43 protein-coding genes and 1 riboswitch (1 of these 44 running past the window's edge) are annotated in these 45,475 nt (G+C 36.3%); of the genes, 17 read left to right on the top strand and 26 right to left on the bottom strand.

Annotation, left to right across the window (positions count from 1 at the left end; all coding sequences use genetic code 11):
* The 5 genes from FBT53_RS12660 to rpsF form a co-directional block, all read right to left on the bottom strand.
* Positions 1-493, bottom strand: a 493-nt coding sequence (locus FBT53_RS12660; protein WP_136951559.1) for a hypothetical protein, incomplete at its 3' end; no start/stop codon positions are given.
* 126 nt (positions 494-619) lie between these two features.
* Positions 620-3,811, bottom strand: a complete 3,192-nt coding sequence (locus FBT53_RS12655; RefSeq protein WP_136951558.1) for a carboxypeptidase regulatory-like domain-containing protein — start codon at positions 3,809-3,811, stop codon at positions 620-622.
* 103 nt (positions 3,812-3,914) lie between these two features.
* Positions 3,915-4,367 carry a 50S ribosomal protein L9 gene (gene rplI / locus FBT53_RS12650; RefSeq protein ID WP_136951557.1) on the bottom strand — a complete coding sequence of 151 codons (453 nt, stop codon included), beginning with the start codon at positions 4,365-4,367 and terminating at the stop codon, positions 3,915-3,917.
* Between the two features lie 13 nt (positions 4,368-4,380).
* Positions 4,381-4,677 (bottom strand): 30S ribosomal protein S18, encoded by a 297-nt coding sequence (rpsR, locus tag FBT53_RS12645; protein ID WP_054557866.1) that lies wholly within the window; start codon positions 4,675-4,677, stop codon positions 4,381-4,383.
* Positions 4,678-4,681: 4 nt separating this feature from the next.
* The gene (gene rpsF / locus FBT53_RS12640; protein ID WP_136951556.1) at positions 4,682-5,020 is read right to left on the bottom strand and encodes a 30S ribosomal protein S6; all 339 of its coding nucleotides are present in this window, start codon (positions 5,018-5,020) and stop codon (positions 4,682-4,684) included.
* A gap of 235 nt (positions 5,021-5,255) precedes the next feature.
* Here rpsF and FBT53_RS12635 point away from each other — a divergent pair, with 235 nt between their 5' ends.
* Positions 5,256-5,948, top strand: a complete 693-nt coding sequence (locus tag FBT53_RS12635; RefSeq protein WP_136951555.1) for a LytTR family DNA-binding domain-containing protein — start codon at positions 5,256-5,258, stop codon at positions 5,946-5,948.
* Here FBT53_RS12635 and priA read toward each other — a convergent pair whose 3' ends face one another.
* From priA to nadC, 4 genes are read right to left on the bottom strand one after another with little or no spacing between them, the layout of a single operon-like run.
* The gene (gene priA / locus FBT53_RS12630) at positions 5,949-8,405 is read right to left on the bottom strand and encodes a primosomal protein N' (protein WP_136951554.1); all 2,457 of its coding nucleotides are present in this window, start codon (positions 8,403-8,405) and stop codon (positions 5,949-5,951) included.
* Between the two features lie 10 nt (positions 8,406-8,415).
* Complete coding sequence (locus FBT53_RS12625) at positions 8,416-8,847, bottom strand: DUF2147 domain-containing protein (protein WP_136951553.1); 432 nt, start codon at positions 8,845-8,847, stop codon at positions 8,416-8,418.
* Complete coding sequence (locus tag FBT53_RS12620; protein WP_136951552.1) at positions 8,840-9,820, bottom strand: YihY/virulence factor BrkB family protein; 981 nt, start codon at positions 9,818-9,820, stop codon at positions 8,840-8,842. Before FBT53_RS12620 ends, FBT53_RS12625 begins: the two co-directional genes overlap by 8 nt.
* Positions 9,821-10,678, bottom strand: coding sequence for a carboxylating nicotinate-nucleotide diphosphorylase (gene nadC / locus FBT53_RS12615; RefSeq protein ID WP_136951551.1), 858 nt, complete (start codon positions 10,676-10,678; stop codon positions 9,821-9,823). It abuts the gene before it with no gap.
* A gap of 88 nt (positions 10,679-10,766) precedes the next feature.
* On the opposite strand from nadC, the gene rlmH reads away from it, so the two are divergent.
* Positions 10,767-11,240, top strand: a complete 474-nt coding sequence (rlmH, locus tag FBT53_RS12610) for a 23S rRNA (pseudouridine(1915)-N(3))-methyltransferase RlmH (RefSeq protein ID WP_136951550.1) — start codon at positions 10,767-10,769, stop codon at positions 11,238-11,240.
* Here rlmH and FBT53_RS12605 read toward each other — a convergent pair.
* The 3 genes from FBT53_RS12605 to FBT53_RS12595 form a co-directional block, all read right to left on the bottom strand.
* Positions 11,203-12,126, bottom strand: coding sequence for a type IV pili methyl-accepting chemotaxis transducer N-terminal domain-containing protein (locus tag FBT53_RS12605; RefSeq protein WP_136951549.1), 924 nt, complete (start codon positions 12,124-12,126; stop codon positions 11,203-11,205). The genes rlmH and FBT53_RS12605 overlap by 38 nt on opposite strands.
* Before the next feature lie 126 nt (positions 12,127-12,252).
* Complete coding sequence (serA, locus tag FBT53_RS12600) at positions 12,253-14,145, bottom strand: phosphoglycerate dehydrogenase (protein WP_136951548.1); 1,893 nt, start codon at positions 14,143-14,145, stop codon at positions 12,253-12,255.
* Positions 14,146-14,312: 167 nt separating this feature from the next.
* Positions 14,313-14,765 (bottom strand): isoprenylcysteine carboxylmethyltransferase family protein, encoded by a 453-nt coding sequence (locus FBT53_RS12595; RefSeq protein ID WP_136951547.1) that lies wholly within the window; start codon positions 14,763-14,765, stop codon positions 14,313-14,315.
* Positions 14,766-14,801: 36 nt separating this feature from the next.
* On the opposite strand from FBT53_RS12595, the gene FBT53_RS12590 reads away from it, so the two are divergent.
* From FBT53_RS12590 to FBT53_RS12575, 4 genes are all read left to right on the top strand, one after another.
* The gene (locus FBT53_RS12590; protein WP_136951546.1) at positions 14,802-15,380 is read left to right on the top strand and encodes a non-canonical purine NTP diphosphatase; all 579 of its coding nucleotides are present in this window, start codon (positions 14,802-14,804) and stop codon (positions 15,378-15,380) included.
* Positions 15,381-15,563: 183 nt separating this feature from the next.
* Positions 15,564-17,324, top strand: a complete 1,761-nt coding sequence (locus FBT53_RS12585; RefSeq protein ID WP_136951545.1) for a DEAD/DEAH box helicase — start codon at positions 15,564-15,566, stop codon at positions 17,322-17,324.
* Between the two features lie 74 nt (positions 17,325-17,398).
* Complete coding sequence (locus FBT53_RS12580; RefSeq protein ID WP_136951544.1) at positions 17,399-18,175, top strand: carboxypeptidase-like regulatory domain-containing protein; 777 nt, start codon at positions 17,399-17,401, stop codon at positions 18,173-18,175.
* An 89-nt stretch (positions 18,176-18,264) separates the two neighbouring features.
* A complete protein-coding gene (locus tag FBT53_RS12575; RefSeq protein ID WP_136951543.1) occupies positions 18,265-19,956 on the top strand; it encodes an alpha-amylase family glycosyl hydrolase in 1,692 nt (563 codons plus the stop codon).
* Positions 19,957-20,302: 346 nt separating this feature from the next.
* On the opposite strand, the gene FBT53_RS12570 is transcribed toward FBT53_RS12575, so the two are convergent.
* Genes FBT53_RS12570 through FBT53_RS12560 form a run of 3 tightly spaced genes read right to left on the bottom strand, consistent with a single transcriptional unit; the run spans position 20,303 to position 21,904 of the window.
* Positions 20,303-20,680: a VOC family protein gene (locus FBT53_RS12570; RefSeq protein ID WP_136951542.1), complete on the bottom strand. Its 378-nt coding sequence runs from the start codon at positions 20,678-20,680 to the stop codon at positions 20,303-20,305.
* A gap of 2 nt (positions 20,681-20,682) precedes the next feature.
* Positions 20,683-21,207, bottom strand: coding sequence for an SRPBCC family protein (locus tag FBT53_RS12565; RefSeq protein ID WP_136951541.1), 525 nt, complete (start codon positions 21,205-21,207; stop codon positions 20,683-20,685).
* Between the two features lie 40 nt (positions 21,208-21,247).
* Positions 21,248-21,904: an RNA methyltransferase gene (locus FBT53_RS12560; protein ID WP_136951540.1), complete on the bottom strand. Its 657-nt coding sequence runs from the start codon at positions 21,902-21,904 to the stop codon at positions 21,248-21,250.
* 35 nt (positions 21,905-21,939) lie between these two features.
* Here FBT53_RS12560 and FBT53_RS12555 point away from each other — a divergent pair, with 35 nt between their 5' ends.
* From FBT53_RS12555 to purB, 3 genes are read left to right on the top strand one after another with little or no spacing between them, the layout of a single operon-like run.
* Entirely contained in the window at positions 21,940-22,629 is a 690-nt protein-coding gene (locus tag FBT53_RS12555) for an NAD-dependent deacylase (RefSeq protein WP_136951539.1), read from the top strand.
* 5 nt (positions 22,630-22,634) lie between these two features.
* Positions 22,635-23,207, top strand: a complete 573-nt coding sequence (locus FBT53_RS12550) for an adenylosuccinate lyase (RefSeq protein ID WP_136951538.1) — start codon at positions 22,635-22,637, stop codon at positions 23,205-23,207.
* A 47-nt stretch (positions 23,208-23,254) separates the two neighbouring features.
* Complete coding sequence (gene purB / locus FBT53_RS12545; RefSeq protein ID WP_136951537.1) at positions 23,255-24,598, top strand: adenylosuccinate lyase; 1,344 nt, start codon at positions 23,255-23,257, stop codon at positions 24,596-24,598.
* Positions 24,599-24,671: 73 nt separating this feature from the next.
* On the opposite strand, the gene FBT53_RS12540 is transcribed toward purB, so the two are convergent.
* From FBT53_RS12540 to FBT53_RS12515, 6 genes are all read right to left on the bottom strand, one after another.
* On the bottom strand, positions 24,672-25,487 hold the full coding sequence (locus FBT53_RS12540) for a mechanosensitive ion channel family protein (RefSeq protein WP_136951536.1): 816 nt from the start codon (positions 25,485-25,487) through the stop codon (positions 24,672-24,674).
* A 153-nt stretch (positions 25,488-25,640) separates the two neighbouring features.
* Entirely contained in the window at positions 25,641-26,177 is a 537-nt protein-coding gene (locus tag FBT53_RS12535) for a DUF4252 domain-containing protein (RefSeq protein ID WP_136951535.1), read from the bottom strand.
* Positions 26,178-26,219: 42 nt separating this feature from the next.
* Positions 26,220-26,744: a DUF4252 domain-containing protein gene (locus tag FBT53_RS12530; RefSeq protein ID WP_136951534.1), complete on the bottom strand. Its 525-nt coding sequence runs from the start codon at positions 26,742-26,744 to the stop codon at positions 26,220-26,222.
* A gap of 72 nt (positions 26,745-26,816) precedes the next feature.
* On the bottom strand, positions 26,817-27,359 hold the full coding sequence (locus FBT53_RS12525) for a DUF4252 domain-containing protein (protein ID WP_136951533.1): 543 nt from the start codon (positions 27,357-27,359) through the stop codon (positions 26,817-26,819).
* An 11-nt stretch (positions 27,360-27,370) separates the two neighbouring features.
* A complete protein-coding gene (locus FBT53_RS12520) occupies positions 27,371-27,823 on the bottom strand; it encodes a hypothetical protein (RefSeq protein WP_136951532.1) in 453 nt (150 codons plus the stop codon).
* Positions 27,810-28,319: an RNA polymerase sigma factor gene (locus FBT53_RS12515; protein WP_136951531.1), complete on the bottom strand. Its 510-nt coding sequence runs from the start codon at positions 28,317-28,319 to the stop codon at positions 27,810-27,812. The genes FBT53_RS12520 and FBT53_RS12515 overlap by 14 nt, the downstream gene beginning before the upstream one ends.
* Positions 28,320-28,505: 186 nt before the next feature.
* On the opposite strand from FBT53_RS12515, the gene FBT53_RS12510 reads away from it, so the two are divergent.
* Entirely contained in the window at positions 28,506-29,942 is a 1,437-nt protein-coding gene (locus FBT53_RS12510) for a S41 family peptidase (protein ID WP_136951530.1), read from the top strand.
* 45 nt (positions 29,943-29,987) lie between these two features.
* Here FBT53_RS12510 and FBT53_RS12505 read toward each other — a convergent pair whose 3' ends face one another.
* On the bottom strand, positions 29,988-31,385 hold the full coding sequence (locus FBT53_RS12505; protein ID WP_169630361.1) for a DUF5074 domain-containing protein: 1,398 nt from the start codon (positions 31,383-31,385) through the stop codon (positions 29,988-29,990).
* A gap of 8 nt (positions 31,386-31,393) precedes the next feature.
* Positions 31,394-33,223 carry a TonB-dependent siderophore receptor gene (locus FBT53_RS12500; RefSeq protein WP_136951528.1) on the bottom strand — a complete coding sequence of 610 codons (1,830 nt, stop codon included), beginning with the start codon at positions 33,221-33,223 and terminating at the stop codon, positions 31,394-31,396.
* A 33-nt stretch (positions 33,224-33,256) separates the two neighbouring features.
* Positions 33,257-33,478, bottom strand: a riboswitch (cobalamin riboswitch).
* Positions 33,479-33,533: 55 nt separating this feature from the next.
* On the opposite strand from FBT53_RS12500, the gene FBT53_RS12495 reads away from it, so the two are divergent.
* The 6 genes from FBT53_RS12495 (at position 33,534) to FBT53_RS12470 (ending at position 38,838) form a co-directional block, all read left to right on the top strand.
* On the top strand, positions 33,534-34,700 hold the full coding sequence (locus FBT53_RS12495; RefSeq protein WP_136951527.1) for an ABC transporter substrate-binding protein: 1,167 nt from the start codon (positions 33,534-33,536) through the stop codon (positions 34,698-34,700).
* A complete protein-coding gene (locus FBT53_RS12490; RefSeq protein ID WP_136951526.1) occupies positions 34,700-35,728 on the top strand; it encodes an iron ABC transporter permease in 1,029 nt (342 codons plus the stop codon). The genes FBT53_RS12495 and FBT53_RS12490 overlap by 1 nt, the downstream gene beginning before the upstream one ends.
* The gene (locus tag FBT53_RS12485; RefSeq protein WP_136951525.1) at positions 35,728-36,495 is read left to right on the top strand and encodes an ABC transporter ATP-binding protein; all 768 of its coding nucleotides are present in this window, start codon (positions 35,728-35,730) and stop codon (positions 36,493-36,495) included. The genes FBT53_RS12490 and FBT53_RS12485 overlap by 1 nt, the downstream gene beginning before the upstream one ends.
* A gap of 63 nt (positions 36,496-36,558) precedes the next feature.
* Positions 36,559-37,926: a DNA recombination protein RmuC gene (gene rmuC, locus FBT53_RS12480; protein WP_136951524.1), complete on the top strand. Its 1,368-nt coding sequence runs from the start codon at positions 36,559-36,561 to the stop codon at positions 37,924-37,926.
* A complete protein-coding gene (locus tag FBT53_RS12475; protein ID WP_136951523.1) occupies positions 37,926-38,291 on the top strand; it encodes a 6-phosphogluconate dehydrogenase in 366 nt (121 codons plus the stop codon). The genes rmuC and FBT53_RS12475 overlap by 1 nt, the downstream gene beginning before the upstream one ends.
* A 1-nt stretch (position 38,292) precedes the next feature.
* A complete protein-coding gene (locus FBT53_RS12470) occupies positions 38,293-38,838 on the top strand; it encodes an acyl-CoA thioesterase (RefSeq protein ID WP_136951522.1) in 546 nt (181 codons plus the stop codon).
* Here the strand turns inward: FBT53_RS12470 and pgl are convergent.
* Both pgl and zwf read right to left on the bottom strand, forming a co-directional pair.
* A complete protein-coding gene (pgl, locus tag FBT53_RS12465; protein ID WP_136951521.1) occupies positions 38,835-39,545 on the bottom strand; it encodes a 6-phosphogluconolactonase in 711 nt (236 codons plus the stop codon). The genes FBT53_RS12470 and pgl overlap by 4 nt on opposite strands.
* Before the next feature lie 13 nt (positions 39,546-39,558).
* A complete protein-coding gene (gene zwf / locus FBT53_RS12460) occupies positions 39,559-41,100 on the bottom strand; it encodes a glucose-6-phosphate dehydrogenase (RefSeq protein ID WP_136951520.1) in 1,542 nt (513 codons plus the stop codon).
* Positions 41,101-41,200: 100 nt separating this feature from the next.
* On the opposite strand from zwf, the gene gndA reads away from it, so the two are divergent.
* Positions 41,201-42,610 (top strand): NADP-dependent phosphogluconate dehydrogenase, encoded by a 1,410-nt coding sequence (gndA, locus tag FBT53_RS12455; protein WP_169630360.1) that lies wholly within the window; start codon positions 41,201-41,203, stop codon positions 42,608-42,610.
* Positions 42,611-42,674: 64 nt separating this feature from the next.
* Here the strand turns inward: gndA and carB are convergent, their stop codons facing one another.
* A protein-coding gene (gene carB / locus FBT53_RS12450) for a carbamoyl-phosphate synthase large subunit (RefSeq protein ID WP_136951518.1) crosses the window boundary here: on the bottom strand, positions 42,675-45,475 show its 3' portion. It continues 52 nt past the right edge of the window; the window shows 2,801 of its 2,853 coding nt (coding positions 53-2,853); its start codon lies beyond the right edge, outside the window; its stop codon occupies positions 42,675-42,677.

Below are 45,475 nucleotides of genomic sequence, written 5' to 3'. Positions count from 1 at the left end.
GAAAATTTGGCTTTGGTGTGTTTATTTCTTCAAATAAGGGACCACAAGTATTTACATCGCTAACGACTTCCATATCGGGCATGAAAATGGCTTTCACATCAACTCCTCCACAAGTTCCTGCATCATACTCCTCTATATAATCAAAGAAATTAATCTCTTGATAAAAATCATATCTATTTGATAACCAGTATGGCTCGCAATTCCATCTGATAGGTGTGCCATCCTCTGCCCAACCAAAATACGCATCCCATTTTATTACTGTAGTATTGCCCGTAACAAAACGTTCAGCATTATCATTACCATAAAATCTAATTCCACTTTCATATGCGGTAGTAGACTGATTAACATCATACGCATTATCTTCATAAAATCTTGTAGGGTCAATATGAGAAAATACAGTGCCTTGGCCATAACCAAAACTTCCCATGGCACAGAAAAAAAACAATATTAAATTTTTCATCTCATCATTTGCAATTTCCAAACATAACACCATACCGTAAGAATAGCAATTATTTTCGTTCAACTACTCGTTTACTTAAAGCTCTTAACCCATTTACAAACAAAAAAAAACCCTAACCTTTCGGTTAGGGGTTTTCTTTATTTAATTAGTTGACTTCGCTTAGTTAAATATGTAACGTAAACCAACTTGTGCTTGCCATCTAGATAATAAACTCTGGTCAAAACCAAACGTTTCTTCTACTGACTGATCAAAACTAAACGTAGGAACCTGATTTTCATCTACGCTTACTACTGAGATAGGATTTAAGTTTCTAGGCACTTGAATTACACCCCAATCAGAACTTAATAAGTTACCAAAGTTCAAGATATCTAAACTTAACTGAATGGTATTAGTTTTACCACCTACAGTAAAATTATAGTCTTGCAATAAACGTACATCTGCTCTGCTTCTCCATGGAGATAAAGCACCATAACGCTCCATAAAAGAACCTCTATTATCACTCAAATAATCATCTTGCTGAATGTAAGCTTCAAAACTTGAAGCCATGCTTGGGTCTACAAACTGCATTTGCTGTACTTCTGCGGCAGTAGGAATATAAATTAAGTCATTATTCTGGAAAGAAGAATCATTATTTATATTGCCTGCATAAGTGTAGTTAAAACGACCGCCTCTAGCATATTCCATAAATGCAGAGATTGTGGTTGCCCATTTGTCATTAGACCCATACTTAAATTGTTTAGAAGCTACCCCTATAAATCTATGATTGTCTCCGTACTTAGAATAAGACAATACATCATTGTTTGCATTACCCGTGTTTGGGTTAAAATCGAACGCGTCTCCTGTAATTTCTGCCTCAATAGAATTTACTTCCTTAGCATTTAAATAGTTATACGCTACGCTTGCATATAGACCGTTGCTAAACGTTTTCTGTGCTTTTACAGACGCATTCCAGATTCTACCTTTATCAGAATTGGTAAACACGTAAGCATTATTCCCCTTATCTTCTGCTGCATAGTAAGGTCTGTTGTCTCCTGGTGCATTTAACATTAGAGATGGATTTCTTAATCCCCAGTTCTGTACGTGTGCTGCGTTGATATCTTTGGTGTAAGATACATCTGTTGTTAAGATAATATCATTATCAAATCTATGATCTAAACCAAGATTGGTTCTCCATACTTGTGGCCACTCATAATCTGGGTCTACCAATTGATAAAAGAAAACATCTAAACCTTGTACTTGGTTACCCAACCAAACAAACGGAAAACGACCAGTAAATACACCGCTACCACCTCTTAATTGTGTTCTATTTTCTCCATTAACATCCCAATTAAATCCTAAACGCGGAGAAATTAGGAACTTATTACTTGGTAATTGCTCAGAATCTAAAAATACTTCTTCATTGGTATTAGGGTTAAAATATGGTATACCCGGAATGTATACTTTACCTCTATCTATATTTTCACGAATTTTATCAGCCGTATCAAAATACAAAGGCTTATCAAAACGCACCCCGTACGATAATTTAAAATCGTCCGTAACATTCCAATCATCTTGCACGTAGAAAGATAATTGACCTACATTAGTTTCTGCCAATGCCCAACCGCCAGGCTGACCATCTTCTATACCACTACTACCATTGAACGTAGCTTGTGCTCCAGCTAACAAATTATCTATCAAACCACCTGGTTGCGCATAGCTTAAAAATTCTTCTACAGATGCAAACGGTCTGTCATCACCAAAATTACCTGGTGTATTGTTTACATCAAAACCAAATGTACCTCCGTAAACTCCTAAATTAAAAGAATTATCGAACTGAAATTTTTCAAAAGAAAAACCAACAGTATACGTATGGTTTCCTTTAAAAATGTTCATGTTATTAGTCAACTGAAATACTTTCTGGTCCAATCTATTGTTAATAGAAAATGGCTCATGACCAGCAACAATATAACTAGACCCGTTGTTGTTTATTAAAATACTTGGAGCTGGAGATGATAATGGATTTCTAAAATCGTCAAAATGTGTATAACCCACCTGAAGTTTGTTGGTGACTTCGTTAGACAAGGTAGAATTTAACTCTACTTGTACACTTTGTATTTTGTTGTTAATTTCGTATCCAGAATTTTCAAATTGCAAGGTTTGCAAACTAGGCCCTCTAACTCCTAATGCTGTTGGGTGTGCTGGTTTTTCTTTAGATGCATTGAGAAAATTATAAATAACCGCTAAACGATTGTTATCATTAATATTCCAATCTAATTTAAAAATACCTTTAGTTGATTCAGAACCGTAGGTAAAACCTTCATATCGCCCTGTATCATAACCCAATGTTGCTAATGCATTAGATACAGATATTAAATCTGCTTCTGAAACTCTAGATTCACTCATAGAGCCAGAACCTGTATTAGGTACAAAACCGCTGGTTCCTAAGTCTGACCTTTCGTCTTTTTCAAAATTAGCAAAGAAAAATAATTTGTCCTTAACAATAGGCCCACCGATACTAACCCCGTATTGATTTTGCTTTAAATCTGGCCTTACTGCATCTTCTCCTTTTATTTTTTTACCTGTCATGCTTTCATCTCTATAAAAGCCATAAACAGTACCTTTTATTTCATTGGTTCCACTTTTTGTAACAGCATTAACCGTTGCACCCGTAAATCCAGATTGGGTAACATCATAAGGCGCTAAGGATACTTGTATTTGATCAATAGCATCCAAAGAAATAGGTTGTGCACCTGTTTGGCCTCCTGGCGTTGGAGCATCTAAACCAAAGGGGTTGGCAAAAAATGCACCGTCTAAAGAAAAGTTATTGTATTGATCATTTCTACCACCAAAAGAAGCGCCACCATCACCAGAAGTTGGCGAGGAAGCACTTGGCTCTAATCTTGTAAAATCAGCTGCAGATCTAGAAATAGTTGGCAAACGTTGTAATTCTCTTCTACCTACATTGGTTTCTGAACCTGTGCGGTCACTACCAAAGGTTCCAGATTGGTCAGATACTACAACAACTTCTTCTAATTGCTGACTATCTTCTACCAACTTTACATTAATGTTAAAGGTCTTACCTAAGGAAAGAAAAACATCATTCTGGTTTTGGGTTTTAAAACCAACGTAAGAAATACTGACCTCATAAGGACCACCTACACGTAGGTTTAATAAATTGAACCTACCTTCTTCATTAGTAATAGCTCCGTAATTTGTTCCTGTGGGAGTATGTACTGCAATTACATTAGCCCCTAACAAAGGCTCGCCTAAATCATCAGTAACAGTACCCCTGATGTTAGATGTGGTTACTTGGGCAAATGCAGACATCATAGTCAACATACAAATAAGGCCCGTGAGTAAAACTTTTTTCATCTTGTTCTTGTTAAATAAAGTTTAATTTTTTGCGAATATAGTGCAAAAAAAAAGAGCTATGCATGCATAGCTCTTTTTAACTTATTAACCAAGAATGTTGAAATTACTTAGCTTCTGCTACAACTTCAAAAGGAAAATCTACAATTACCTCTCTATGTAGTCTAATTACCGCGTTGTAAGGACCTGTTCTCTTTACAGAACCCCCTTGGATATTTACAAACCTTTTATCAATATTTTGACCTGCTTTAGCAAGGGCGTCTGCCAAATCTATGCTAGTTACAGAACCAAATAATTTATCACCAGCACCCACTTTAGCAGGAATTTTAATTTCTAATTCCCTAAGGCTCGTAGCTTTTTGCTGCGCTTCTTCTATAACCTTTTTCTCTTTGTGTGCTCTTTGTCTTAGATTTTCTGCCAAAACTTTCTTTGCAGAAGGTGTAGCTAAAGTTGCCATACCTTGTGGTATTAGAAAGTTTCTACCGTAACCTGGCTTTACAGTTACAACATCATCCTTGAAGCCTAAATCCTGTACGTCTTGTTTTAATATCAATTCCATGCTTCAATATTTATTATTTTAACATATCCCCTACGTAAGGCATCAAAGCCAAATGACGTGCTCTTTTTACAGCTTGGGCTACTTTTCTTTGGTATTTTAAAGAAGTACCTGTAAGTCTTCTTGGTAACAATTTACCTTGCTCGTTCACCAACTTCATTAAAAAATCTGGGTCCTTATAATCAATATACTTGATACCTGACTTTTTAAAACGACAGTATTTCTTTTGTTTATTAGTCTCAATATTAAGCGGGGTCAAATATCTGATTTCCCCGTCTTTCTTTGACTTTGCTTGTTGTTCTATAGATGACATGGTTTTACGCTTTTGTTTTTAGTTTTGTTCTTCTTTTCTCTGCCCAAGCTACAGCGTGCTTGTCTAACTTTACAGTTAAAAAACGCATGATGCGCTCGTCTCTCCTAAACTCCAACTCAAACGGCTCAATAGCCTCTCCTGGAGCAGTAAACTCAAACAAATGGTAAAAACCACTTTTCTTGTGTTGTATTGGATACGCCAATTTTTTAAGGCCCCAATTTTCTTTGGCGACCATTTTGGCCCCATTATTGATTAAGAAATCTTCGAATTTCTTAACTGTTTCCTCTATCTGTGTTTCAGACAGAACGGGATTTAAAATGAAAACAGTTTCGTAATGATTCATAAATATATTATTTTAAAGGAGCGCAAAAGTAATCATTCTTTATTCCTTACACAAGAAAATTAGAAAAACTTCGTTTTGGATTTTAGAAGTTATTAACACATAAATATATAATTGAAACGTACATCATGCTTTATGCTAATTACACAACAGAATATGCCATGTTTACATCTTTTGTTGCACTTTACCGAGTGAATTATGTAATTTGCCGATGATTTAAACCCCACAAATCACCCTTATGAAACTTAAAAGTATAATAGTAGACGACTCTTCCATGCAGCGCATGGCTGTGGCTAAGTTGGTCAACAACCACCCACACCTTGCTTTGGTAGCAGAGTACAGTAATGCAATTGAAGCAAAAAACGGATTAAAAAACCATGAAGTAGACCTTATCTTTTTAGATGTAGAGATGCCTATTATTAGTGGTTTTGATTTATTAGAAGCTTTAGAGAATCCACCACAGGTAATCCTTATTACTGGGAAGCCAGATTATGCGCTAAAGGCTTTTGATTATGATGTTACTGACTATCTACACAAACCTATTACGCTTGCTAGGTTTGAAGCTTCTGTAAAAAGAGCGGTAACCAAATATGAGCAACTCAACAGAACTGAAGAAGACGAAGAGCACATCTTTGTTAAAAGTAACCTTAAGAAAAGAAAGGTTATCCTAAATGATATTAAATGGATTGAAGCACTTGGTGACTACATCAAGTTAGTGACAGATGAAGCTAACATTGTGATTCTATCTACTATGAAATCTTTTGAACAGCAGTTACCAGCTGAAAAATTCTTAAGAATACATAAATCCTACATTGTGAATTTGGAAAAGATTGAAAAGTTCAACAGTAAAAATGTTGAAGTGGGGGGCAGACAAATTCCGCTAAGTAGAAACAAAAAGACAGAGCTTGCAGAGGCATTAGCCAATGTATAATTAAATATGGTCTACATTATAGACTAGTTTTATACTTCTAAAACGAGCAATAGCATCAAAAGAAAGTTGTATTCTTTTGATGCTTTTTTTTGTGTGCTGCACAGCTTCTTTAGGTTTAAACTTTATGAGTATATGTTTAATATACTCATTCCTTATTCTAGAAACCGCAGGATATTCTGGTCCTAGAACTTGTCCCTGCATGCTATTTCTTAGAGATGCTGCAAACCATTCTGCAGCCTCATTAAGCTTATTGTAATCTCTATCTTTTAGCGTAATCCGCATAATCCGCGTAGCAGGTGGATATTTAAACTGTTCTCGCTCATAAACCTGTTCCGCAAACATCTTTTCATAATCATATGTAGACACTTGCTGTAAAATTTGGTGATAGGGATTATATGTTTGTATGAGCACCTTACCTCTTTTTTGTGTACGGCCTGCTCTACCGGCAACCTGCACCATTAATTGAAAGCTGCGTTCGTGTGCGCGATAATCTGGAAAATTTAATAAAGAATCTGCATTCATTATTCCTACCAAACCCACATTCCTAAAATCTAGCCCTTTAGTGACCATTTGGGTACCTACCAAGATATCCATCTCTTGAGACTCAAAGGCAGCAATTATTTTTTGATAACCGTACTTGCCCCTTGTAGTATCTAAGTCCATGCGCCCAACGGTAGCATTGGGGAAAAGTGTTTTTAACTCTTCTTGTATTTGCTCTGTGCCAAAACCCTTGGTATCTAAAGTAGCATTGCCGCAAGCCTCGCAAGCCTTTGGTAAGGCTACGTGGTAACCGCAATAATGGCAACGCAATTGAGTTCTGTGTTGATGGTAGGTTAAACTAACATCACAATTGGGGCATTGTACCGAGTGCCCACACGTAGTACACTCTACAATAGGTGCAAATCCACGCCGATTCTGAAATAGAATAATTTGCTCATTTTCTGCTAAAGTCTCTTCTATCTCCTTAAACAAACGTTCAGAAAAATGACCTTGCATACGCTTTTTACGTGTTGCCTCTTTTATATCTACCAGTTCTATTTCTGGCATAAGTACATTGCCATACCTCCTTGTTATTTTGGCTAATCCGTATTTTCCAGATTTGGCATTGGCATAACTTTCTAAACTAGGCGTTGCAGAACCTAATAAACAGGCACTTTTATGTAATTGCGCCAGAACAATAGCTGCATCTCTAGCATGGAATCTGGGGGCAGGGTCAAATTGCTTAAAGGAAGACTCGTGCTCCTCATCTATAATTACTAAACCTAATTCTTGAAAAGGTAAAAAAAGAGCAGAACGCGCACCAATTACAATTTGCGCACTTTCTTTTTGCTGCAAAACACTATTCCAAACTTCTACGCGCTCGTTAACATTATATTTGGAATGATACACCCCAACAGCGTTGCCAAAGTAGGCTTTTAACCTATTAATAAGTTGTGATGTTAAGGCTATTTCTGGCAATAAGTACAAAACTTGCTTGCCCTGATCCATTACCTGCTTTATAAGCTTTATGTAAACTTCTGTTTTCCCTGCAGAGGTAACTCCGTGCAATAGACATACTTTATTAGCTTCAAAAGTCTTTTGAATCGTGTTTAATGCTACAGCCTGAAATTCATTGAGGATTACCTTATTTACATCTTTCTCCCTCTCTTCAAATTGGACTCTATCCGTTTGTAAATGGTAAATTTCAAAAATTTTCTTTTCTGCTAACGCTTTTAGTACTGCCTTGGATACCTGGGCTTCTGCTGCCAAGTCATTTTCCTTAATAGCCTTACGTGTTTGTGCGGCCATTTGGTAATAGGCAAGCACAGCTTTAGCTTGCTTAGGGGCACGACTTAAAGTATTCAAAACCTCGGCTAAAGCAGTTTCGTTTTTTAATGTTTCGCTTATGCGAATGTATTTTACGGTTTTAGGCGTATATTTTTCTTGGATGTCTTCTTTAAGTTGAATTCCTTTTTTAGCCACCAAACGCTGAATAACAGGCAATACTGTTTTCTTTCCTAAAATAGCAACCACATCTTTTATAAGCAATGAAGATTGATGTTTTAAGGCTTCAATTACCAAAAATTCATCATCATCTAGTGTAGTTTCATCTATTTCGGCATCGGTATTCGGTAGAATCATAGTTTCACTTTCTAACAAAAAAGCGCTAGGTAGTCCACTGCGTACTACCTCTCCCAATGTACACATGTAATACGACGCAATCCATTGCCAGTGTTTTAATTGGGTAGGATTTACTAGGGGGACATCGTCCAAAATAACTTCTATATCCTTAGCTTCGTAAGCTAGAGGCTTATCTTGATGAACTTTAAAAGCTAACCCTGTATACAATTTGGATTTACCAAAAGGTACAGCCACCCTCATTCCTTGTTTTATGTAAGTTGCCTCTGCTTGAGTAATACGATAGGTAAACATCCGCTCCAAGGGAATGGGCAGAATTACATCCAAGAAATATTCCATGAAATCTACGCTAATCTTTGAGTCTTAGCCACGTTTGGGTTCTATAGATAAATGCCAAATAGCCCCTAACTTTAAGTTGGTCTGGATTATCTGGGTCTAACCACAATTTACCCCTAAATGTCATCGCTTGTTCTGGATCAAACAAGCGTTTACCCTTATATTCACCAGGTTCGCTTTCTTTAAAAGCGGTTATGATTTCCATACCTTCTATTGGTTTGCCCTTTAAGTCACCTTCGCATTTCTCACAAACAGCTCCTTGTCTTCCTTTTTCTAGAATCTTAAGAATTTTACCATAAACGGCACCATCTTTTTTATAGATTTCGACTATTGCTTTGGCATTACCATTTCTATCATCAATGGTTTGCCATTTACCTTCTACCGTTTGTGCATGCATAATAATAGGAGAAAGCACACACAAAAGGACTTTTAACACTTTAAACATTTTCTTTTGCTTTATTTACGTTTTTTCTTAACGAATTTAATGTAGCATTAAGCTCAAACCCTAATAGCAATATATTAGAGTTTAACCAGATAAAGACCATCAAAATCAATAATCCTCCTAAAGCTCCGTAGAGCTCGCTATATCTGGCGAATTTTTCTACATAAAATCCGAATAAATAGGAAGTTAATATAAACAAAATCGTGGTAACCAAAGCCCCTACAGAAAAGAAACGTGCTTGTCTTCCCTCTACTGTTCCAAAATAATAAAGGATTGCAGTAAATAAATAGGTGAGTATTAAAAAGAAAATTACTTGCGCCAACTGCACGCCAAAGGCATCACCACTCTCTACTGCAATACCAAAAGTTTTACCGAACAATTCGCTGGTATATTCAATAATGTAAAATTCAAAATAAACAAAAGCAACCGCGCCAACTATTAATAAAATGGACAAAATAAGCCCCACCATTAAAGCATAACCATACTGTCTAAAATAGTTTCGTGTTAATTCTACGTGGTATGAATTTTCGAATCCGTTAAAAATAGAATTTACGCCATTAGCCACTAAGAATATAGATAATAGAAAAGCGGAAGAAAGCAACCCTCCTCTTTTTTGGTCTTTAATTTGCCGGTAAATTTCACTAAAGTAATCGCCTGTTGCTGTTGGCAAAAAAGATTCTAAAAATATTAAAAACTGTGTATCAAAATTCTCATTACCAACCCGGACGTATGGGATAAGGAATGGTACCAAGGTCACTAAAAATATTAACAAAGGAAAAAGCGCCATAAACAAGCTAAATGCAATGGAGCCAGCTCTACTAGAAATTGCTCCCTGTACAATGCCTAATGCATACATTTCTGCCAAATCGTAAATTGACAAGCCCTCAAAACCTGGTAATTTAATTCCTTTTAAAAACTGAATTACCCAATTAACTATAGGGATGCGCTCTAACTTTTCCTCTACCTCTTTGGACATTTACACCGCTTTTAGGCTTAAATCCATATTGTAAACGGAATGGGTTAACGCTCCAGAAGAAATATAATCTACACCACATTCTGCATAATGTCTTATCGTCTCTTCGTTAATACCACCAGAAGACTCTGTTAAACATTGCTCACCAATTAGTGCAACGGCAGCTCGTGTATCTTCATAATTAAAATTATCTAGTAGAATACGGTAGACCCCTGGCGTTTTTAGAATCTCCTTTACTTCTTCTAAATTACGAGCCTCTACAATTATTTTTAATTCTTTATTTATTTCTTTAAGATACGCTTGTGTTTGAGTGATAGCTTTGGTGATACCTCCTGCAAAATCTATATGATTGTCTTTTAACATTATCATATCATACAAAGCAAATCTATGATTCTCACCTCCTCCAATTTTGACTGCCCATTTTTCTAATGCACGTATTCCCGGTGTGGTTTTACGGGTGTCTAAGATTTTAGTAGTTGTTCCCTGTAAAAGACCTACAAAAAAAGCCGTTTTAGTTGCAATGGCGCTCATGCGTTGCATGGCATTCAAGACCAAACGTTCTGCCTTTAAAATACTCTGAGAACTTCCTTCTACGTAAAATGCAATATCGCCGTGCGTTACCTTGGCACCGTCTTTTAACAAGGTTTCTACTTTTAAACCCGCATCTACATAGGCAAAAACTTTTTTTGCAAAAGCAACACCAGCCAGAATACCTTCGTCTTTAACCAATAACTTGGCCTTACCTGTGGCAGACGCAGGGATACATGCAAGAGAACTATGGTCACCATCCCCAACATCTTCCCGTATGGCATTGGCAATAATTATATCTAATTCTTGATTAAATTGTGCTTCTGAAATCATAAAAGTGGTTTTAGCTAAAATACTAAATTACACATGTTACTACAGCTAATAAAATAGTATTGGTACTTTTGGGGTAAGCTTTTTACCTATGAAAATTACCTTGTTAGGCATTGGAAAAACAGATAGCAAAGAATTAGAATCCCTCATTAAACTGTACACCAAACGATTAAACTTTTATGTTTCTTTTGAAACAGCATTTTTAAGTGACATTAAAAACGCCAAAAACTTATCTGAAGCAGAACAGAAAAAAAAGGAAGGGGAATTATTGCTTTCAAAAATATCTACGGCTGATTTTGTGATGCTTTTGGATGACAAGGGTAAACAATTTTCTTCTATAGAATTTTCTCAGCTCCTACAAAAACGAATGAACAGCGGAATTAAAAATTTAATTTTAGTTATTGGAGGGCCCTACGGTTTTAGTGATGCAGTTTACGAAAGAGCGAATAGCAAATTAAGTCTTTCTAAAATGACTTTTTCCCACCAAATGATAAGGCTTTTTATTACCGAACAATTGTATAGAGGTTTTACGATTCTACGAAATGAACCTTACCATCACGAATAGGCGTTTTCTTAACTTTAACCTTTTTTTTAGGAACTTTTGTGAACATTGCGCTAATAGAAGGCGCTTTTGTAAGCGTGCCTCTATTTTCTTCGAACGCTTTAGACATGTTGTTAGACACACTTCTTAACTCTTCTAATTCTTCTGCTATAAAATTCATAATCTCGTCACGGCGCTCTGTTTTCTTTTCAATTTTTAAGACAAACTGTAAATCCATAATGTTTTTCATGTGCGATTTGAATGCATGAAAATGATGCCAAGCCAATGAACCCAGCCTTCTTTTTTGGTCCACAATTTTGTTGATGATGGGATTTACAATAAAGAAAATCTCAAACAGCAATATTAAGAGCGAAAATATTGCCAGCTCTAATTCTAAAATTCTGGTCGATTTTAAATCTTCTTCTGCTTGCTGTTGAAATTGATTTGTAATCTCGCCCATAATCCCTACAAAGTGGGTCACCCGATACTTTACATCTGTTTCTCTTAGTTTATCTAAATTGTCTAAGCCAGAAAATTTGGCATTTAGCCATTGTATGTAAGGGTGTAATCTATCAAAATTAACAGCTATATCTGCTTCTTCTAACGTAGGAATTCCCAAAGCAGCATTACCTTCTTGCAATTGTTGGTTTCTATGCATCAGCTTACTTACCAATACTTTTACTTCTCCAAAATTACAGTCCATGTATTTACAGTTGTAAAATTCTGTAAATAGCTGCTGAGCCAGTAAACGTTGTTGACCTGCAATATTAATGACCTTAGCAGATTTCCGTTGTTTTTCCAACGAATATTGGGTAACCGATTGTATAATGATGGTGATTACTATGATAGATACCACCAATAAATAATACGCCCTAAAGTGACGTCCAAACCATTCTTTTATCCTTTTCATAAACAAACAAACCTATCTTGTAAGGAAATTTCTTACAAAATAGGTTTGTTATTTGTTACGCAATACTAAATGTTGTGAACCGCTATAAAACTGCTGTCAACAATTCATTTTTGTAAACAGAATTCTCTAGTATAACACTCGGAATTTAATTGTATGCTCTATTGCTTTTAATTCCTTAATTATATCCGTATTATATTCTTTATCTAAATCAGTTATTACATAGCCTACATCTGGGTCCGTGGAAAGGAACTGACCCGTGATGTTCATATCGTACTTTGCTAGCAATTCATTTATTTTTGCCATTACCCCTGGCACATTATTATGAATATGTAAAAAACGATGTGCATTTTTCTGTTTTGGCAATCTAATATTTGGGAAGTTCACCGCATCTACCGTATTTCCAGAGTTAATGTAATCCATAATTTTATTGGGAACAAAATCAGCAATATCTCGTTGTGCTTCTTCTGTACTGCCGCCAATATGCGGTGTTAGTATAACATTTTCTAATCCAGCCAACTCTGTCGTAAAGTCACCGTTACTTCTTGGTTCCTCTGGATACACGTCTATTGCAGCACCACCTACTTTTCCAGACTTTAAGGCTTCTGCCAAGGCAGGTATATCCACTACAAATCCTCTAGATAAATTTATTAGCATTGCGCCATCTTTCATTTGCGCAATTTCTTCTTTACCAATAAAGTTTTTATTGGCTTTATTATCATCTATATGCAAGGTAACCACATCAGATATACTTAACAGCTCTTCTAAAGTACTGCACTTAGTAGCATTACCTAAAGCTAACTGGTCTGCCACATCATAATAATACACATGCATACCTATGGCCTCTGCCAGCACAGACAATTGTTTACCAATATTACCATACCCTACAATTCCAAGGTTTTTTCCTCTTACTTCTTGAGCATTTAAAGCTGTTTTAAACCACTGCCCCTTATGTATTTCTGTACTGCGAGCAAAAATGCTTCTCTTTAGCATGATAATTTGCCCTATAGCCAATTCCACTACAGAACGGGTATTGCTATAAGGAGCATTAAACACCACTACTCCATTTTTCTTAGCAGCATCTAAATCTATTTGTGTAGTTCCAATACAAAAAGCAGCCACCACCATCAATCTATCTGCAGCTTCTAGCACCTTTTTAGTAACTTGTGTTTTAGAACGTATACCTAACACATGCACTCCTTTAATGCGCTCAATTAACTCATCTTCCGGTAAAGCATGCTTTAATAATTCTACCGTAAATCCTTCATCAGAAAGGCGTTGTAATGCGTCTGGATGCACCCCTTCTAACAATAATATTTTAATTCTGTTTTTGGGATAAGATATTTTTCTAGGTAAATCGTTCACAAATAAAAATTCATTAAGGTTAGGAGTAACATAATCTGCATTATTGGCAGCTTTATCTCTATGCACATTTTCTGTGTATGCAAAAAACTTATCGGCAATACCGGCTTCTCTCATTACATAATCACTGTAACCATCACCAATCACCTGCACTTCGCCTTCTAAGTTTAAGTCTTTTAAACACTGTATTTTTCCATTGTGGGAAGACAACACATTTTCACGGTCAAAACCAACGATAGCTCCATCCCCATCAAACGTAAAAGTATTGGCATACACCCTTTCTGATGGAATATTGAATTCTTCTACAATTGGATCTATGAACTCTTTAAATCCGCAAGAAATGACGTAGATGTCATCTGAATGCGAATGAAAAAAATCCATATTTTCTTCTATGGATTTGGAGATTTTTTGACGTAGTTCTGTTATTAAATCGTTTAAGTCCGATTTATGAGCATTGAGCAAACGAATTCTTCGTTCTAAAGACTCCGTGAAAGAAATCTCTCCGTCTATCCCTAAATTGGTGATATTTTGTATTTCTTGAAGAATCTCATCTTTTTTTGGGTTGTCTTTTAAAGTCATTTCTGCCAAGACATCCAGAGCCTCTACCCTTGTCAAGGTGCTGTCAAAATCAAATATATATTTTCTACTAGTTGCTATCATGATAGGTTCTCAGAATAGACGGTAAAATTAAGGATTAATAGTTGGGTAGCAGATTTAATTCAGTAAAAAACAAGAATACCATCTACTAATTAACAATTTGATTTTAAAATGTGTTTCGCATTACGTTTTACCTATCAAAAAAAGGACTTCCCTTTCTTTTTTTCAAACTAAAACCAACGTCTTACCCCCTTTAAATAAATTCTATATGCTTTACCAAATTTTGAAATTAACATTTGCTCCTCTGGTATAATTTGATAGGCATTCATGTAATACACAAAGCCCGCTGCAAGCAAAATATTAAAGGCATTACCTAGATACAAGCCCCAAGCCAATAAAACCAATAATAAAGCCAAATACATAGGATTGCGAGTATATCCATAAATACCTGTAGTAACCAATGTAGTTGTATTTTGTAATGCAACCGGACTTATAGTAGTTTTGGCATTTTTAAATAGTAACAATGCCGCTAATGCAATGCAAATTGCCAAGCAAACCAATCCATACATAAGGTATTGCTGCCCAAAAAAGGTAAATTGCCCAAAAGGCAACAATTTTGCTATACCAAACATTGCTAAACCAAATACAAAGGTGACCAATGCAGGAATCAATTTTAATTTCATCTATTCTAATTTTACCTTAGCGCTAAAATTACAACTATGCAATTGGTTTTCGCAACCCATAACCTAAATAAGTATACCGAGATAAAAGCGCTTATGCCTAACCATATTGAGCTTTTAACCCTAGATATGATTGGCTGTACAGAAGAAATTGACGAGACTGGTCTAACGTTGGAAGCCAATGCACAAATTAAAGCTGATTATGTTACCAAAACCTACAATTTGCCATGTTTTGCAGATGATACAGGACTTTTAGTAGATGCCTTAGATGGCGCACCTGGAGTATATACAGCTCGCTACGCTGGCCCACAAAAAAATGCAAACGACAATATGAATAAGTTGTTAGCTGCATTGGAAAATAAAGACAATCGTAAAGCACATTTTAAGACTGTAATTGCGCTGAATTTAAATTCTAAAGAAAAACACCAATTTAACGGGGAAGTTCATGGAACAATTGCCTTAGCACAACAAGGAACAGAAGGTTTTGGGTACGATCCAATTTTTATTCCAGAAAACTATGACCAAACATTTGCTCAACTCCCACTACAAACAAAAAACACCATTAGTCACCGCGCTAGAGCTTTAGAAAAGTTGCTAGCCTTCTTAAGAACCTCATAAACAGTTACTTTTAAAAGAAATCTCACTTAAATCGTTTCAACTAAAGAATTAAGCGTACCTTTGCCGCTTAATTTACGCCGATGGTCCTTAAATAATAGGATTGGGGTGTTGCGCAGAGCTTTGGTTTATAGGTAATTACGCTCCATGCAACACACGTATTTGCGAGTACTTATAAACTATTTTATGTCAAATTTTGATTCTTTGGGGCTAAACGCCTCATTACTTTCTGCTATTGCAGACATGGGCTTTGAAACTCCTTCTGAGGTTCAAGAAAAAGCTATCCCTATTTTATTAGAAGACGAGACCGATTTGGTTGCGTTAGCACAAACTGGTACTGGAAAAACTGCAGCATTTGGTTTTCCGCTTATTCAGAAAATTGTTACGGAAAGTAGAACCACACAAGGGTTAATACTATCTCCTACACGTGAACTTTGCTTGCAGATTGCTAAAGAAATGAAGGCTTACTCTAAATATGAGAAGGGCCTTAACATTGTTGCCATTTATGGTGGTGCAAGTATTACAGACCAAGCAAAACAAATTAAAAGAGGGGCACAAATTGTAGTAGCTACTCCAGGACGTATGAAAGACATGATTGGTCGTGGAATGGTAGATATTTCTAAGATTGATTATTGTGTTCTAGATGAGGCCGACGAAATGTTGAACATGGGCTTTTATGAAGACATAAAAGATATTTTATCTAATACACCAAAAGAGAAATCTACTTGGTTGTTTTCTGCAACCATGCCTAAAGAAGTTGCTACAATTGCTAAGAAATTCATGCATCAACCTAAAGAAATTACGGTTGGTTCAAAAAATTCTGGCGCTAATACTGTACAGCATGAATATTATGTTGTAGGTGGTAGAGATAGATACGCTGCATTAAAACGATTGGCAGATGCCAATCCTGGTATATTCTCAGTAGTATTTTGTAGGACTAAGAGGGATACTCAGAAGATTGCTGAAAAACTGATTGAAGACGGTTACAATGCAGGTGCCTTGCATGGTGATTTGAGCCAGAATCAGCGAGATTTGGCAATGAATGCCTTTAGAAAAAAGCAAATACAGATGCTTGTTGCTACAGATGTAGCTGCTAGAGGTATAGATGTTGATGACGTTACCCACGTAATTAATTACCAACTACCAGACGAAATTGAAACTTACACCCACCGTAGCGGTAGAACAGGTAGAGCGGGTAAATCTGGTATTTCTATGGTCATTGTAACCCGTAGTGAGATACGTAAGATAAAGGCTATAGAAAAGAAAATACAAACTAAATTTCTAGAGCAGCAAATTCCAAGCGGAATGGAAATTTGTGAAATACAATTGTATCATTTAGCGAGTAGTATCAGAGACACTACGATTAATCCAGAAATTGAATCCTATTTACCAGCTATCAATGATGTTCTAAAAAATCTTGATAAAGAAGAGTTGATAAAAAAGATTGTTTCTGTAGAATTTACAAGGTTCTTCAACTACTACAACAAATCTAAAGATATTAATAGTAGTTCTAGAGGAAGTGATTCTTCTCCTGGAGAAATTCCTACAGAAGGCTCTGTACGTTACTTTATCAATGTTGGTGAAAAAGATGGCTATGATTGGATGTCTCTCAAAGATTTTTTAAGGGATAATCTGGGCTTAGACCGTGATGATATTTTTAAGGTAGATACCAAAGACACCTTCTCTTTCTTTAATACAGATGCACAGTTTGCTCCAATGGTATTAGAGACCTTTAAAGAATTTAAAGTTAATGACAGATTTGTCAACGTAGAGGTTTCTAAAAACCCCGGTGGTCGAAGCGGAGGAAAAGGTAAGCGTAGAGATCGTAAACGCGGAGGCGGTGACAGACGCAGAGGCGACCGTAATAGTAGCGGCGGCAATTTTAAAAAGAAAAGAAGTGGCGGACAAGGTGGTAAAAAAGGAAAAAAGGGAGGCGGATTTTTTTAGTTAATCCCTTGCTAAAAAGTAGGCATAGCTTTTAATTTTTTGTTGTTTTGTAATTTTACCATAGAAATTATTAGATGAACCTACGTATTTGGCCCATTTTTCTGTTATTATTTGGAGCGCTGACAGCGCAAACCAATGATGCAGAGTCACAGGAGGGCGAATTAAAAGCCATAGTTGTCAACGCTCAAACTGATTTTCCACTAGAGAGCGTACATATCATCAACCTTAATAAAGTAGTTGGTACTATAACGAATGAAAAGGGTGAGTTTACCGTGAAAGCAGCGGTAAACGACACCCTTTATTTTACTTTCTTAGGTTTTAAACCTCAAAAAGTTAGAGTTACCAACGACATGTTTAAATTTCAAGGCACCAAAGTAGCCTTAACAGAACTTGCCTATGCGTTAGAAGAAGTGGTTGTAAGACCATATCAACTAACGGGCTACTTAGAAATAGATGTAAAAAACTTACCTATTAACACAGGGTATCAATACAGTATTTCTGGCCTTAATAAAAGTTATGAGGCTGGTAACAAAAACCCTGGAGCAGTAACTAAGGTATTAGGAGCTATCATGAATCCTGCAGATTTATTACGAAACCTCTTTGGTAAAAAACCTGCGCAAATGCGCAAGCTTAGACAGATGAAAGAGGACGATAATATTCGCGATTTACTAGCATCTAAGTTTGATAGAGAAACGCTTACACAGTTATTACAATTAGATAAGATGGATATTGAGGATATTCTAAACAATTGTAATTATTCACGCTCATTTATAGAAACCGCTAATGATTTGCAAATCCTTGATGCCATTAGTAGTTGTTATGAAGAATATAAAGTGCTAAACCGTAGGTAAGACATCAAATTATAGTTTGATACCCATACCCCTTAATTTTTTTTTATTTTCTGAAGGGCATTTTATAGCTTTAGCCAAAATCCTCAACTATGAGAAAACTACTTATTGCAATGGCTATATTTTCTTTATTGGGTAGTTGCAAAAATCAAAAGAAAGAAACAGCGCCCGAGATAGAAAAAGTAGAAACCACCGCCGTAGTTAACCATCAACAAACGCCTTTTAAATGGGATGCTGCCAATATTTATTTTTTGCTTACCGATAGATTTAATAATGGTAAAACCGAAAATGACATCAATTTTGAACGTAAAGATTCTACAGCAATTCTACGTGGCTTTTTGGGTGGCGATATTGCTGGTATTACTCAAAAAATAGAAGAAGGGTATTTTACGGATTTAGGTATTAATGCCATTTGGTTTACACCTGTTGTGGAACAAATACAAGGAAGTGTTGATGAAGGTACGGGCCAAACCTATGGTTACCATGGATATTGGACCAAAGATTGGACAACGATAGACCCGAATTTTGGCTCTAAGAAAGAACTAGGACAACTTGTAGAAACTGCACACAAAAAAGGAATTCGTATTCTATTAGATGTTGTTTTGAACCACACTGGACCTGTTACAGAATTAGATCCCGTATGGCCAAAAGAATGGGTAAGAACAAGTCCTCAATGCGATTTTGAAAGTTATGAAGGTACAACAGCCTGCACTTTAGTAGAAAATCTACCAGATATTTTAACCGAATCTGATGAAGCCGTAGAATTACCAGATGCATTATTAGCAAAATGGAAAAAGGAAGGCCGATTATCTAAGGAATTAGATGAACTTAATCGCTTCTTTGAAAGGACTGGATATCCTAGAGCTCCACGTTTTTATATCATAAAATGGCTAACAGATTACATTCACGAGTTTGGTGTAGATGGCTTTAGAGTAGATACGGTAAAACATGTAAATGAAAACGCATGGGGAGAATTACGAAAAGAAGCCGAATACGCCTTTAATCTTTGGAAGAAAAAAAATCCCGAAAAAGTGTTTGATAACCAACCCTTTTACATGGTTGGTGAAGTATACTTCTATGGCATCTCCAATGGAAGAATGTACGACTTTGGTGATAAAAAAGTAGATTATTTTGCTAATGGATTTGATGCCTTAATCAATTTTGAGCTCCGTAGTGATGCAGAAAGAGACTACGAATCCGTTTTTAGAAAATACAGTTATTTACTACATACAAAGTTTAAAGGAAAAGGGTTTCTAAATTACATAAGTAGCCATGATGATAGCTCTCCTTTTGATGTTGACCGCACCAAACCGTACAAATCTGCAAATATGCTCTTGTTAGCTCCAGGGGCGTCTCAAGTATATTACGGTGACGAAACCATGCGCCCTTTAAAAGTAGAAGGTGCCATTGGCGATGCTAATTTGCGCTCTCCTATGAACTGGCAAGACCTAGATAGCTTAGCAACTACAAAACGTATTCATACTCATTGGCAGAAACTAGGGCAGTTTAGAAGAAACCACTTGGCTGTGGGGATGGGTAAGCACAAAAGACTATCTCAGAAACCATATGTATTTTCCAGAAGTTTTACAGAGGATGAAATGAGAGACAAAGTGGTAATTGGTTTAGATTTACCAACCGGTAAAAAAGCACTTTCTGTTAAAGGCTTCTTTGGAGATGGCACCCTTTTATTTGACACTTATTCTAAACAAGAGGTTGTAGTTAAAAATGGAAAAGTTGTTTTAGACAATGAATACGATACAGCTTTACTTGAATTAAAACAGTAATTCTATCGAAAGAAGCACCTATTATTGTTCTTATTTTCATCGTTCCTTAGTTTTTTAACCTGTAAACAATCTAAAAACTCAATTTAGCAACCGACAATCATATAAAAATTATCCAAAACAATCATGATGCTATCGTCATCTAACACGGATATGGAAGGTAAACCACCTACTAAGGGCGTTTACTTTGCTTTGCATAACAGGTATTTTAGCTAAAATTCAGTAAATCGCTGAAACTAAAATTTAAAGAGTAATTAGAAAAAAGAACTTTAATCTTAAAAAAGAGATGGTTGATATTGCGTTATAGCTCATCAACCTAAGGAAAATAAACTACACTAACTTAAGCTCCTTATGTTCTAGAATGTAGTGCTATTCTATTCCCCTCAGTATCTAAAAACAAGCCCATAAATCCAATTTCTGGACTTATCATAGTTTTCTCTTTCAATATTTTTCCACCTGCCTTGGCAATCCTATCTAACGTATGCTGTACGTCTACAGAATTGAAATAGATTAATACACCATCAGTAGTACTAGATTGGTAATGATTAGGCTGTTCAATTAAAGAACCAGACGCCCCATTTTTAGTTTCTCCCTGCGGGAACCACCCCATTTTAGTTCCTCCAAAAATTTGAACATTTATAGTACAATTAAAAACTGCCTCATAAAATTTTTGCGCACGTAACATGTCCGCCACCGGTATCTCAAACCAACCTACTAAAGTATCCATAATTATGATTCCATTTTGGATTTTAAACTTGCCAAACCTTCCTCAAAATCCTTACCAACCATTTTATCCATACTCATAAACAACATCATAATACGCATCGGGAATTTATTTTTTCCGTTAAATCCCCAAGTTACTTTAGTTCCCTGATTTACGCTTTCCGTAATAAAGTAACAATTAGATTCTGATTTAAAAGGTTTTAAAAAACGTAAATGTCCTTCTATGCGTTCACCATCCTTTATGCTGGTTATTTCTTGTTCTCCTTCCCCTACTTCCTTGTTGCCATTCCAATAACTAACACTACCTACTTCGCCATCCACACCACGATATTCTTTATGCATACCCGGGTCTTTTTTAGCCCAAGGAGACCAAGTATCTTGCTCTTTTAAAGAGCGTAACACATTAAAAACTTCAGCTTTTGGCTTGTTGATGAAAATAGAACGAGAAACATCATACTCCTTTGGAGCCAAAAGGGTTAACAATAAAATAAGTGCCAGCAAGCTAATGACAACGTAGAGGAAAATGTACATAATTAGTTTGGTGTTAGATTGTAATTTAAATATACAACTTTTATCGCTCCGCTAAATAACGTTCAATTATCCCTTCTACGCTTTTAATAGATTTTTTAGCCCAATCCAATCGCTTCTCCTGCAAAAAGGCTTTAGACAATTGCCAAGGTAAATCTGTTTTGCGCAACTTATCTGCTAAAACCTGTACTGTGATTGCTGCAGATACTGAAACATTTAAGCTTTCTGAAAAACCGACCATAGGCACTTTAAGATTCAAGTCTGCCTGTTGTAAAATTGCGTCACTTAGGCCCGTGCGTTCCGTACCAAAAAAAAGTGCTGTCTTGCCCTTAAACTCAAAATCTGGTAAATCTACACAATTGCCATGTGGCGTTGTTGCTACTATTGTATAGCCCTCTGCTTTTAAGTAAGATAGACAAGCCTCTGGTGTACCGTATCTTTTAACGTCTACCCATTGTTGTGCCCCCATGGCTATATTTTTATCTAATCGCTTACCAAATCTATCTTCTATAACATGTGCACTTTGGATACCAAAGGCATCACAACTCCTTATTATTGCACTTGTGTTATGCAACTGATACACATCTTCTATAGCTACGGTTAAGTAATTGGTACGATTGGCCAAAATTTCTTCGAATCTAAGTTTACGCTCCTCGGTAAGATAACCTTGTAAGTACGCTAATAAATCATAATCAAACATAGCGAGAAAGATAGTGAAAATGGTATTTTTACACTATGGCGAAGCAAAAAATAGCAATCTTAACTGGCGCTGGCATGAGCGCGGAAAGCGGTATTAAAACATTTAGAGATGCAGACGGACTCTGGGAAGGTCACGATGTAAAAGAGGTAGCTACACCTGAAGGATTTGCAAATAATCCAGCTTTGGTGCTCAATTTTTACAATCAAAGAAGAAGGCAATTGCACCACGTACAACCTAATGCTGGTCATAAAGCCTTAGTTGCATTGGAAGAAAAATTTGAAGTAAAAATAATAACACAAAATGTAGATAACCTTCATGAGAAAGCTGGTAGTACTGATGTATTACACCTCCATGGTGAATTGCTTAAAGTAAGAAGCACAAAAAATGAAGATTTAATTCTGGATTGGGAAGGTGATTTAATGCTGGGAGATTTGGACGAAAAAGGACATCAGCTAAGACCCCATATTGTGTGGTTTGGAGAACTAGTTCCCATGCTAGAACCAGCCATCACCTATATCATGAAAGCTGACATAATTATAATTATAGGCACCTCCATGCAAGTATATCCCGCAGCGGGTTTAGTTAATTATGCCAAACCCAACACACCTATTTACTTTATAGACCCAAGCCCTAGCGTAAATACTAACGAATTTGACAAGCTTACTATAATACAAGAAACAGCCGCTAATGGTGTTCCAAAACTTGTACAAGAACTGCTGAAATAAGACCAATGAATACAGCATCATTTGTTCAAAAACTCAATCAAAAAAGATTAAATAAAGATGAAATACTAACATTAGTAGAACTCGTTCTAGATAAACCAGAACTAATGCACCCGCTTATCACTACAAGCTTTGAACAAGACGCGCTTAAAACCAGTTTTAATGCAAGTTGGGTTCTAGACCACACATTAAGAAATGAAAAGACCCTCCTTCTCCCCTATTTAAATCTTTATATAGAGGGACTTGCAACGGTACAAACAGAATCTTGCCTTAGACCCTTTGCACATATAGTACAATTAACCTGCATTGCTTATTACAAAGAGAAACATTTTAGTTTTAGACAGGTTTTACAAAAAAAACATTTAGAAACATTAACTACACTTTGTTTTGATTGGTTAATTGGTGAGCACAAAGTGGCCACAAAGGTATTTGCCATGACTAGTTTGTATTATTTAGGCTTGGATTTTTTGTGGATACATCCGCAATTGCAAGGTATTTTAGAAACAGAAATACATACAGGAACTGCGGGTTACCAAAGTAGGGCAAAAAAAACGCTAGACTTGCTACAAAAACAAGGTTAAGGACTCTTTAAGTTTAGCTATATTTGGGCTTTTAAAATTGCAACAAAATGTCTTTAAGTCCTTTAAATGCCATTTCTCCTATAGATGGTAGGTATAGAAATAAAACTGAAAATTTAGGTAACTACTTTTCTGAAGAAGCTCTAATTAAGTATCGTGTCTTGGTAGAGATAGAATATTTTATCGCACTATGCGAAATTCCTTTACCGCAACTCGCAGATTTTGATTCCTCTAAATTTGATGCCTTAAGAGAAATCTACAAGCAATTCTCTGCAGAAGATGCGCTGGCTATTAAAGAAATAGAAAAAACCACCAATCATGATGTAAAGGCGGTGGAATACTTTATCAAACAGAAATTTGATGCTTTAGGCTTAGACAAGCATAAAGAATTTATTCATTTTGGACTTACTTCTCAAGACATAAACAATACCGCAATTCCACTTTCCATAAAAGAAGCCATGAATGCGGTTTACGTACCCATGTATTTAGAAGTTTTAGATAAACTTAAGGCATTAGTAACAGAGTGGGACAATGTATCCATGTTAGCACGCACCCACGGGCAACCTGCTTCTCCTACCCGGTTAGGAAAGGAATTAGCTGTTTTTGTAGAGCGTTTAAAACAACAATTTGATTTGCTAAACGATATTCCCTCTGCTGCAAAATTTGGTGGTGCAACGGGTAATTATAATGCACATAAAGTGGCTTATCCTTCTATTGACTGGAAAGCTTTCGGGCAAAATTTTGTACAGGGCAAATTAGGATTACACCACTCTTTCCCTACCACACAAATTGAACATTATGACCATATGGCCGCCTTGTTTGATGGCCTAAAACGAATTAATACAATTTATATTGATTTAAATAGAGATATTTGGACGTACATCTCTATGGATTATTTTAAGCAAAAGATTAAAAAAGGTGAGGTTGGCTCCTCTGCTATGCCCCACAAGGTAAATCCTATAGATTTTGAAAACTCTGAAGGTAATTTAGGTATCGCAAATGCAATATTTGAACATTTAAGCTCAAAATTACCCGTGTCTAGATTGCAAAGAGACCTTACAGATAGTACCGTTTTGCGTAATGTGGGCGTTCCTTTTGGGCACACCATTATAGCATTACAATCTACACTAAAAGGTTTAAACAAACTTGTATTGAATAAAGCTAAGTTTGATGAAGATTTAGAAAACAATTGGGCGGTTGTTGCAGAGGCAATACAAACGGTATTAAGAAGGGAAAGCTATCCTAATCCATATGAAGCTTTGAAAGAATTGACTCGAACTAATGAAAAAATAACACAAGCTTCTATTGCCGCATTTATTGACACCCTAGAGGTAAGTGCGACTATTAAAGAAGAATTAAAAGAAATAACGCCCGCTAATTATACAGGTGTTTAACTAGTAAAATAGATTAAAAAAAAGCCCTGTTTTGTAATGAAACAGGGCTTTTTGAATATATGGGGGACGTAATTTAAGCGTCTTTGTGAATTTCCACACTGTGTGGGTAAGGAATTTCAATCCCAGCCTTATCAAGAGCAATTTTACAATTTTCATACGTTGCAAAATATACATCCCAATAATCTTCTGGCTTACAAAATGGTCTTACTGCAAAGTTTACAGAACTATCTGCTAATTCCATAACATTAACAGAAGGAGCAGGGTCTTGCAATACTTTTGGATTAGAGGTTAGTACCTCTAACAACACATCTTTTGTTTTCTTTATATCTTCTCCATAACCAACACCGATAACGGTATCTACTCTAATTTTGCCCTCTGCAGTATAGTTTACTATGTTGCCATTGGCCATAGCGCCATTAGGTACTATAATTAATTTATTCTCTGGAGAAACTAACTTGGTCGTAAAAATTTCTATTTCTTTAACTACACCTAATACGCCTTGAGCTTCTATTAAATCACCTATTCTATAAGGCTTAAAAATCATAATCAGCACTCCACCAGCAAAATTACTAAGTGAACCTTGCAAGGCTAGACCTACAGCCAAACCTGCTGCGGCAATTACTGCAGCCAAACTTGTAGTTTCTACGCCTAACTTTGATATTACTGTAATGATTAGAAAAATCTTAAGACCCCAAGTAACTAGGTTTAACAAGAATTTCTGAAGTGATTCGTCATAATTGCTTTTAGCCATCACTTTTCTTAGCATACCAGTTAACTTCTTAATAATCCAAGAACCGATAATGTAAATTAATATAGCACCTATTATTTTAGGGCCATATTCAGTTACAAAGCCAATACCTTTTTCTATCCAAACTTCTGCGTTTTCCATAATGTTTTAATTGGTTTTTATAGTGTTTGTAAGTTTAGAAACCAAAGTATGAATAAAGTCACACGTAAATCTTAACTTAAGATGAATTATTCGCAAAAAAAATCCTGAACCACGCTGTAGTTCAGGATTTTAGTATTTAAAAACTGAATTGTATTATTTAAATATGTTTGCGACTCCTTCTAATCCCTCCCCATTAAAATCAGATTTATCTAAAGCCTGGATTAACTGTACTAAATGAGCAGGATTCATATTTTCTCCTAAAACCCTAATCACTGCAAAGCCTTTATCATCGCTAGCGCCAAAAATAACGACCTCATCAATAGCATCTTCTTCCCCTAAATACTTAACCACGCCTTTTCCAAATTGGGTATTAATTTTCATCAATTCCACAAACCTATCATCTTTTAGGATGGCATTAACCTTGGTCTTTTCTGCCGTAAACTCCGCTTCATTATCATCCTTTTTTTGATAAGCCAGTACATTCAGTTTGCGTAAAGAATTTACAGCTTCTTGTTGGGTATCCGTTAAATTAACCTTGTCCATATTTAGAATACTGGCTGGTATATCCACAATTAAGAACTCAGGGTTTTCCTGATTTTCAACATAATATTCTTGGAGAGTTTGCTTATCACTACAAGCGGTGTATACTAGCACACAAACTAGTGCTATCCCTTTTATAATTTTATTCATATTGGTTGATTTTAGGTGGTAAAATAACCAGTTTACGCACTGTTATTTACTACGTTTTACTTCTTTTACTTCTTCTGGTAAATTCAATTGGTTTACTAAAGCACCTATTTTTTCCAATTCAATTTTACCGGTAATATTCACCACAACAGATTCGGTTCTATGGCTATCTTTGTGTTCAACATGCATTAATAACTCTTTTACAATTTCATCATTATTAGTGCTTTTTACATAAAAATTAATAATGGCATCTTTGTCTTTTACCTTCATTAAACTTTCTAAGCGTCTTTCTTTAAGGTGTACTTTTACAGCTTGGCTTAAATCTGCAGCTACGGAAGATTTTTCTGTGACATACACTTTTATTTCGTCTATGTTTTTAGCCAAATTCAGAAAATCTTTTACCTCTGGGTCTTCTGTCTCTATATCTATATGAGAGGCTAACTTTAAAAGCCCTTTACCAATAGACACGGTGGCTACGTCTTTAGAATTTTCATATTTATCAAAAACAGATTGAGCTATTGCAAAAATTGGTAAAATTGCCAAACAAAGGGTTGCTAATACTTTTTTCATGATTGATTGTTTTAAGATTGATGATGAATAATTTTAAAACATCGGGCAGCTACACCACCCGATGTATATTATTTACTTACTTTTTTTACCAGCTTCATTTAATTGCTCTGGTAAATTCATTTTTTTGGTTAACGAACTTATTTTATTTAAATCAATGTCTCCCGTCAAGGAAAGCAAAACCGTTTCAAACTTGCGCCCGTTAGCTTCTACATCTTTAATTCCAGTAATAAACATTAAGAGTTCACTCACGTGGTCACTGTCATTACCTTCTTTAATGTAAAACTTAACATTGGCATCTTTATCTTTAATTCGCATTAACTCTGACAAAGAAGCTGTTTTTAAGTATTTGTCTACAGAAACCTTCATATCTGCACCAATATCTCTATTATCTGTTGTAAAAACTTTTAAGCTTTTAAGACTTGTGGCAATATCCACAAAGTCTTGCGCTTCTGGGTCATTAACCTCTACATCTATTTTAGCTAAAAGGTTAAACATACTTTGGTTTACTACCACAGATGTTACCGCATCTAACTCTTCGTATTTATCAAAAAGTGACTGTGCCATGGCAGAGATAGGAAGTATAGCTACCATTACAATTAAAATTGTCTTTTTCATTTTTACTCTTATTAATTTGTCTTATAAATTTTTTGTTTAGAAGCTTCAAACTCTTTTAAATAAGCTATTTTCTCTGTACCCTTACTAAAGTTTTCTGCCAATAGATTCAATGCTTTTTTGGTTTCTTGGTAGGCATACATAGCTTGTTCTTGTTCTATGCGTTTCTGTTCTTGTTGTTTACGGTACGTATCTTGTCCAAAATATACTCCTATAGCCACAACTACTGCTGCCGCCGTAGATAACCACCCAAAATTTCTTTTTTTACTAGGTTTTGATGGTATCTGCTTTGTAAAGGTTTCTTTTTTGGCATTAGCAAAATAGCTGAACATAGGTTGATATTGTACCAAATGTGGTGCTATTTGCTCTTGTGCAAAATACGCTTGTAACTCTTTTTCTTCCGCCAAAGAAGTTTCGGCTTCCAAATATTTTTCTACTAAACTTTCTATGTGTTTATGCAATTCCATAGTTATGTTTTTGTATTAATTTTTCTCTCACTGCTTTTCTAGCCCTAGACAAGGTTACCCTTACTGCCGTAGGCTTCATATCTAACATTTGTTCTATCTCTTCATAATCATATTCTTCAATATCTCTGAGCTGCAACACCATTTTCTGTTGCTCTGGGAGCTCTTCCATAATTTTTTCTACCCAAGAAATACTATCGGCATTCTCTATCTGTTTCTGTACTTTTTTACCTTCATCTTCATAATTACTATGCACTAACTTTAAATTACTTGCTTGTTTGCTTTTTAGGCGGTCCAAGCAAAAATTCTTAGTCATGGTCATAGCAAATGCCTCTACACTTTTATACTTAGTCATAGCCTCATTACGGGTCCATAACTTCAACAGAATTTCCTGAGTTGCATCTTCTGCCTCTTCTTTAGAGACAAGGAGCCTTTTTGCTAGCCTATACAGCTTATCCTTAAAAGGCATTACAGTTGCTAAAAACTCTTGTTGTTTCATTTTTTGGTTGATTGTTTAAAACACCTTTAAGGTGGTTTCTATAATGCAGACGATGCTCTTTTAAATTTGTTACAAGGCAAACTACCTTTTTTTTAAAATACCTGGCATGTTTTATGCTACAACTGATATATAATGTGATGCATTATTGATGAATTATCACTAAATTTTACCCTTTAAAATGTTTGTATGAAAAAGTTAAAAATTTTATCCCTATTACTTTTAGGTTTATCGATACTTGCCTGCAATAATGACGATGACGTCACAGTAAAAAACAATGTTGTCACTCAAAACTTTATGTGGCGCGCTATGAATCTTTGGTACTTTTGGCAACAAGACGTCAACGATTTAGCAGACGACCGCTTTAGCAGTGAAGAAGAGTATCAAGACTATCTAGCGCAAACCAGCGACCCTGAATTATTTTACAAAAACTTACAAGTAGAAGAAGACCGTTTTAGCTTTTCTAATCCTAATTATAAAACTTTGGTCAACAACCTTAGTGGTATTTCTAAAAGTAATGGATTAGAATTCGGCTTGGTACGCTACCCAGAAGGATCTAATATTTTTGGTTATGTACGTTATATAGTACCAAATTCTGATGCTTCTAACAAAGACATTGTTCGTGGCGATATTTTTAATCGCGTGGATGGGCAACAGCTCACAGATGCTAATTATACAGAATTACTTTTTGGCAGTAACGACACCTACACTTTGGGTTTAGCCACGTTTAATGAAGGTGAAATTACAGAGCTTGAAGAAGAGGTTAGCCTCACCAAATTTGAAGGTTTAGCAGAAAATCCTGTTTTAATAGCCAAAACATTAGATGTACAGGGAACAAAAATTGCCTATTTAATGTACAATGGCTTCACCAATGAGTACGATGAAGAATTGAATAACGCTTTTGCCGAGTTTAAAGCCAATGGCGCTACGGAATTAGTACTAGATTTTAGATACAATCCTGGAGGTTCTGTTAATTCTAGTCGCCTTTTGGCTAGTATGGTATATGGTACAAATACAAGTGACCTTTATATAAAACAACGGTGGAATGATAAAATTCAGGCACAGTTTGACCCCGCAGATGTAGAAGACTATTTTGCTGCCGATGTAGACGGCACTGCTTTAAACACATTGAATTTATCTAAAGCGTATGTTATCACCTCTGCCAGAACTGCCTCTGCAAGTGAATTGCTGATAAACGGATTAAATCCGTATATAGAAATGATAAAGGTAGGCGATACTACTCGAGGTAAGAACGAGTTTTCCATTACCATGGTAGACGACCCAGATAATAGTTATATCTACCGTTCTTCCAGAGAAGGTAACATCAATCCTGATAATAGCTGGGCTATTCAACCTTTGGTAGGTCGCAATGAAAATGCAGATGGATTTTCTGATTATACCGCAGGTATTGCACCAGATTTTTACCAAAGAGAAGATTACGGTAATCTCGGTGTATTGGGCGAAGAAACAGAGCCTCTGTTGGCACGCTGTTTAGAAGAAATTACGGGCGCTAGGGCTAAAGGTTTTACTCCGGTGGTGTACAACAGAAAAGAACTTACAGGCTCAGAAATGTTTACGGCAGTCAAAAACAATATGTGGTTAGACAATCCTCCTAGATTAAAATAAAAAAAGCAGCCATTAGGCTGCTTTTTACTTTAAGCACTTCTTTATTTAGTTAGAAGAGACATTCTCATAAACGGCAGCTGGAATAACGCCAACATCTAGGGTTGAAATCAAGGAAATATCTGTTAAATCATAAACTTCCACTGCTCCATTACTTACATAATCTTTAGCATCAGAACCGTAAAGGGTTGTACCGATTATATCCATACCATACCAGAACTTGCCGGTAAGAATGGGATTTGTTGGCAAATCGGTAGCATCTACATTCAAGGTAAACAAATTACCAGCTACCATATAATATAACTCACCGTCTGCATCAACTTCTAGACTACCTGGATGCTCCGTTTCTGCAAATTCTAGTGTCCTAGCAACTGTATTATCCGCTGTTTCAATAACAATTAAAGACCCGCCAGACTCAGTACCTGCCCAAGATGGTACACCTCCGCACAACACAAATAATTCTCCCTCTGCTGTAAGCTGCATGGAATTTGGAGAATCGTCTACAGTTATTTCAACAACAGCACTATTTGTAGTATTAATTGCGGAAACAATATTATTTTGTCCAAAACCTCCTTGATGCGCAACATATACTGTTTCTCCATTGGCTAAAATAGCTTCTGGACCTTCAGCAACAGCAATATTACTTTCTATACTATTGGTGGTTAAATTTACAACAGCAACATAATCATCGTCAGGATTGGTACCGTCTCCCCAATTAGTAACATATCCTTTTTCCCCTACAATTGCCATGAATCTAGGGTTTAGCAATCCACTATCAATAGTAGTAATTGACTCAAATGTAAAACGATTTACTACTTCTATTTTCTGTGAATTATTTAAAACGATATAAGCCACATCTCCACTAAATGCAATGCTTTGTCCCGTATCCCCTAATGGTCTCCCATTTACCTCAGAAAAAATTGAAGTTTGATTTGTTTGTAAATCATTAGATAAGAAATCTATTCTGGCGTTTCCTTGGCCAAAATTACCTTCATGCAACAACAATAATCCATTTTCGTAAGGATAACTATCATTATCAACTAGGGTTATGGTCAATTCTTCATCAACAAATTCCGCCATGTCATCACCAGTAATACCGGTAATTGCTATGGTGATTGTTTCCTCTAATTCTACCGTTTCATCATCAATTATTGATAGGGTAATATTAACGGTAGTTGCACCTGCTGTTAAGGTTACGGGGCTAGTAGCAATAGTGTAATCCTCATTAATGGTAGCGGTACCCGATAATTCGTATGCAATTTCTACATCAGTCAAAAATGGATTATTAGTATTTAATGTAATTTCCACATCTCCGTCTTCTTCATTAACGGTAGTAGTAGATAAAGAAATACTTACAGTACCTTCTGGTAAGGTTACATCGTCATCATCAGAACAAGAGACCAATAGTACACCTGCTGTGATAATACTTAAAAAGATTTTTTTCATATTCATATTTAAAAGTTAAGTGTTAGTAAAAAATTATAGTTTCTATTTGGCATCGGCCTAAAAGCAACATTTTCGTAATAGGTGTTATACAAATTTTGCACTCTTATTCCCAGCGTAGTTTGGAGCGCCTTTTTATTGACTAACGGGATTGAAAGACTTGCATTGGCTACAGTATAATCTTTTAACTCATTCCCAATTACCCTAACAGCTCCGTTATACAATTGCTGGTAAGAAAAACGAACGCCTCCATAGTAAAAATCAATATTTACATTACCTCTATGTTTGGGCACGTAAAATAATTGCAAGTCTGTTGTATCATCTATAGAACGTGTAAAACTATAATTAAGGCTAGAAGAGAATTGTAGTTTTTGAAAAAACGTTGCAGCATAATTAAGTTTATATTCTAAGCCATAAATGGTAACACTATCTTCATTAACAGGGGACCAAATGCCATTTGAGTTTGGCAACCACCGTATCATATCTTTTGTTTTTATCAAAAAACCATGCAAAGCTGTTTCGAGATTATTGAAATCTAAAGCATTACCAATATCTATTTGATACGAATTTTCTGGAATCAACTCTAAATTACCACCGGGCTGCCAATACAAATCGTTAAACGTAGGCAGATTATAATTACGAGATGCATTCCACCTTAGTGCATAGTTGTTAGATATTTGCCATTCTCCGTTTGTTCCAAAAATTAAAGGAGAACTAAATTCTGAATTGAAATCTTTTCTTGCTTGTAAAGTAACATTTAGGCGGTCTAAATTTTTATATTTTACTAAAAATGTACCTCCACCATTACTCCTGTTTGGTTTTTCTATGGAAGAACCTTCACCTACCAAATGAGTTGCTTCTAAAAATGAATTTAACGTCCATTTCTGGCTTATATTTTTTTCCCATTCATATCTTGCTAGCAACGTATTCACTTGTCCAAAAGAAAAAAAATCGCTTTGCTTGTTTTCAAAATACTTGTACTTTTCAAACAAGTGGACCAAACGTATTTGAGAAGTCGCTTTCTGATGCTTCCAATGCAAGTGCAGCTGAGTTTTTAAGTTTAGATCTTTATACTTACTTCTGGATGGTGCTGTAAGCGTGCCGCTAAATTCACGTTCTCCTAGTTGCGTTTGATGGTATATTTTTAAAATTTGATTCTCACGCAAACGGTGAGCTGCATTCATATTTATTCCCGTATGGGAGAACGCTCCATTTTCATTTATTTGATTTGTATTTAAATATTTATAGTCATTGTCTGACTGTAATTGATTAACCGCTAAGGAAAAAGCCCATTTATCTGAACTAAGATGGTGTTTAGCACTGGTATTAAGGGTGTTAAAACTACCGTAACCAGCAAACAATTTAGTATGTGTTTTTGCATTAAATCTGAGTTCATTACCTAAATGTACACTTCCTCCAATAGCACCTGTTCCATATTGAGCGCTAGCACCACCGCTTTTAACAGTAATAGCATCGTAGTTTAGTGCATTAATGGTATTAAAATCTACTTGTCCATTTAAAGGGCTGTTCACGTTTATACCATTCCATACAACTGCAGTATGAGATGCATTGGTCCCCCTAAATGAAGGTGACGCCACCATACCATAACCATTTTGTTTAAAGTAAATTGGAGTATTAAAACCCAAAACATTGGCCAACAATGGGTCATTTTTCTTTAAAATAGAATCTTTAAGTTCCGTTTTTTGATGTCCATCACTAAATTTTTGCAAGCGACTATCTGCAACTACAACTTCCTTCAATTGGGTTATAGGCACATCCTGTGCTTGAAGGCAACTAGTACCTAAAGCTAAAAAAAGAATAAAAGAGTAAATAGTTTTCATAACTCTAAAACCTTTATCCCGAAGGCTTTTCTAGTTTAATTAATGAATTTTGGCAGGTCTCCTGACTTGTTTTATGCTATTTTACCTTCCCATCCTAAAAACCAGACAGTGGTTTTGTAGAAAACAGCATCCCTTTTGGGGAACCAAACTCTAGTTTGGTATAAACTTACAGTTGCGGGAACAGTTCTGGAGTTGCACCAGATTCCCTTTTAATCAATTGCACTAGACAACTGAACCAAAAAATCCGGGCAAAACTACATATTTTGTTTAAGGTTATTTCATAAAAATTAAATTCATTTACTTTTGGTGCATGAAACGGACCTTTACCATACCACTTTTTGCACTTGCAATTGTGTTATTTTTTAATGCTTGTAAGAGCGATGTAAAAAAAGAGCAACTACCCACCAACTCAAAATCACAACAATCATTTTTAAAAGTTGCGTATGCTGATGGATTTTCTATAGATATAAATGGCAATTATCCTATCATAAAAGTGAACAAACCTTGGCCGGGTGCCGAACAAGCATTTACCTATGCGGTAATTCCAGATTCTATTTTACCAACTATTACATTCCCCGCAGACGCTTATGATGCGGTAATTACCACACCGATAAAAAAACTAGTTGTTACCTCTACCACCCATATTCCTGCTTTAGAAAGTTTGGGCGAATTGGACAAGTTGGTTGGTTTCCCAGACACGAAATACATTTCTTCTATGCCGGCTAGAGAGCGAATTAAAAAAGGGCTAATAAAAGAACTTGGGCAGAATGAAAAGTTAAACACAGAAATGACCATTGCCTTACAGCCCGATGTTATCATAGGTTTCAGTATAGACAACCAAAATAGTACCTACTCCACTTTAGAACAAGCCAATATTCCAGTTGTATACAATGGTGATTGGGCAGAAACACATCCGTTAGGAAAAGCGGAATGGATAAAATTCTTTGGTGTACTATTAGGAAAAGAAAAACAAGCAGACAGTATCTTTACCCAGATTGCCAAAGACTATAACGCTACTAAAAAACTAGCGCAGAACAAAACCAATAATCCTACGGTAATATCTGGTGCATTGTACAAAGACGTTTGGTATATGCCTACCGGAGAAAGTTGGGCCGCCAAGTTTATAGCAGACGCTGGCGGTAATTATCTATATAGAGATACTAAAGGCAATGGTAGCTTGGCCTTAAGTGTAGAAGCCGTTTTACAAAAAGGAACCCAAGCAGATTATTGGATTGGACCTGCGCAATTTACCGCTTACCAAGAAATGAATGCTGCTAACCCACATTACCAACAATTTAAAGCATTTACAGATAAAAAAGTATATACCTTTTCTAACACCAAAGGGCTTACCGGCGGTTTGTTATATTACGAATTAGCCCCACAGAGACCAGATTTGGTCTTAAAAGATTTGGTACATTGGCTTCATCCAGACCTTTTACCTAATTATAGCCCGTATTTTTTTACACCTTTGCGGTAATGACAAAACCATCGTCTTATAAATTAGGCTTTATTGGGCTAACCCTACTTTTACTGTTGTGTATGCTTATTAGCATAAGCTTAGGTTCTGTTTCCATTCCGTTAGGCGATACCTTTAGTATTTTATTGGGGCAACCAACAACCGAAAAGGGCTGGGAGTATATTATCTGGAACTATCGCTTACCCAAAACCATTGCAGCAGTTCTAATAGGTGGTGGGCTAGCAGTGAGCGGACTCTTGATGCAAACCTTATTCAGGAATCCTTTAGCAGGTCCTTTTGTATTGGGTATTAGCTCTGGAGCAAGTTTAGGGGCAGCCTTACTACTACTGGGTGGTACTAGTTTGGGCCTAACCCAATTATTTTGGTTAAATGATGTAGCTATTGCCATAGCTGCAAGTTTAGGTAGTTTTCTGGTGCTTTTAATTGTTATAGTGGTTGCCAATAGCGTAAAAGATACTATGGCCTTACTTATCATCGGTTTAATGTTCGGTAGTATAACTTCTGCTGTAGTTAGTATCCTGTCCTACTTTTCCAAAGCTGAACAATTACAACGGTTTATTTTTTGGTCTTATGGTTCTGTGGGCAATCTATCTTGGCAAAAAGTAGGCGTTTTGGCACTGTTATTACTCATAGGGCTTACCATTTGCCTATTTTGTATAAAATCGTTAAACGCCTTTCTTTTGGGCGAACAATACGCGCAAAGCATGGGTATTCCAGTAAAAAAGACAAAATTCTTTATAATTATTGCCACAGGAATAGTTGCTGGTGCAATTACAGCTTTTGCCGGACCAATTGCTTTTATTGGGCTTGCCGTTCCACACCTAACCAGGCAATGGTTCAAAACTATGGACCACAAAATATTATTGCCTGCGGTATTTTTATACGGTGCCTTGTTGTTACTTATTTGTGATACTATTGCACAATTGCCTACTTCTGCCACTGTATTACCTATTAATGCCATTACTTCTATTGTTGGTGCGCCTGTTGTAATTTGGCTATTGGTAAGAAAACGTAAAATGCTGTTTTAATGGAAAAATACATCCAAGTAGAGGATTTAAATATAGGCTACGGTAAAACCAGCATTGCCAACAAATTAAACTTTAGTATTCCAAAGGGATCCTTAACGGCAATTGTTGGCATTAATGGAATAGGAAAATCTACAATTTTACGTACACTGTCTGGTATGCAACCTCCATTGTCAGGCACTATAAGCTTAGACGGTAAACAGATAGCAGACTATACATCTTCAACCTTGGCACAAAAACAGGCATTGGTTTTAACTACCCCCATAGCAACCAAAAATTTAAAAGTTGCAGAGCTAATAGCAATGGGTCGGCATCCGTATACCAACTGGCTAGGCACATTGGGTGGCTATGATAAAGAAATTATAAAACAACAGCTACATATCTTTTCTTTAGAAGACTTGAAAGACAAATATTGTTTTGAGTTGAGTGATGGGCAAATGCAACGCGTACTCATTGCACGTGCTATGGCGCAAGAAACCCCTTTGGTATATTTAGATGAACCTACTACGCATCTAGACTTATCGCACAAAGTGCATATTTTAAAACTCTTACATCGTTTTGCAAAGAAACACCAACGCACCATTGTTTTTACAACCCATGAGGTAGAGCTAGCCATCCAATTATGCGATTATATGTTGCTTTTAGATGGGAAAGAAAATGCCTTTGCAGCTCCATGCGAACTTATAGAAAAAGGAAGTTTTGAATACCTCTTCCCAAAAGATTTAATACAATTTGATGCCCGGACGGGTAGCTTTAAAATCACAAAATAGATAACCTAGTTGCCCCCTACTTGGCGCAGATTATTTTATCTTTATCCGAAGTTTTTTATTTCCATGGACACTACTATTATTTACATTATCCTAGCTTTGGTTTGCTTGGGATTAGGCATTTTTTTAGGGCTTTATATTCAAAAGCTAATAACAAAGTCGAGCACCGATGTATGGCAGGAGCGAGAAAATCAATTGAACGCCACATTAACTAGTTTAAATCAAAAACTGGTAGCCTCAGATGAAGAAAAGCGTCAAATTCTGCAAGAAAAAGAACTTTTGGGTAATAAAATTGTTCGGTACCAAGCAGATTTAGAACACTTGCAACAGGTAAATCAAGAACAAAAAGATGAAGTAGAAAAGCTTCAAGAAAAATTCACCAAGGATTTTGAAAATTTGGCCAATAAGATTTTAGACGAAAAGAGTTCGAAATTCACAGAACAGAATCAGAAGAACATAAAATTAATCTTGAGTCCGTTACAAGAAAAAATTCAGCTGTTTGAGCGTAAGGTGGAACAAACACAGAAAGAGAACATCAGCATACATTCAGCTTTAAAAGAGCAACTGATTCATTTACAAAGCCAAAACTTAAAAATTACGCAAGAAGCAGAAAACTTGACCAAAGCATTAAAAGGCGATAGCAAAATGCAAGGTAATTGGGGGGAGCTTGTGCTAGAGCGCGTGTTGGAGAAATCTGGATTGGAAAAAGACCGTGAATATAGCGTACAACAAAGTTTTAAAAGGGAAGATGGTAGTAGGGTAATGCCAGATGTAATCATCCATTTACCAGACGGCAAAAAAATGGTCGTGGATTCTAAGGTCTCTTTAACAGATTACGAACGTTTTACCAATGCGGAAGAAATAGACAAACCTAGGTTTTTAAAAGACCACATAAATTCTTTAAGACGCCATGTAGAACAACTTTCTGCTAAGAAATATGAAGATTTATATGAAATGGAGAGTCCGGATTTTGTACTCATGTTCGTACCAATAGAGCCTGCATTCGCCATTGCTATTAACGAGGATAGTACGCTGTACAATAAAGCTTTTGAGCAAAATATTGTCATAGTTACCCCTTCTACCCTTTTGGCTACCTTACGTACCATTGATACCATGTGGAACAATGAAAAGCAACAAAAAAATGCTATTGAAATTGCAAGACAAGCGGGTGCTTTATATGATAAGTTTGAAGGTTTTATGAATGATTTGACCAAGGTGGGCAAAAAAATGGACGAGGCTAAAAGCGAATATAAAGGTGCCATGAACAAGCTGTTTGAAGGTCGAGGCAACATTATTACCAGTATAGAGAAACTTAAAAAAATGGGGGCTAAAGCGAAAAAATCGTTACCAGAACCTATTTTAAAACGCGCTAAGGAAGATTTAGAAGACGAAACCCCTGAACAATTAGAAGAACAATCTAAATTAAAGTTATAATGAGAAAAGTTTTATTCATAGTCATTGCCGCTGTTGTAGTAGGATTGGCCAGTTATTTTGCATTCATCTATTATGTTCCGTTTAGCGAGGGGTACCGCTCTGGAGAGTTAATCAAGTTTAGTAGAAAAGGCGTAATGGTAAAAACTTGGGAAGGCGAAATAAGCCAGGGTATCTCTGGTGCTCAAATCTTTTCGTTTTCCGTGCAAGATTCTGAAAAAGAGGTGATTCAAAAATTAAAAGATTACCAAGGAGAGTACGTGAAAGTTACCTACATAGAGCGTTATTCAACATTCTTTTGGTTGGGAGATACCAAATACTTTATAACAGACGTAAAACAGGAAAAATCACCTCACTTCAACAATTAGTATGAAAAAGTATAAATCGGCCAAAGAATCTCAAGTTTCCATTACGGAACTAATGCTACCTTCTCATTCTAATTTTGGAGGTAAGGTACATGGTGGTCACATTCTAAATTTAATGGACCAAATAGCCTTTGCGTGTGCCAGTAAACACTCTCAAGCCTATTGTGTAACCGCAAGTGTTAACAGAGTAGATTTTTTACAACCTGTAGAAGTAGGTGAACTGCTTACCCTAAAAGCCTCTATTAACTATACAGGAAATACCAGTATGGTGGTTGGGGTACGTGTAGAAGCAGAAAATGTAACTACGGGAGTAGTAAAACATTGTAACTCGTCCTATTTTACCATGGTTGCAAAGGGTGATAATGGAAAAAATTTAAAAGTTCCGGGACTTATAATCAAAGATAAACAAGCATTACGCCGTTTTGCACGTAGTATAGAACGTAAAATGGCCATGTTTCAACGCGATACAAAATTTGATGATAAAAACTTTAAGGTAGAAGACTATTTGGGTCAACTTAAAGAAGAGAATATAAAGCTAGCGCTGGACTAAAGTCCAGCTGCTGCTTCTTTATCTAAAAACCAAAGTAAGTTACCCGATTTGGGTTTTACCAACGCAGCAGGATACTGTTTAAAGCCCTCCTTTTCTTGATGTATAATGGCTACTTTTTCTTCTTTAGCTGCTCCCGTAACCAAAAAGGCAACTTCTTTAGCAGTATTTATTACAGCCCCGTTTAAGGATACTCTTTTTTGACCAGAATCTGGATGTGTAGCTACCACGCAATGGTCCTCTGCATCCCAAAGTTCTATCTCGTGCGGAAATATTGACGCCGTGTGGCCGTCGTCTCCCATACCTAAGATAATTAAATCGAATTGCGGTACGCCTTCTACCCTATCCAGATTTATCTCTAACAAGTTGGCATAGCGTATGGCTTCACCTTTAGGGTCATTTTCCCCCAAAATGCGATGTATATTTTCTTCGGGAACATCAATTTTATCAAATAAATGTTCCTTAGTCATCTTATAATTGCTTTGTTCATCCGTTGGCGGCACACAACGTTCATCTCCCCAATAAAAGTGAACATTTTTCCAATTTATATTTTCGCCATAAGCATCTGCAAGCGTGTCAAAAACAATTTTAGGCGTACTACCACCAGATAATGCTACATGAAAAGGTTTATCTTGCCTTGTTTGTTCCGCAAAATAAGCCGAAAATTCGGTTGCTACCGTTTGCTTATCCTCGTATATTTTAACTTCCATTTTCTTTTAATCCTTAACAAATTACACAATAACCGGGATCGTCCGTTAAATGCGGACCTGGATTACGCCATTCTCCAATACCATCTATCAAATCATGAGAATTCTCTGGGCCCCACACACCAGCAGCATAACCATACATGCGTACATCCTTACCTTTTTCCCAGTAATCCAAAATTGGATCTACAAACTCCCAGGCCGCTTCTACTTCATCGGCACGGGCATATAAAGTAGCATCGCCTTGCATCGCGTCTAAAATTAAACGTTCATAGGCCTCCATCACATATGTTTCAGCTAAGCTAGAATAGTAAAAATCAAGATTGGCACGTTCCACTTTAAAACCTTGCCCTGGAACTTTAACCCCAAATTTTATCAATATCCCTTCGTCTGGCTGTATACGAATAATCAGCTTATTATCCCTATTTTCCATTCCAGAATCCTTGAAAATTTGATGGTGCGGCGTTTTAAAATGAATGACCACTTCCGTTACCTTGGTTGGCATACGTTTAGCTGTACGCACATAAAATGGTACATCTTTCCAGCGCCAGTTATCTACATAAAACTTTATCGCTGCAAAGGTTTCCGTGGTAGAATTTGGGTCCACCCCTTCTTCTTCTCGGTAACCTTTTACCTTTTCTCCATCAACCGTAGACGCTACATATTGCGCACGGATGGTATTGTCATATAATTCCTGAACGCTTTTCATCACTCGCAAGGATTTTAAAGCTTTCACCTTTTCATTTCTTATATCTTCCGGAGCATCACTTATCGGAGGCTCCATAACTACTAAAGAAACAATCTGTAACAAATGATTTTGGAACATATCGCGCAGAGCGCCGGATTTATCATAATAACCTCCACGTTTTTCTACCCCTACACTCTCGGCATTGGTAATTTCTACATGGTGTATGTAATTACGGTTCCATAATGGTTCAAAAATGCTATTGGCAAAACGCGTTACTAATAAATTTTGTACCGTTTCTTTACCCAGATAATGATCAATGCGATAGATTTGATGTTCTTTGAAAAATTCTTGTAAGCCACTATTTAAATCTTTGGCGGTATCTAAACTATATCCAAATGGTTTTTCTACAATTAAGCGTTTCCAACCATTTTTTTGTGTATTCATACCCGCATCTGCCAAACGTTGGGCAATGGTTTTGTATAAGGTAGGTGGCGTGGACAAGTAATACATTATATTGCCCGTGGTCTCGTACTTAGCTTTTAAAGTTTCTACGCGTTTACGCAACTGGCTGTAATCAGTATCATAGCTACCTCCTAAATCTTCATAAAAAAATTTATCGGCAAACTGTTTTACTTTAGTTTCAGATAAATCCTTGAACTTATTTTTAAGGTATTGGCTTTCTGTGACCACACGGGTTCTGAATTGCTCATCCGTCATGTCACTTCTACTTGCCCCAAGAACTACAAAATTGGTAGGCAAATGCCCAGATAAGTATAAATTGAATAACGCTGGAACTAATTTGCGCGCTGTTAAATCGCCAGAGGCACCAAATATTACTAATATTTGATTTTCTGTTTTTTTTGTTTTGGCCATCACCTTTCAATTGAGGGGTCGAATATAACATTTATTTTAGGTAAAGATTCTCAGAATTCACTTACTTAGCAATGTCTTAACAGACGTAAATACAATAATTATGACAAAGAAATATGATTTTGGATTGGTTGGTCTCGGGGTTATGGGACGCAATTTTATCCTTAATGTAGCTGATAATGGTTTTACGGCCTTCGGTAACGACTTGGACCAAGAAAAGGTAACTGCTTTGATAGAAGAAGGTGGTGACCCAGACAAGGTAAATGCAAGCACCAACGCCAAGGAGTTTGTTAATGCACTGAATACCCCTAGAAAAATTATGCTTTTAGTGCCCGCAGGTAAAATTGTGGATAGCGTTATAGATAATCTTTTACCTTTTTTGAATAAGGGAGATATTATAATTGATGGAGGGAACTCCTTTTTTACAGATACAGACCGTAGAGAGGCCTATCTAAAGGAGAAAGGCATCAACTTTTTTGGTGCTGGTGTTTCTGGTGGAGCAAAGGGTGCACGTAAAGGGCCAAGTATTATGCCTGGAGGAAGCCAAGAGGCGTACCAACACGTAAAACCTATTTTTGAAGCCGTTTCTGCCAAATATAATAATGAGCCTTGTGTAGCCTATTTAGGACCTAAATCGGCAGGGAATTATGTGAAAATGGTGCACAATGGCATTGAATATGGTCTAATGCAACTGACTTCTGAAATTTATGACTTGCTAAAAAAAGCAGGTAATCTTACCAACGAAGAGTTGCACCAAACTTACGCTAAATGGAACCAAGGAAGATTACAATCATTCCTAGTTGAAATTACCTCAGAAATATTTGCACAAAAAGACACCGAAACCGATGGTGATTTGGTAGACCAGATTTTAGATAAAGCGAAGCAAAAAGGTACCGGAAAATGGACCTCTCAAAATGCAATGGATTTGGGGATACCTGTACCTACTATTGATATTGCCGTAAGTATGAGGGAGATTTCCGCATTAAAGGCAGAACGTACCAAAGCAGACGAACTTTACGATAGACCAAACCCTGAGGAGGTTATGAAAAAAGCACTAGTAGAAAAAAGTGAAAATGCCCTTTACTTTGCTTTTATCATGGCCTATGCTCAAGGTATGCACCAATTAGCAGACGCCAGCAAAGAATATGGTTACAACCTTAACCTTGGCGAAATTGCAAAAATTTGGAGAGCCGGGTGTATTATAAGAGCTGGGTTGTTAGCGGACATTACGGAAGCCTTCCAGGCTAATCCAGAACTTCAAAACCTATTATTGGCACCAAGTTTTATAGAAAAAGTACAAAACACAGTGAAAGCTACTAGAGAATTGGTCGCCTATGGTGCTACTAATGGCATTCCTTTACCTGGTTTATCCAATTCGCTAACCTATTTTGATGCGTACACCTCTGAACGTTTGCCATTGAATTTAATACAGGCTCAACGTGATTATTTTGGTTCACATACGTATGAAAGAATTGATAGGGAAGGTATTTTCCATACGGAATGGGAAGACTAAACGATAGCCCTAAAATAAAAATGCCCCGATATACGGGGCATTTTTTATGAAATAACTTTCCTTATTATTTACTCAAGTACATTTTTCTTCTTGAATATAAATTATAGAATTCGTCATCTTTTAAGCTATCTATAAACAAGATACTTTCTCCAGTACTTTTCATTTCTGGACCAAGATTCTTATTTACATTAGGGAATTTATTGAAAGAGAATACTGGTTGCTTAATAGCATAGCCCTCTAGTTGTGGGTTAAAGTTAAAATCCTTTACCTTTTTATCGCCTAGCATCACTTTTGTAGCATAATTTACATAAGGCTCTCCGTAAGCTTTTGCAATAAATGGCACTGTTCTAGAAGCTCTAGGATTCGCTTCAATGATATATACCGTATCATCCTTAATAGCAAATTGAATATTAATTAAACCTACTGTGTTCAACGCTAAAGCAATTTTCTTGGTATGATCTTTAATTTGTTGAATTACAAACTCACCCAAATTAAAAGGTGGTAAGGTAGCATTAGAATCCCCAGAGTGGATACCACAAGGTTCTATGTGCTCCATTATACCAATAATGTATACGTCTTCACCATCACAAATGGCATCTGCTTCTGCTTCAATGGCCCCATCTAAATAATGGTCTAACAACAACTTATTATTTGGGATCTTACGCAGTAAATCTACCACGTGTTGCTCCAAATCTTTTTTGTTTATAACAATTTTCATTCCTTGGCCACCCAAAACGTAAGAAGGCCTTACCAACAATGGGAATCCAAGTTCATCTGCTAAATCCAAAGCTTCATCTGCAGTTTCCGCTGTACCAAATTTTGGATAAGGAATGTTATTCTCTTTTAAAAGTGTAGAGAAACTACCTCTATCTTCTGCTAAATCTAAAGATTGGTAGCTAGTACCAATAATTTTAATACCGTATCTATCTAGTTTTTCTGCTAGTTTTAGTGCAGTTTGCCCACCAAGTTGTACAATTACGCCTTCTGGTTTTTCGTGCAAAATAATATCATAAATATGTTCCCAGAAAATAGGCTCAAAATAAAGCTTATCTGCGGTATCAAAATCGGTAGAAACCGTTTCTGGGTTACAGTTAATCATGATAGTTTCGTAATCGCACTCAGCTGCTGCCAAAACTCCGTGTACACAGCAATAGTCAAACTCAATACCTTGTCCTATTCGGTTTGGTCCTGAGCCCAATACTACTATTTTCTTTCTATCTGTTACTACAGAATCATTTGCTACAAAACGTTTACCATCAGCGGTTTCAATTTCCTCTTCAAAAGTGGAGTAATAGTAAGGAGTCATTGCTGTGAACTCTGCGGCACAGGTATCTACCAATTTGTATACGCGATTAATATTGAACTCCATACGTTTTTTATGTACTTCGCTCTCATAACAATCTAACATGTGCGCAATTTGCCGGTCTGCAAAACCTTTTTGCTTAGCTTCTAATAACAATGATTTTGGCAAGCTTGCAATAGTAAATTTATTAATTTCTTGCTCTAAACAATGTAATTCTTCATACTGTTTAAGGAACCACATGTCAATTTTAGTAATCTCGTTAATACGCTTTAACGGGATACCCAATTGTATGGCATCATAAATAACAAAAACACGGTCCCAGCTAGGAACAGTAAGTTTTTGTATTATAGTTTCGTAATCTTTTAAGCCTTTACCATCTGCCCCTAATCCATTACGCTTAATTTCTAAAGACTGCGTGGCTTTGTGCAATGCTTCTTGGAAAGAACGGCCGATACCCATTACCTCTCCTACAGATTTCATCTGTAAACCCAATGTTCTATCAGAACCTTCAAATTTGTCAAAATTCCATCTTGGAATCTTAACAATAACGTAGTCTAATGTTGGCTCAAATAATGCTGAGGTTGACTTTGTAATTTGGTTGTCTAACTCATCTAGTGTGTACCCTATAGCTAATTTAGCTGCGATTTTGGCAATGGGATAACCCGTAGCTTTAGAAGCCAATGCAGAAGAACGAGACACCCTTGGGTTAATCTCAATGGCAATAATTTCTTCTTCTTCATCCGGACTTACTGCAAATTGAACGTTACAACCCCCAGCAAAATCCCCGATGCTACGCATCATTTTAATCGCCATATCTCGCATTTTCTGAAAAGTACGGTCAGAAAGTGTCATTGCTGGCGCTACGGTAATAGAATCGCCTGTATGTATCCCCATAGGGTCCATATTCTCTATGGTACAGATAATAACTACGTTGTCATTCTTATCTCGTAACAATTCTAACTCATATTCCTTCCAACCCATCATTGCCTTATCTATCATTACCTCGTGGATAGGAGATACTTCTAAACCATGACTCAATAAGTCATCAAACTTTTCTGGTTCATATACAATAGAGGCTCCAGCCCCACCAAGGGTAAAAGAAGCTCTAATTACTAATGGAAAACCAAATTCTTGAGCAATTTCCTTACCTTTTAGGAACGAGGTTGCTGTAGATTGCGGTGCCATACCAACACCTATTTTAAGCATTAACTCACGGAATTTTTCTCGGTCTTCTGTAATGTTAATTGCATCTATATCTACACCAATAATTTCTACACCAAAATCTTCCCAAATGCCTTTTTCATCTGCTTCTATACATAAATTCAATGCCGTCTGGCCACCCATGGTTGGTAGAACCGCATCTATATTTGGGTGTTTTTTTAGGATTTCTATAATCGATTTTGTATTCAGCGGTTTTAAATACACATGGTCTGCCATTGACGGGTCTGTCATAATCGTGGCAGGATTGCTATTAATTAAAATGGTCTCAATACCATCTTCTCTTAAAGATCTAAGGGCTTGTGAGCCAGAATAGTCAAATTCACAAGCTTGACCGATGATAA

Source organism: Flavobacterium sp. ASW18X (assembly GCF_005144745.1).
Lineage (GTDB): Bacteria > Bacteroidota > Bacteroidia > Flavobacteriales > Flavobacteriaceae > Croceivirga.
This window is presented reverse-complemented; position numbering and strand designations above follow the sequence as displayed.

Coding starts and splice junctions, on each gene's coding strand:
- FBT53_RS12655 (WP_136951558.1), bottom strand. CDS start 3,811: ATGAAAAAAGTTTTACTCACGGGCCTTATTTGTATGTTGACTATGATG.
- rplI (WP_136951557.1), bottom strand. CDS start 4,367: ATGGAATTGATATTAAAACAAGACGTACAGGATTTAGGCTTCAAGGAT.
- rpsR (WP_054557866.1), bottom strand. CDS start 4,677: ATGTCATCTATAGAACAACAAGCAAAGTCAAAGAAAGACGGGGAAATC.
- rpsF (WP_136951556.1), bottom strand. CDS start 5,020: ATGAATCATTACGAAACTGTTTTCATTTTAAATCCCGTTCTGTCTGAA.
- FBT53_RS12635 (WP_136951555.1), top strand. CDS start 5,256: ATGAAACTTAAAAGTATAATAGTAGACGACTCTTCCATGCAGCGCATG.
- priA (WP_136951554.1), bottom strand. CDS start 8,405: ATGGAATATTTCTTGGATGTAATTCTGCCCATTCCCTTGGAGCGGATG.
- FBT53_RS12625 (WP_136951553.1), bottom strand. CDS start 8,847: ATGTTTAAAGTGTTAAAAGTCCTTTTGTGTGTGCTTTCTCCTATTATT.
- FBT53_RS12620 (WP_136951552.1), bottom strand. CDS start 9,820: ATGTCCAAAGAGGTAGAGGAAAAGTTAGAGCGCATCCCTATAGTTAAT.
- nadC (WP_136951551.1), bottom strand. CDS start 10,678: ATGATTTCAGAAGCACAATTTAATCAAGAATTAGATATAATTATTGCC.
- rlmH (WP_136951550.1), top strand. CDS start 10,767: ATGAAAATTACCTTGTTAGGCATTGGAAAAACAGATAGCAAAGAATTA.
- FBT53_RS12605 (WP_136951549.1), bottom strand. CDS start 12,126: ATGAAAAGGATAAAAGAATGGTTTGGACGTCACTTTAGGGCGTATTAT.
- serA (WP_136951548.1), bottom strand. CDS start 14,145: ATGATAGCAACTAGTAGAAAATATATATTTGATTTTGACAGCACCTTG.
- FBT53_RS12595 (WP_136951547.1), bottom strand. CDS start 14,765: ATGAAATTAAAATTGATTCCTGCATTGGTCACCTTTGTATTTGGTTTA.
- FBT53_RS12590 (WP_136951546.1), top strand. CDS start 14,802: ATGCAATTGGTTTTCGCAACCCATAACCTAAATAAGTATACCGAGATA.
- FBT53_RS12585 (WP_136951545.1), top strand. CDS start 15,564: ATGTCAAATTTTGATTCTTTGGGGCTAAACGCCTCATTACTTTCTGCT.
- FBT53_RS12580 (WP_136951544.1), top strand. CDS start 17,399: ATGAACCTACGTATTTGGCCCATTTTTCTGTTATTATTTGGAGCGCTG.
- FBT53_RS12575 (WP_136951543.1), top strand. CDS start 18,265: ATGAGAAAACTACTTATTGCAATGGCTATATTTTCTTTATTGGGTAGT.
- FBT53_RS12570 (WP_136951542.1), bottom strand. CDS start 20,680: ATGGATACTTTAGTAGGTTGGTTTGAGATACCGGTGGCGGACATGTTA.
- FBT53_RS12565 (WP_136951541.1), bottom strand. CDS start 21,207: ATGTACATTTTCCTCTACGTTGTCATTAGCTTGCTGGCACTTATTTTA.
- FBT53_RS12560 (WP_136951540.1), bottom strand. CDS start 21,904: ATGTTTGATTATGATTTATTAGCGTACTTACAAGGTTATCTTACCGAG.
- FBT53_RS12555 (WP_136951539.1), top strand. CDS start 21,940: ATGGCGAAGCAAAAAATAGCAATCTTAACTGGCGCTGGCATGAGCGCG.
- FBT53_RS12550 (WP_136951538.1), top strand. CDS start 22,635: ATGAATACAGCATCATTTGTTCAAAAACTCAATCAAAAAAGATTAAAT.
- purB (WP_136951537.1), top strand. CDS start 23,255: ATGTCTTTAAGTCCTTTAAATGCCATTTCTCCTATAGATGGTAGGTAT.
- FBT53_RS12540 (WP_136951536.1), bottom strand. CDS start 25,487: ATGGAAAACGCAGAAGTTTGGATAGAAAAAGGTATTGGCTTTGTAACT.
- FBT53_RS12535 (WP_136951535.1), bottom strand. CDS start 26,177: ATGAATAAAATTATAAAAGGGATAGCACTAGTTTGTGTGCTAGTATAC.
- FBT53_RS12530 (WP_136951534.1), bottom strand. CDS start 26,744: ATGAAAAAAGTATTAGCAACCCTTTGTTTGGCAATTTTACCAATTTTT.
- FBT53_RS12525 (WP_136951533.1), bottom strand. CDS start 27,359: ATGAAAAAGACAATTTTAATTGTAATGGTAGCTATACTTCCTATCTCT.
- FBT53_RS12520 (WP_136951532.1), bottom strand. CDS start 27,823: ATGGAATTGCATAAACACATAGAAAGTTTAGTAGAAAAATATTTGGAA.
- FBT53_RS12515 (WP_136951531.1), bottom strand. CDS start 28,319: ATGAAACAACAAGAGTTTTTAGCAACTGTAATGCCTTTTAAGGATAAG.
- FBT53_RS12510 (WP_136951530.1), top strand. CDS start 28,506: ATGAAAAAGTTAAAAATTTTATCCCTATTACTTTTAGGTTTATCGATA.
- FBT53_RS12505 (WP_169630361.1), bottom strand. CDS start 31,385: ATGAAAAAAATCTTTTTAAGTATTATCACAGCAGGTGTACTATTGGTC.
- FBT53_RS12500 (WP_136951528.1), bottom strand. CDS start 33,223: ATGAAAACTATTTACTCTTTTATTCTTTTTTTAGCTTTAGGTACTAGT.
- FBT53_RS12495 (WP_136951527.1), top strand. CDS start 33,534: ATGAAACGGACCTTTACCATACCACTTTTTGCACTTGCAATTGTGTTA.
- FBT53_RS12490 (WP_136951526.1), top strand. CDS start 34,700: ATGACAAAACCATCGTCTTATAAATTAGGCTTTATTGGGCTAACCCTA.
- FBT53_RS12485 (WP_136951525.1), top strand. CDS start 35,728: ATGGAAAAATACATCCAAGTAGAGGATTTAAATATAGGCTACGGTAAA.
- rmuC (WP_136951524.1), top strand. CDS start 36,559: ATGGACACTACTATTATTTACATTATCCTAGCTTTGGTTTGCTTGGGA.
- FBT53_RS12475 (WP_136951523.1), top strand. CDS start 37,926: ATGAGAAAAGTTTTATTCATAGTCATTGCCGCTGTTGTAGTAGGATTG.
- FBT53_RS12470 (WP_136951522.1), top strand. CDS start 38,293: ATGAAAAAGTATAAATCGGCCAAAGAATCTCAAGTTTCCATTACGGAA.
- pgl (WP_136951521.1), bottom strand. CDS start 39,545: ATGGAAGTTAAAATATACGAGGATAAGCAAACGGTAGCAACCGAATTT.
- zwf (WP_136951520.1), bottom strand. CDS start 41,100: ATGGCCAAAACAAAAAAAACAGAAAATCAAATATTAGTAATATTTGGT.
- gndA (WP_169630360.1), top strand. CDS start 41,201: ATGACAAAGAAATATGATTTTGGATTGGTTGGTCTCGGGGTTATGGGA.